This is a genomic window from Glutamicibacter sp. ZJUTW, assembly GCF_008370855.1.
GTDB classification, from domain to species: domain Bacteria; phylum Actinomycetota; class Actinomycetes; order Actinomycetales; family Micrococcaceae; genus Glutamicibacter; species Glutamicibacter nicotianae.
In genome coordinates this window covers 566944-624614 of the sequence record NZ_CP043624.1, presented here as the reverse complement: position 1 = coordinate 624614, position 57671 = coordinate 566944, and the positions used below count along the sequence as shown (strand labels likewise).

44 protein-coding genes, 6 tRNA genes, 4 rRNA genes and 3 riboswitches (1 of these 57 running past the window's edge) are annotated in these 57671 nt (G+C 60.0%); of the genes, 21 read left to right on the top strand and 33 right to left on the bottom strand.

Annotated elements, in window-relative coordinates; translation table 11 throughout:
- Nucleotides 1-82: 82 nt before the first annotated feature.
- Both F0M17_RS03035 and F0M17_RS03030 read right to left on the bottom strand, forming a co-directional pair.
- Entirely contained in the window at nucleotides 83-499 is a 417-nt protein-coding gene (locus F0M17_RS03035) for a hypothetical protein (RefSeq protein ID WP_149596354.1), read from the bottom strand.
- A gap of 135 nt (nucleotides 500-634) precedes the next feature.
- Nucleotides 635-1201: a cupin domain-containing protein gene (locus tag F0M17_RS03030; protein WP_038990023.1), complete on the bottom strand. Its 567-nt coding sequence runs from the start codon at nucleotides 1199-1201 to the stop codon at nucleotides 635-637.
- Between the two features lie 134 nt (nucleotides 1202-1335).
- Here F0M17_RS03030 and F0M17_RS03025 point away from each other — a divergent pair, with 134 nt between their 5' ends.
- The 3 genes from F0M17_RS03025 to F0M17_RS03015 all read left to right on the top strand — a co-directional run bounded on the left by F0M17_RS03025 (nucleotide 1336) and on the right by F0M17_RS03015 (nucleotide 3544).
- Nucleotides 1336-1923 carry a DinB family protein gene (locus F0M17_RS03025; RefSeq protein WP_073706502.1) on the top strand — a complete coding sequence of 196 codons (588 nt, stop codon included), beginning with the start codon at nucleotides 1336-1338 and terminating at the stop codon, nucleotides 1921-1923.
- 67 nt (nucleotides 1924-1990) lie between these two features.
- Nucleotides 1991-2104, top strand: a riboswitch (SAM riboswitch).
- Between the two features lie 15 nt (nucleotides 2105-2119).
- Nucleotides 2120-2386 carry a hypothetical protein gene (locus F0M17_RS03020; RefSeq protein WP_073706501.1) on the top strand — a complete coding sequence of 89 codons (267 nt, stop codon included), beginning with the start codon at nucleotides 2120-2122 and terminating at the stop codon, nucleotides 2384-2386.
- A 54-nt stretch (nucleotides 2387-2440) separates the two neighbouring features.
- Nucleotides 2441-3544: a VIT1/CCC1 transporter family protein gene (locus tag F0M17_RS03015; RefSeq protein ID WP_149596353.1), complete on the top strand. Its 1104-nt coding sequence runs from the start codon at nucleotides 2441-2443 to the stop codon at nucleotides 3542-3544.
- Nucleotides 3545-3609: 65 nt separating this feature from the next.
- On the opposite strand, the gene F0M17_RS03010 is transcribed toward F0M17_RS03015, so the two are convergent.
- Nucleotides 3610-4800 (bottom strand): LOG family protein, encoded by a 1191-nt coding sequence (locus tag F0M17_RS03010; RefSeq protein WP_149596352.1) that lies wholly within the window; start codon nucleotides 4798-4800, stop codon nucleotides 3610-3612.
- Nucleotides 4801-4886: 86 nt separating this feature from the next.
- Between F0M17_RS03010 and F0M17_RS03005 the strand changes: the two genes are divergently transcribed.
- From F0M17_RS03005 to F0M17_RS02995, 3 genes are all read left to right on the top strand, one after another.
- Nucleotides 4887-8234, top strand: a complete 3348-nt coding sequence (locus tag F0M17_RS03005; protein WP_149596351.1) for a DEAD/DEAH box helicase — start codon at nucleotides 4887-4889, stop codon at nucleotides 8232-8234.
- A 162-nt stretch (nucleotides 8235-8396) separates the two neighbouring features.
- A complete protein-coding gene (locus F0M17_RS03000; RefSeq protein ID WP_141358198.1) occupies nucleotides 8397-8681 on the top strand; it encodes a hypothetical protein in 285 nt (94 codons plus the stop codon).
- Between the two features lie 577 nt (nucleotides 8682-9258).
- On the top strand, nucleotides 9259-10788 hold the full coding sequence (locus F0M17_RS02995; RefSeq protein WP_073706497.1) for an MFS transporter: 1530 nt from the start codon (nucleotides 9259-9261) through the stop codon (nucleotides 10786-10788).
- A 441-nt stretch (nucleotides 10789-11229) separates the two neighbouring features.
- Here F0M17_RS02995 and sucD read toward each other — a convergent pair whose 3' ends face one another.
- From sucD to pcrA, 3 genes are all read right to left on the bottom strand, one after another.
- A complete protein-coding gene (gene sucD, locus F0M17_RS02990) occupies nucleotides 11230-12132 on the bottom strand; it encodes a succinate--CoA ligase subunit alpha (RefSeq protein ID WP_038990032.1) in 903 nt (300 codons plus the stop codon).
- Between the two features lie 16 nt (nucleotides 12133-12148).
- A complete protein-coding gene (gene sucC / locus F0M17_RS02985) occupies nucleotides 12149-13321 on the bottom strand; it encodes an ADP-forming succinate--CoA ligase subunit beta (protein ID WP_038990033.1) in 1173 nt (390 codons plus the stop codon).
- Nucleotides 13322-13563: 242 nt separating this feature from the next.
- Nucleotides 13564-15942 carry a DNA helicase PcrA gene (pcrA, locus tag F0M17_RS02980; RefSeq protein ID WP_038990034.1) on the bottom strand — a complete coding sequence of 793 codons (2379 nt, stop codon included), beginning with the start codon at nucleotides 15940-15942 and terminating at the stop codon, nucleotides 13564-13566.
- 84 nt (nucleotides 15943-16026) lie between these two features.
- On the opposite strand from pcrA, the gene F0M17_RS02975 reads away from it, so the two are divergent.
- Both F0M17_RS02975 and F0M17_RS02970 read left to right on the top strand, forming a co-directional pair.
- A complete protein-coding gene (locus F0M17_RS02975) occupies nucleotides 16027-16689 on the top strand; it encodes a hypothetical protein (protein WP_052253563.1) in 663 nt (220 codons plus the stop codon).
- A 67-nt stretch (nucleotides 16690-16756) separates the two neighbouring features.
- Nucleotides 16757-16833, top strand: a tRNA-Arg gene (locus F0M17_RS02970).
- Between the two features lie 119 nt (nucleotides 16834-16952).
- On the opposite strand, the gene F0M17_RS02965 is transcribed toward F0M17_RS02970, so the two are convergent.
- Complete coding sequence (locus tag F0M17_RS02965; RefSeq protein WP_073706489.1) at nucleotides 16953-18182, bottom strand: ROK family transcriptional regulator; 1230 nt, start codon at nucleotides 18180-18182, stop codon at nucleotides 16953-16955.
- Nucleotides 18183-18381: 199 nt separating this feature from the next.
- Here F0M17_RS02965 and F0M17_RS02960 point away from each other — a divergent pair, with 199 nt between their 5' ends.
- On the top strand, nucleotides 18382-18780 hold the full coding sequence (locus F0M17_RS02960; protein WP_246857119.1) for an NUDIX domain-containing protein: 399 nt from the start codon (nucleotides 18382-18384) through the stop codon (nucleotides 18778-18780).
- 59 nt (nucleotides 18781-18839) lie between these two features.
- On the opposite strand, the gene F0M17_RS02955 is transcribed toward F0M17_RS02960, so the two are convergent.
- The 4 genes from F0M17_RS02955 to F0M17_RS02940 form a co-directional block, all read right to left on the bottom strand.
- Nucleotides 18840-19334 (bottom strand): HNH endonuclease, encoded by a 495-nt coding sequence (locus F0M17_RS02955; protein WP_038990036.1) that lies wholly within the window; start codon nucleotides 19332-19334, stop codon nucleotides 18840-18842.
- A gap of 231 nt (nucleotides 19335-19565) precedes the next feature.
- Nucleotides 19566-20399 (bottom strand): C40 family peptidase, encoded by an 834-nt coding sequence (locus tag F0M17_RS02950; RefSeq protein ID WP_073706487.1) that lies wholly within the window; start codon nucleotides 20397-20399, stop codon nucleotides 19566-19568.
- A gap of 3 nt (nucleotides 20400-20402) precedes the next feature.
- A riboswitch (cyclic di-AMP (ydaO/yuaA leader) is annotated at nucleotides 20403-20573 on the bottom strand.
- A 123-nt stretch (nucleotides 20574-20696) separates the two neighbouring features.
- A complete protein-coding gene (locus F0M17_RS02945; protein WP_052253564.1) occupies nucleotides 20697-21743 on the bottom strand; it encodes a M23 family metallopeptidase in 1047 nt (348 codons plus the stop codon).
- A 4-nt stretch (nucleotides 21744-21747) separates the two neighbouring features.
- Nucleotides 21748-21899: riboswitch (cyclic di-AMP (ydaO/yuaA leader) on the bottom strand.
- Nucleotides 21900-22003: 104 nt separating this feature from the next.
- Nucleotides 22004-22702, bottom strand: a complete 699-nt coding sequence (locus tag F0M17_RS02940; RefSeq protein WP_038990038.1) for a metal-dependent transcriptional regulator — start codon at nucleotides 22700-22702, stop codon at nucleotides 22004-22006.
- 260 nt (nucleotides 22703-22962) lie between these two features.
- Between F0M17_RS02940 and serC the strand changes: the two genes are divergently transcribed.
- Complete coding sequence (serC, locus tag F0M17_RS02935) at nucleotides 22963-24084, top strand: phosphoserine transaminase (protein WP_121866203.1); 1122 nt, start codon at nucleotides 22963-22965, stop codon at nucleotides 24082-24084.
- 72 nt (nucleotides 24085-24156) lie between these two features.
- Here the strand turns inward: serC and F0M17_RS02930 are convergent, their stop codons facing one another.
- Nucleotides 24157-24774 carry a DUF3027 domain-containing protein gene (locus F0M17_RS02930; RefSeq protein WP_066140224.1) on the bottom strand — a complete coding sequence of 206 codons (618 nt, stop codon included), beginning with the start codon at nucleotides 24772-24774 and terminating at the stop codon, nucleotides 24157-24159.
- Between the two features lie 3 nt (nucleotides 24775-24777).
- A complete protein-coding gene (locus F0M17_RS02925) occupies nucleotides 24778-25161 on the bottom strand; it encodes a cold-shock protein (protein WP_038990235.1) in 384 nt (127 codons plus the stop codon).
- A 255-nt stretch (nucleotides 25162-25416) separates the two neighbouring features.
- Between F0M17_RS02925 and F0M17_RS02920 the strand changes: the two genes are divergently transcribed.
- The 5 genes from F0M17_RS02920 (at nucleotide 25417) to F0M17_RS02900 (ending at nucleotide 29328) form a co-directional block, all read left to right on the top strand.
- Nucleotides 25417-25635, top strand: a complete 219-nt coding sequence (locus tag F0M17_RS02920; protein WP_143181037.1) for a hypothetical protein — start codon at nucleotides 25417-25419, stop codon at nucleotides 25633-25635.
- 58 nt (nucleotides 25636-25693) lie between these two features.
- Nucleotides 25694-26401: a response regulator transcription factor gene (locus tag F0M17_RS02915; protein ID WP_038990042.1), complete on the top strand. Its 708-nt coding sequence runs from the start codon at nucleotides 25694-25696 to the stop codon at nucleotides 26399-26401.
- A gap of 52 nt (nucleotides 26402-26453) precedes the next feature.
- A complete protein-coding gene (locus F0M17_RS02910; protein ID WP_038990043.1) occupies nucleotides 26454-27992 on the top strand; it encodes a HAMP domain-containing sensor histidine kinase in 1539 nt (512 codons plus the stop codon).
- A gap of 111 nt (nucleotides 27993-28103) precedes the next feature.
- Nucleotides 28104-28394, top strand: a complete 291-nt coding sequence (locus F0M17_RS02905; RefSeq protein ID WP_038990044.1) for a WXG100 family type VII secretion target — start codon at nucleotides 28104-28106, stop codon at nucleotides 28392-28394.
- 43 nt (nucleotides 28395-28437) lie between these two features.
- The gene (locus F0M17_RS02900; protein ID WP_121866201.1) at nucleotides 28438-29328 is read left to right on the top strand and encodes a DUF4031 domain-containing protein; all 891 of its coding nucleotides are present in this window, start codon (nucleotides 28438-28440) and stop codon (nucleotides 29326-29328) included.
- A gap of 102 nt (nucleotides 29329-29430) precedes the next feature.
- Here the strand turns inward: F0M17_RS02900 and groL are convergent, their stop codons facing one another.
- The 3 genes from groL to F0M17_RS02885 form a co-directional block, all read right to left on the bottom strand.
- The gene (gene groL, locus F0M17_RS02895; protein ID WP_038990046.1) at nucleotides 29431-31068 is read right to left on the bottom strand and encodes a chaperonin GroEL; all 1638 of its coding nucleotides are present in this window, start codon (nucleotides 31066-31068) and stop codon (nucleotides 29431-29433) included.
- Between the two features lie 295 nt (nucleotides 31069-31363).
- A complete protein-coding gene (locus F0M17_RS02890; RefSeq protein ID WP_038990047.1) occupies nucleotides 31364-31969 on the bottom strand; it encodes a LytR C-terminal domain-containing protein in 606 nt (201 codons plus the stop codon).
- Nucleotides 31970-32011: 42 nt separating this feature from the next.
- The gene (locus F0M17_RS02885; protein ID WP_038990048.1) at nucleotides 32012-32302 is read right to left on the bottom strand and encodes a DUF3263 domain-containing protein; all 291 of its coding nucleotides are present in this window, start codon (nucleotides 32300-32302) and stop codon (nucleotides 32012-32014) included.
- A gap of 156 nt (nucleotides 32303-32458) precedes the next feature.
- Between F0M17_RS02885 and F0M17_RS02880 the strand changes: the two genes are divergently transcribed.
- Nucleotides 32459-33232 carry a uracil-DNA glycosylase gene (locus F0M17_RS02880; protein ID WP_083586651.1) on the top strand — a complete coding sequence of 258 codons (774 nt, stop codon included), beginning with the start codon at nucleotides 32459-32461 and terminating at the stop codon, nucleotides 33230-33232.
- Here the strand turns inward: F0M17_RS02880 and F0M17_RS02875 are convergent.
- The gene (locus tag F0M17_RS02875) at nucleotides 33229-34899 is read right to left on the bottom strand and encodes a threonine/serine exporter ThrE family protein (RefSeq protein ID WP_149596350.1); all 1671 of its coding nucleotides are present in this window, start codon (nucleotides 34897-34899) and stop codon (nucleotides 33229-33231) included. The genes F0M17_RS02880 and F0M17_RS02875 overlap by 4 nt on opposite strands.
- Before the next feature lie 200 nt (nucleotides 34900-35099).
- Here F0M17_RS02875 and F0M17_RS02870 point away from each other — a divergent pair, with 200 nt between their 5' ends.
- The gene (locus tag F0M17_RS02870; protein ID WP_149596349.1) at nucleotides 35100-36146 is read left to right on the top strand and encodes an Atu2307/SP_0267 family LLM class monooxygenase; all 1047 of its coding nucleotides are present in this window, start codon (nucleotides 35100-35102) and stop codon (nucleotides 36144-36146) included.
- 56 nt (nucleotides 36147-36202) lie between these two features.
- On the opposite strand, the gene F0M17_RS02865 is transcribed toward F0M17_RS02870, so the two are convergent.
- Nucleotides 36203-36279, bottom strand: a tRNA-Val gene (locus tag F0M17_RS02865).
- A gap of 410 nt (nucleotides 36280-36689) precedes the next feature.
- Here F0M17_RS02865 and F0M17_RS02860 point away from each other — a divergent pair.
- Entirely contained in the window at nucleotides 36690-37307 is a 618-nt protein-coding gene (locus tag F0M17_RS02860) for a GNAT family N-acetyltransferase (RefSeq protein ID WP_149596348.1), read from the top strand.
- A gap of 27 nt (nucleotides 37308-37334) precedes the next feature.
- Here the strand turns inward: F0M17_RS02860 and F0M17_RS02855 are convergent, their stop codons facing one another.
- The 5 genes from F0M17_RS02855 to F0M17_RS02835 form a co-directional block, all read right to left on the bottom strand.
- Nucleotides 37335-38261, bottom strand: a complete 927-nt coding sequence (locus tag F0M17_RS02855) for a hypothetical protein (RefSeq protein WP_223308879.1) — start codon at nucleotides 38259-38261, stop codon at nucleotides 37335-37337.
- A 2-nt stretch (nucleotides 38262-38263) separates the two neighbouring features.
- Entirely contained in the window at nucleotides 38264-39910 is a 1647-nt protein-coding gene (locus F0M17_RS02850; RefSeq protein WP_246857117.1) for an N-6 DNA methylase, read from the bottom strand.
- Between the two features lie 110 nt (nucleotides 39911-40020).
- Nucleotides 40021-40971, bottom strand: coding sequence for a DUF808 domain-containing protein (locus F0M17_RS02845; RefSeq protein ID WP_149596347.1), 951 nt, complete (start codon nucleotides 40969-40971; stop codon nucleotides 40021-40023).
- Nucleotides 40972-41134: 163 nt separating this feature from the next.
- Nucleotides 41135-41208 (bottom strand) — tRNA-Thr (locus tag F0M17_RS02840).
- Nucleotides 41209-41390: 182 nt separating this feature from the next.
- Nucleotides 41391-42257 carry a thioredoxin domain-containing protein gene (locus F0M17_RS02835; RefSeq protein ID WP_073706480.1) on the bottom strand — a complete coding sequence of 289 codons (867 nt, stop codon included), beginning with the start codon at nucleotides 42255-42257 and terminating at the stop codon, nucleotides 41391-41393.
- A 400-nt stretch (nucleotides 42258-42657) separates the two neighbouring features.
- Here F0M17_RS02835 and F0M17_RS02830 point away from each other — a divergent pair, with 400 nt between their 5' ends.
- From F0M17_RS02830 to F0M17_RS02820, 3 genes are all read left to right on the top strand, one after another.
- The gene (locus tag F0M17_RS02830; RefSeq protein WP_149596346.1) at nucleotides 42658-44121 is read left to right on the top strand and encodes a trehalose-6-phosphate synthase; all 1464 of its coding nucleotides are present in this window, start codon (nucleotides 42658-42660) and stop codon (nucleotides 44119-44121) included.
- Between the two features lie 41 nt (nucleotides 44122-44162).
- Nucleotides 44163-44942, top strand: coding sequence for a trehalose-phosphatase (otsB, locus tag F0M17_RS02825; protein ID WP_168201932.1), 780 nt, complete (start codon nucleotides 44163-44165; stop codon nucleotides 44940-44942).
- Between the two features lie 65 nt (nucleotides 44943-45007).
- Nucleotides 45008-46075, top strand: coding sequence for an ABC transporter ATP-binding protein (locus tag F0M17_RS02820; RefSeq protein ID WP_038990074.1), 1068 nt, complete (start codon nucleotides 45008-45010; stop codon nucleotides 46073-46075).
- 123 nt (nucleotides 46076-46198) lie between these two features.
- Here F0M17_RS02820 and rrf (F0M17_RS02815) read toward each other — a convergent pair.
- The 10 genes from rrf (F0M17_RS02815) to F0M17_RS02770 all read right to left on the bottom strand — a co-directional run.
- A 5S ribosomal RNA gene (gene rrf / locus F0M17_RS02815) occupies nucleotides 46199-46315 on the bottom strand.
- A 144-nt stretch (nucleotides 46316-46459) separates the two neighbouring features.
- The gene (locus F0M17_RS02810; protein WP_038990075.1) at nucleotides 46460-47242 is read right to left on the bottom strand and encodes an SDR family oxidoreductase; all 783 of its coding nucleotides are present in this window, start codon (nucleotides 47240-47242) and stop codon (nucleotides 46460-46462) included.
- Between the two features lie 294 nt (nucleotides 47243-47536).
- Nucleotides 47537-47653: ribosomal RNA gene (rrf, locus tag F0M17_RS02805) — 5S ribosomal RNA — on the bottom strand.
- 150 nt (nucleotides 47654-47803) lie between these two features.
- Nucleotides 47804-50938: ribosomal RNA gene (locus F0M17_RS02800) — 23S ribosomal RNA — on the bottom strand.
- A 592-nt stretch (nucleotides 50939-51530) separates the two neighbouring features.
- Nucleotides 51531-53052 (bottom strand): 16S ribosomal RNA (locus F0M17_RS02795).
- Together the 16S, 23S and 5S rRNA genes form the textbook arrangement of a ribosomal RNA operon.
- A 1378-nt stretch (nucleotides 53053-54430) precedes the next feature.
- Nucleotides 54431-54506, bottom strand: a tRNA-Glu gene (locus tag F0M17_RS02790).
- A gap of 47 nt (nucleotides 54507-54553) precedes the next feature.
- A tRNA-Gln gene (locus F0M17_RS02785) sits at nucleotides 54554-54625 on the bottom strand.
- Between the two features lie 290 nt (nucleotides 54626-54915).
- Nucleotides 54916-54989, bottom strand: a tRNA-Pro gene (locus F0M17_RS02780).
- 108 nt (nucleotides 54990-55097) lie between these two features.
- Nucleotides 55098-56474: an FAD-binding oxidoreductase gene (locus F0M17_RS02775; RefSeq protein WP_149596344.1), complete on the bottom strand. Its 1377-nt coding sequence runs from the start codon at nucleotides 56472-56474 to the stop codon at nucleotides 55098-55100.
- A 177-nt stretch (nucleotides 56475-56651) separates the two neighbouring features.
- Nucleotides 56652-57671 carry the 3' portion of an amino acid permease gene (locus tag F0M17_RS02770; protein WP_149596343.1) on the bottom strand. The gene runs 405 nt beyond the window's last position, so only the last 1020 of its 1425 coding nucleotides appear in the window; its start codon lies beyond the right edge, outside the window — the gene reads right to left on this strand; its stop codon occupies nucleotides 56652-56654.

The following is a 57671-nucleotide window of genomic DNA, read 5'->3' as shown; positions in this document are numbered from 1 at the left end:
CAGGATCACACTATGCGCAAACACGCCACAACGTATTGGATGTTTTGACTACATTTCAGGCCATTTCATCCAAACCGGGAGCTCAGGCCGCCTCAGAGCCCTTCTTGCTGGCATTCACCAGCGCCCGATCGACCTCATGGATGCCCAGGGCGAAGCCCGCGGACATCACCAGTGACTTGATGGTCAACTCGGAAAGGTCATCGGCCACGTATACCAGCTGGATCGGGCCGGCCAGGATGAGCAGGATGGCGGTCCACAGCGCATAGATCCAGGAGGTGCGCGCCTGCGCCATCTGCGGGAAACGGGCACGCCGGCGAATTGTCCGCACGCCGATGGTCACGATGACAACAGCGAGAATCACGGCGCCGAGGAAGAAGAAATTGCGCTGGGTGCGGATCCAGGTCAAGGTGGTGCCGACAAGAACGCCGAAAAGCACCGAAGCCCACCAGCTGATGCTGCGCAGCTGGTCCTGCGTCGCGGTTGGTTCGCCTGTCTTCACGCCTCTCCCATCGCCAATTGTTCCGAGCGCCCGGAACAACGCATCGTTCCTAGAATACGCGGTTGCCCACCCCGCCAGCGAACGCGCAGCCGCATCGCGCCGAGCGTGCCGCGGCAGCGGGCGCAGGGGCTGGGCTCAGGAGAGGATCAGCGTCCAGGTCACCACGGCCGGCTCATCGGAAGGGTTCTCCCAGCTATGCGGCTCGCGCCCCGGGAAGGTTACGGTGTCGCCCGCTTGAAGCTCCAGCCGCTGGTCGGGCAGGATCAGGATGAATTCTCCGGCGATCACGTGCAGCACTTCCAGCTCGCAATCCATCGAATACAGTTCCGCTTCGCCAGTGCCCCTCGGCGCAATCTCGGCGCGGATCATCTGCAGCCGCTTTTCGCTGCGTGGCGTCACCAGCTGCTCGGTGATCCCATCGCCACCCAGTGAAACCCGCGGTGCCTGGTCCAGGCGCACCAGCTTCGTTTCCGGAACCTCGAAAAGCGTGCCGACCTCGATGCCCAGCACCTCGCACAAGCGCAGCAGCGTCGCCACCGATGGGCTGGTCAGGTCGCGCTCCACGCGCGAGAGGAAGCCCTTGGTCAACCCGGAGAGCTCGGCGACCTGGTCAATGGTCATCCGCTGGGTCTGCCGCACCCCGCGCAGCCGCGCACCGATGTTGATCGCAGCACCGGTTGGTTCAACGGGCAGGGTTTTCATCGTTTGGCTCCATCAACGTCGTGGGCGGCAGCTGCAGCCGCAAGCACTGGGTTTTCACGGCCTGCGGGCAAGTTTACCAATGGTAAACACGCGATGCCCTAGCACGGGCTCACCACGGCCACTAGACTCTGTCCATGGACAGCACCAAGGACAGGCTCTGCGGGTACCTGGGCGAGGCACGCGAGAATGCGATCTTCAAGGCCGAGGGCCTGGCCGAGCAGCTGGCCCGCACCCCGCTCACCCCTACCGGCACCCATATCCTGGGCGTGCTGCACCATCTGGTGATCAACGAATACGAGTATTTCGGCACCTGCCTGCAGCGCGAGGCCAACGACGCCTATGTCCGCGAGTTCATCTCGCCTCATGATCCCGACGCTGATTTCCTTCCGCCCGCGGACATGGACGGGCAGCAGCTGATCGGCCTGTACCGCAAGGCCATCGCCTTCGCGGACGAAGGCATCGCCGCCTTGGCCCTGGATTCTGCAGTGCACGTCCCGTGGTGGGGGCCGGCCGGGCATACCACCTTGGATCATCTGCTCATCCATGCCTTGGCCGAGACCTCCCGGCATGCAGGGCAGCTGGATATCATCCGCGAGCAGCTCGACGGCCGTGCCGGCTGGACCGCGACGCTGGATTTGCTGCCCGGCTACACCACGGCGCAGTGGGCTGAACACCGCCAGAAGCTGCAGCAGCTGGCCGATTCCCTGGCCCCGGAGAACTGACCGGAAGTCATATTACGCAGTACGGCTTCATCTGGCGCCGCATGCGGCGGTACGCTCGGAATTGTTGCTTCACGAGACGCGGCGCCAAGCTCCGACTGGCCGCGCACCAACCCCAAGTTCATGGGTGGTTCGGATGAAGAAGCGGTCCGCGCATCAACTGGTGCACGGGCAAGAGCTCGCCAGAGAGTTGATATCCATGGCTATCCCGATTCTTCCCATCATCGACCGCCAGACCGGCCAGGTGCAGTTCACCGCCGAGGGCCGCTGGTGCACCCGCTACGTTGCGGACCCGCTCCAGCTCGAACGCCTCATCGCGCGCTGCTCCCGCCGTCCGGCCTTCGACCCGGACACCTCAGAATTGCTGCTGGTGGTGCCGGCGGCCGGGAATCCGGCCGGCAGGCGCCATGCATTTAGCCTTGCCAAATTCCCAAGTTCAGGGGCGCTGGCTAAAGTGGAAAGCTGAGCCGATCCACGGGTTTCCATGGGAAACCCCACGTTCCAGGAGAGCCTTTTCGAGATGCCACAGCACCCAGTCGCCGAACCAACCAAAGCGCAGATCCAGCGATGGCGCAAGTATCTCGCCGATGAAGTCGCCGAGGGCGCCATCTACCGCGCCCTGGCGGAAAAGAAGTCCGGGCAGGAACGGCAAATCCTGCTGGGCCTGGCCGAAGCCGAAGCACGCCACGAATCCCACTGGCGCACGATGCTCGGCGAGCATGCCAAGGAAGTCCGCCCCTCGCTGCGCCGCACCATGCTGCGCTTCCTCGCCCTGCACTTCGGGTCGGTGTTCGTGCTGGCCATGGCCCAGCGCTCCGAAAGCAGCTCCCCCTACCGCCATGACAAGGACGCCACCGCGCAGATGGCTGCCGACGAGCAGGTCCACGAGGAAGTCGTCCGGGCCCTGGCCACGGCAGGACGCGCACGGCTGTCGGGCAACTTCCGCGCCGCGGTCTTCGGCGCCAACGACGGGCTGGTATCCAACCTGGCATTGATCATGGGCATCGGCGCCACCGGCGTTTCTTCGGCCTTCGTGCTGTTCTCCGGCATTGCCGGCTTGCTGGCCGGAGCGCTGTCCATGGCGGCCGGCGAATACGTTTCGGTGCGTTCCCAGCGCGAGCTGCTGACCGCCTCGCGGCCCACCCAGGTCACGCTGACCGCAGCCCCGAACCTGGATCTGGACGCCAACGAGCTGGTGCTGATCTACAAGGCCCGCGGCATGAGCGACGAGGACGCCGAGCACCGGGCCGCCGAACGCATGGGCCTGTTCACCTGCGACTGCAACCCTGATTTCTCGCTGAACCCGGAAGGCCGCAGCGAGGAGCTCGAGAAGGAGCACCAGGAGCTGGGCTCGGCCACCGGGGCGGCCACCACCTCATTCCTGCTCTTCGCTTCCGGCGCGGTGGTGCCGATCCTGCCCTACATCTTCGGCCTCTCCGGGCTGGCCGCGATCATCGTGTCGGTGGTGCTGGTGGGCATCGCCCTGATGATCACCGGCGGCATCGTGGGCCTGCTCTCCGGAGCCTCCCCATTCAAGCGCGGCTTGCGCCAGCTGGCCATCGGCTGGGGCGCGGCGGCCGTCACCTACTGCCTGGGCCTGATCTTCGACGTCAGCGTCAGCTAATACTCCGCTTGGCATCGAAAATGCCGGGACAGCTTCGGCTGTCCCGGCATTTTCGATGCCCCGGACTAGTCGTCCTTTGCCGGCCGGGTGCGCCGGCGCAGGGTTTCCATGGACTGGATGAACGCCAGTGCTTCCTCGGCGGTGTCCACCAGGGCGATCTTCTGCTCCATCACGCGCTCCTTGGCCAGGGCCTGGAGCAGCGGCCACGCGGGCAGATCCCGGCTCCAGTAGTCCTTGCCGATCAGCACCATCGGCACCACGCGGGCACCGGTGGCGTAGTAGTTCTCGCAGGCATCCTGGAAGATTTCCTGGACCGTGCCGGCCGCCCCGGGCAGCACGACCAGCCCGCCGTTGGACTGCTCCAGCAGGATCGCCTCACGAATGGAATTGGTGAAGAACTTGGCGATCTGGGTGGCAAACAGATTCGGCGGCTCATGGCCGTAGAACCAGGTCGGCACGCCCAGCGACTGCCGACCGCCAGGGAAACGCTCCTTCACCATCAGGGCGGTTCTCGCCCAGCCGGTGCGCTGATGGATCGCATCAGGCGCTTCGGCGAGCATCTGCAAGGCCGTCGCAATATCATCTGCCCCGTAGTCGGCCAGCCACGCACCGGCATTGGCCGCTTCCATGGCTCCCGGTCCTCCCCCGGTGGCCACCGCGTAGCCAGCACGGGTAATCATGCGCCCGAGCTCCAAGGCCTGCGCGTACTGCGTGGTGCCCCGGTTCATCGCATGCCCGCCCATCACCCCGATGATCGGAGTGTCCTTGAACGTTCCCTCATACACCTGAGAGACCAGCGCCTGGCCAATGTGGTGATCGTGCAGGGTCCGGGCCAGCGCACTGTGATCGCTGTCGGCATTCGCCGCCGCATGCTGCTGGGAGTACGCGTATATTTTGGCATCGGGCACCTGCTGGTAGGTCTGCGTCCAGATCCCCGAGTACAGCTCTTCTGCCGTGTACAAGCCGCGGGCTCCGGTCTCGAACGGCAGCTGCGCCCCCGAGCTCATGCATAGCCCGCCCGTCGCCTGAACGATCTGCTGGCCTTGGGTGGAAAACTGGCAATCGATGAACAGCGCTTCGGAAAGATCCAGCGATTTCAGCACGGTTTCCCGTTCGCGCAGATCCACGCGGTGCACGCGCCAGCCTTTTCCATGGGCATGGTGGGAAACCAGCGCTTCAGCGGCGAGACGGTCGAATTCGACGAGCGAGGTGATGTTCACCGCTCGGGCTGGAAGGTAGGGCCACACGTGGGACATGCGTCAACGCTACGTCATGGATAGTGATTATTCACAGAAGGGTCCTTCAACTTTCGCGACGGCCCGGAACGTGAAACGATGAGAGGATGACTGAATCTGTTCCACCAACCATTGATGCCCGCCATTTACTGGCTTTTCTGGGCAACGTTCCTTTCTTCTATGGAAAGAACCTGGCCGCAGAAGCAAATTCCGTGGTTGACGTGGAATTCGATGAGAACATCGGGCAGATCGAGGGCACAGTCACCGATTCCGGCGAAGAATTCTCTCCGATGATCCAGGTCCACTTAGAGGGTGGCGAGTGGAAGATCGAATCCTGCGAGTGCACCTGCGACGCGCCAGGCATCTGCTCTCATATCGCGGCTTTGGCCATTACCTCCAATAAGATCGCCTCCCAGCCTCGCCCGCTGCCGGTCCATGAAGAGAAGCCGGACACCGTGTGGTCAAAGCAAATCGATTCATGGTTCGAGGAGTCCGAGCCGGGCCCGGCCGACGGGCTGCTCGGTTCGCAGCACGATCCGGTGGTGCCGATGGCGCTGCAGTTCCTGCTCTTCGATTCGAAGGACGCCACCCAGCAGCAGCAGTGGATGCCGACCGGGACCATCCCGCACCCGACCCGCAACAAGCGCTTCCGCTTGGGCGTGCGCCCCATGGTCCGCAATGCCGAAGGCCGCTGGGTGCGCGGCCAGCTGCGCTGGACCACCCTGGGCTTCAAGACCTACGGCTGGAACCTGCTGCGTGCACAGCACCATTGGTTCACCCGCTTCGCCTCCATGGCCCGCAGCGACAGCCAGTTGCAGTTCAAGGTGGACGAAGACTGGCTGTTCCTGGACGAGTACGCTTCCGAGCTGCTCTGGCCGCTGCTCGAACAGGCTGGCGAGCTGGGCATTGCGCTGATCACCACCCGTTCCGAGCAGCGCGTGCGGATCGTTGATCCGGCCAGCTTCAGCATGCAGGCCTCCCTGGATGAGCAGCAGCTGCAGCTGGACGGCGTCCTGCACATCGCCGGGCAGGATCTCGTGCTTGATCCGGAGGCGCCCAGCGGTGTCATCGCCGAGCATGGTTTCTATGCGCAGATGGCCCAGCCCGATGAAATCTGGCTGGCTCCAAGCACCGAGCCGGTTCCCGACGCGCACCGCCGCTGGTATATTGACCGCCGCCCGGTCACCGTGCCCGCACCGGAGATCAACGACTTCTTCGAATCCTCCTACCCTCGCCTGGCTCGCCGTTTCGAGCTGCGCAGCGTCAGCGACGAGCTGGTCCTGCCGGATCTGAAACCTCCCTATGTGCACGCCACCGTGGTCTACAAGCGCGAATTCAACGAGAACAAGGAACCGAACGATACCGCCGCGCTGGACTTCCAGATCCGTTACCCGGGGATCCCCAGCGACCAGGAAGTGTACGACGTGGAGGCCGAGGAACTGCTCCAGGCCGCCGTGCATGAGGTGTTCCTGGAGCATGAGGAAGCCGGCAACCCCAACCTGTCGCCGAAGTTCTACGCACGCGATGACACCATTGATTTCGTCACCGAGATCCTGCCCGCGCTGGAGCGCCTTCCGGAGGTCCAGCTCGTCGAGCAGGGCACCCGGCCGACCTTCCGCCAGCTGCGTGAACTCCCCCAGCTGAAGATCAATGCCGTGAATCATGAACGGACCGACTGGCTTGATCTCGGCTTGCTGATCACCGTAGGCGACCATGAGGTTCCCTTCTCGCAGATTGTCGAGGCCATGAGCAATGGCCAGATGAAGCTCCGCCTGCCGGACAACACCTGGTTCTCGCTGAACCACCCGATGTTCGCCAAGCTGAAGGCGCTGGTTGACGAAGCCCAGGCGATGAACGACAAGCCGAAGGAGGGAGACCTGAAGCTGACGGTCTTCCAGATCTCGATGTTCGAAGAACTGGACGAGATGGCTGAAGGCATCGACGGCGCTGACCTGTTCATCGCACGCATGCGTTCGCTGCTCAAGGTCGCCGAGGCCCACCATGCCCAGGTTCCGAACACGCTGGATGCCCAATTGCGTCCCTACCAGGTGGAGGGGTTCCACTGGCTCTCCCGCCTGTACGAGGGCGGCTTCGGCGGCATCCTCGCCGATGACATGGGCTTGGGCAAGACCCTGCAGACGATTGCGCTGATGCTCCATGCCCATAAGCTCTGGGCGGATCCCGAGGCCTGCGCCCAATTGCCGGCGGCCCAGCGTACCCGCCTGCCGTTCCTGGTGGTTGCCCCGAGCTCGGTGGTGTCCAACTGGGAAATGGAAATCAACAAGTTCGCCCCTTCCCTGCGGGTCGTCAGCGTCGAGGGCACGTTGCCGTCACCGCGGCAGCTTCAGGAACTCGCTCAGGACTACGATGTCATTCTCACGACCTACACCCTGCTGCGCCTGAACGACGAGATCTACGAAGCCCAGCGCTTTGCCGGCCTGATCCTCGACGAGGCGCAGTTTGTGAAGAACAAATCCACCAAGGCCCACCGGACCGCGGTGAACCTGCAGACCAATTTCAAGTTGGCAGTCACCGGTACCCCGATGGAAAACAACCTGTCCGAGCTCGGTGCCTTGCTGTCGCTGGTTGCTCCGGCGTTGTTCCTGAACACCACGCGCTTCAATCGCCAGTTCGCCCGGCCCATCGAGGTCTTGGGCGACAAGGAAACCCTCGCCTTGCTACAGCGCCGGATCAAGCCGTTCATGCTGCGCCGCACGAAGGAATCGGTGGTGCTGGATCTTCCGGCCAAGCAGGAGCAGCAGATTCTGGTGCGCCTGTCCGAAGAGCACCAGCATGTCTACGACACGCATTTGAATCGCGAACGCCAGAAGATCCTGCACCTGGTGGAGGACCTGGATCGCAACCGCTTCACCATTTTCCAGTCGCTGACGCACCTGCGCATGCTGGCCCTTGAGCCGTCCCTGGTGGATCCGGAACTGTCGGATATCCCCGGCTCGAAGCTGGAAGCTCTCTTCGACCAGCTCGATGACGTGGTGGGCGAAGGCCACCGCGCGCTGATCTTCAGCCAGTTCACCTCATACCTGAAGGTGCTGGCCGACAAGCTGGCCGAGCGCGGCGTGAGGTTCGTGTACCTCGATGGCAATACCCGCAACCGTTCCAAGGTCATCGAGCAGTTCAAGGAAGGCGAAGCACCGCTCTTCCTGATCTCCTTGAAGGCCGGCGGCTTCGGCCTGAACCTCACCGAAGCCGACTATTGCTTCTTGCTGGATCCGTGGTGGAACCCGGCCGTTGAAGCCCAGGCGATCGACCGCACGCACCGCATTGGCCAGACTCGGCAGGTGATGGTGTACCGGATGATTTCCCAGGGCACCATCGAGGAGAAGGTTGTGGCACTGCAGGAAAGCAAGCGCAAGCTGATTTCGACGGTGATGGATGAGGCCGATGGATTCTCCAAGGCCTTGACCGCCCAAGACATCCGAGGACTGCTTGAGTAACAGGTTGATTAAATCCGCCGTCTTAGCAGGCGGCTGTCAGCAAAACCCTGTATATTCAAAATGTCCGACGTTGTGCGCTGCGCCACACACTGTGCGCTCGTCGGGCTAGGACCCGGGCGGCTCCTCGTCCGGGTGATACGAACGACTAAGGCGGTAATATCCGTGTCCCTGATTAAATCGGAGACTCTCAGTACCCCCGATGACGACTGGATGAGCGCATCGGTGAGTATCGACAAAGATCGTGTGGTGATTGAAACCAAGCAGGAACGCCTGTCCTTGGAGAATGACCGGCTCCTGGAAAAGATCCGCAGGGTCCTGGCTTCCCCTCTCGAAGAGATTTTCTACAATCCGAAGCACCGGATGCTCCTGATCCCGGGGGCTTTCGCTGCCATCGGCTCTTCATTCCTCAGGATCGACACCGAAGCTGCAGCCGGCCTACGCGGCTAGCCTGCTTCGACTTCATGCCCCAAGCTGCCTACCGGCGGCCTTGGGGCATTTTTGCGTCCGGCAGAGACGGTTCCGGGCGCGGATGAACAGCTCACGGGATTCTTGCCGTCTGAAGCCCCTGCTTGCCCCCTGGATCCACGGCTTCAGAAACAGAGTTTTCGCTCAGATTCTCCGTTTTCCACCCCGTGGCGGACCGAGTCCTTCGCCACAGTTTGAGTTTTTCGGGCAGTTCGATCGGAGCCTTCGCCGATCGCCCGTTTGCCCTATGCTTCCGTGGCTAATCGGCGGTCGGCACGTCCGCGATCTGGCTATCTGCCCGGGCCCGCATTGGCTCAAGAGAGCCTCTCGATCAGGGAATTAATCTAATTTTTGGTAAACTTGACGATTGTCCGCTTAAGCGTTTCATCGCTCAAAGCCGGTTTTTGACCGGATTTTTGAGTAGAAATCTATCGATTTCGACGAGTCACACGGCGGCCGCAACCAGCTTCAAGGAGCAGAAATTTCGCTCCTCAACATTGTGGACGAGGATGGTCGCCGGCACCGGGACAAGATCACGAAAGATATGAGGAGTGAAACTATGGAAGCACGAAACTCACGGAAGCCACGGTTCCGCAGAAAACGTCGGCTGAAGGTCGAAGACGTCAACGTTGTCGACGATTCGATGCTCAAGAAAGCCATCGGCGGCACCGTCGTTGGCAACTTGATGGAATGGTACGACGTAGGTGTCTACGGCTACCTCGCAGTGATCATCGGCAAGCTTTTCATGCCTGACACGGTAGACCCTGCCATCCAAACCCTGTTCAGCCTAGGCGTATTCGCCGTGACCTTCGTTGCCCGCCCGCTTGGCGGCGTGATTCTGGGCCAGCTAGGCGACCGCGTAGGACGCCAGAAGGTCCTGGTCTTCACCCTGCTCATGATGGCTTTGGCCACGTTCGGCATCGGTATCCTTCCGGACTACTCGGTATGGGGTGTAGCAGCGCCAATTCTCCTCGTCGTGCTGAAGCTGATCCAGGGCTTCTCCACCGGCGGCGAGTACGCCGGTGCTACTACATTCATTACCGAATACGCTCCGGATAAGCGCCGCGGCTTCTTCGCCTCGCTGCTGGACCTCGGCTCCTACATGGGCTTTGCCTTGGGCGCCGCATTTGTCTCCATTCTCCAGCTGACCCTGAGCGAAGATGTCATGGAAGGCTTCGCCTGGCGCATTCCATTCCTGGTCGCTCTTCCGCTCGGCGTCATCGCACTGTGGTTCCGTTCCAAGATTGAAGACACTCCTGCTTTCAAGGAAGCCCAGGAAGCCGCTAACCGCGCCAGCGACGACGCGCGGAACTCCGCCGATGCTCCGAAGGGCGTCATCGACCTGGTCAAGGCCTATTGGCGCGAATTGCTGACCGGTTTCGTGCTGGTCTCGGCCGCCAACACTGCAGGTTATGCACTGACCAGCTACATGCCTACCTACCTGACCGAGACCCTGAAATACGATCCGGTGCACGGCAACCTGCTGACCCTGCCGGTTCTGGTTGGCATGTCCCTGTGCATCCCGCTGGCCGGCATGCTCTCCGATAGCATAGGCCGCCGCAAGGTCCTGTTCATTGGCTCCGGCTCGGCAGTTGTCCTGGCCATTCCAGCCTTCTTGTTCATGATGCATGGACAAATCTGGTCCACGCTGACGGGCCTTGCCCTGTTGGCCATCCCCGTGGTCTTCTACGTTTCCAACCTGGCTTCGTCGTTGCCAGCCCTGTTCCCCACCGCCTCGCGTTACGGTGGCATGGGCATCTCGTACAACTTCGCGGTAGCCATCTTTGGCGGCTTCGCACCCTTCATCATGCAGGCTCTGGTCACCATGACCAACTCTTCCCTGGCACCTGCCTTCTGGGTCATGGGAACGTCGGTTGCCGGCATCATCGCCGTGTGCTTCTTGAAGGAATCCGCACGCAGGCCGCTTCCGGGTTCGCTGCCTTCGGTGGCCACCGAGGAAGAAGCAGTAGAGCTGGTTGCAACCCAGGAAGAAAACCCTGACCTGGACGTGGAAGAAATCTTCGAGCAGGTTCCTGCTCTGGAGGAAACCTACCAGCAGGAGATTGAAGCAGAGAAGGCCAAGTCCTAGGCCAATTACCGCTCAAAGGGCGATCTGACGATGGTGGGGCTGGTTCTGCAAAGGACCAGCCCCACCGTTGTCCTACCCGGCAGAACCGCCAGCAGCCCGCATAGCAGGGCTTGCATGCTGCAGGCGCAGGTCGATGGGTTCTGCGCCGGTTAACGCCCAAGCGACCGGTAGACCGGGCAACGCACCTGGCCATTGCTTGGGGCCGTTCGATGGCATGGCAGCCGGCGGCGTTTCATCGGCATTCGGATTCTTCTTGAAGTCCGGGGTCTTGGGGCTCAGGGGTTCACTCCGGCTGGTTATCCGGCCCGCCCGTGCCCAGAACAAGCCACGGCTTCTCGGGTTAATGCGAAACGGCCGCCGCGGCTCCTGAAAAATTCAGGAGAAGCGGCGGCCGTTTGTTCCCGGATGAAACCCGGGAATCAGCCTTGCTCCAGCGTCAGCTTAGAGAGCTGCGAAGACTTCGCGCAGCAGGCGGGCGGTCTCCGAAGGAGTCTTGCCAACCTTGACGCCTGCAGCTTCCAGGGCTTCCTTCTTCGCCTGGGCGGTGCCAGCCGAACCGGAAACGATGGCGCCTGCGTGGCCCATGGTCTTGCCCTCAGGAGCGGTGAAGCCAGCCACGTAGCCAACAACTGGCTTGGTGACGTTGGCCTTGATGAATTCGGCAGCGCGTTCCTCGGCGTCGCCACCGATTTCACCGATCATGACGATGGCCTTGGTCTCTGGATCAGCTTCGAAAGCAGCCAGGGCGTCGATGTGGGTGGTGCCGATGACTGGGTCGCCGCCGATGCCGATTGCGGTCGAGAAGCCCAGATCGCGCAGTTCGTACATCATCTGGTAGGTCAGGGTACCGGACTTGGAAACCAAGCCGATTGGGCCCTTGCCGGTGATATTGTTCGGGGTGATGCCAACCAGCGCCTCGCCCGGGGTGATGATGCCTGGGCAGTTAGGGCCGATGATGCGGGTGATCTGGTTGCCGTCGGCGTCAACCTTCGACTGTGCCAGAGCCCAGAACTCAGCGGAGTCCTGCACTGGAACACCTTCGGTGATGACTACGACAAGGCCGACCTCGGCCTCGATAGCCTCAACGACTGCGTCCTTGGTGAACTTAGGTGGCACGAAGACGATCGATACGTCTGCGCCGGTCTCGGCCTTGGCTTCCGCCACGGTGCCGTAAACCTTGATGTCCTGGTCACCGTGGGTCACGGTGGTGCCGGCCTTGCGGGCGTTCACGCCGCCAACAATGTTGGTGCCAGCCTTGAGCATCAGGGCGGTGTGCTTGGTGCCTTCGCCGCCGGTGATGCCCTGGACGATGACCTTGGAGTCCTTGTTCAGGTAAATGCTCATTGTTCGCTAATCCCTCTTACTTCGCTGAGTTGGCGAGCTCGGCAGCCTTGTCGGCGCCCTCATCCATGGTTGCTGCCAGGGTGACCAACGGGTGGTTGGCCTCGGCCAAGATGGCGCGACCCTCTTCAACGTTGTTGCCGTCCAGGCGGACAACCAGTGGCTTGTTCGCTGCGTCACCCAGGGTGTTCAGCGCACCGACGATGCCGTTTGCGACAGCGTCGCATGCGGTGATGCCGCCGAAGACGTTGACGAAGACCGACTTGACCTGTGGGTCGTTCAGGATGACGTCAAGGCCGTTGGCCATGACCTCGGCCGATGCGCCACCGCCAATGTCCAGGAAGTTCGCTGGCTTCACGTCGCCGTGGTTCTCGCCTGCGTAGGCGACAACGTCCAGGGTGGACATGACCAGGCCTGCACCGTTGCCGATGATGCCGATTTCGCCGTCCAGCTTGACGTAGTTCAGGCCCAGGGCCTTTGCCTTGGATTCCAGAGGATCGGCTGCGCCCTTGTCCTCGAGCTCTTCGTGAGCTGGGTGGCGAACCTCGGATGCGTTGTCATCCAGGGAGACCTTGCCGTCCAGCGCAACGATGTCGCCGGCACCGGTCTTCACCAGTGGGTTGACCTCAACGAGGGTGGCATCCTCTTCCTTGAAGACGGTCCACAGGGTCTGCAGGGTTTCTGCAACCTTGCCGCGCAGTTCTTCTGGGAAGCCTGCCTCGGCGACGATCTCTGCTGCCTTGTCGGCGTCGATGCCAACCAGCGGATCAACAGCAACGCGGGCCAGAGCTTCTGGGCGCTCCTCAGCCAGCTGCTCGATCTCCATGCCGCCCTCTACCGAGCACATTGCCAGGTAGTTGCGGTTTGCACGGTCCAGCAGTACCGAGAAGTAGAATTCCTCGGCAATGTCGGCGCCCTGAGCGATCATGACCTTGTTTACGGTGTGGCCCTTGATGTCCATACCGAGGATGTTGGAAGCGTGCTCGAAAGCTTCGTCGGCGGTCTTAGCGACCTTGACGCCGCCAGCCTTGCCACGGCCGCCAACCTTGACCTGTGCCTTAACTACTACAACGCCGCCGATCTTCTCAGCTGCGGCTTTGGCTTCTTCCGGGGTGTAAGCGACGATACCGGCAAGCACGGGAACGCCGTGTGCCTCGAATAGATCGCGCGCCTGGTACTCATACAGGTCCACGGGTTTGTGTCCTTCGTTCGAAGTTCATGCTGACTCGCGGCACGGCCACAGACCGAAATCCATGCCATGCCATAGAGAGCGCACCGCAACTACCGGGACGTCGTAAGGCGCCGTAGCCCGTGCGCACCTCTCAGACTATCCCGACTTTCGCAAACTTCCCACTTTTACAGCATGTAGAGAAACCTGAAAACCCAGTCGGGAAGCATCAAGATGTGACGTGTAAAACAGTCAACGCCTGCAGGCTAGTCCACGATTTCCAGCGGTGCATAGCGCAGCAAAAGCCGCTTCTCAGAGTCCGGGAACTGCACCTTGGCCACGGTCTTGTCTCCTGCACCTTCCAAAGCAATAACAGTTCCCAAGCCAAACGAAGAATGCTTGACGCTTTGCCCGACTTCAGGGATGGTGATGTCCTTGTTCTGCACGACGCGTTTCTTGGACACCGGAGCGGCGTTGTGCCCGCGCACCGGTTGCGGCGACGCCGAACCTGCACCCCAATGGCTGCCGCGGTCATATCTGCTGGTGGCGAAATTCACCGCTGCGTTACCGTAACCGAAGCCCATTCCACCGCCAGAGCCCTCGCGTTTCCAGTCGATGAGCTCGTTCGGCACCTCTTCCAGGAACTGGCTCGCCGGGTTGTATTGGGCCTGTCCCCAGAGGCTGCGCTGCTCGGCGCGCGTCAGGTACAGGCGTTCGCGGGCACGGGTCAGCCCGACATAGGCCAAGCGGCGCTCTTCGGCGAGTTCCTTTTCGTCGGTCATGGAACGCTGGTGCGGGAAGACGCCGTGCTCCATGCCGGTCAGGAAGACCACCGGGAATTCCAGGCCCTTGGCGGTGTGCAGGGTCATCAAGGTGACCATGCCTTCCTGCGCGGCCATGGCCGCTCCCTCGTCATCGCTGGGCGCCTCCGGGATCTGGTCGGCATCTGCGACGAGAGCCACGCGCTCCAGGAAGCCTTCGAGGCCGCCTTCAGGTTCTTCGTTCACGTAATCGCGGACCACGGCAACCAGTTCGGCGAGGTTCTCCACACGCGACTCATCCTGCGGATCCGAGGAGAGCCGGAGAGTTTCCAGGTATCCGGTCTGCTCAAGCACCGCTTCAAGGGCTTCTGCCGGGCCCGAACCCTCCGCCACGGTCTTCAGGTCATCCATCATGGAGACAAAGGCTGCGGTCATCTTGATTCCGCGGGTTCCCAGCCCCGGCGCCTCGTCGGAACGGCGTAAGGCTTCCATGAAGGAAATCCGGTCCCGTTCAGCCAGCGCCGCCACGGCGCCTTCAGCACGGTCGCCGATGCCGCGCTTGGGCTCATTGAGAATGCGGCGAACGTTGATGTCATCGTCCGGGTTCACCAGGGCGCGCAGGTAGGCCAGCGCGTCCTTGATTTCCTTGCGGTCGTAGAATCGGGTGCCGCCAACGACGCGGTACTTCAGATCCACGCGCATCAGCTGCTCTTCCAAGGCACGCGACTGGGCGTTCGTGCGGTAGAAGATTGCCACATCGCCCGGGCGGACATCCTCGTCATCGTTCAGACGCAGAATTTCTTCAGCAATCCAGCGTGCTTCGTCGGATTCGGATTCGCCGACATATCCGGTGATCTTCTCGCCGTCGCCGCTGGCAGTCCACAGCTTCTTGTCGTTGCGGTCGGGGTTTCGCTTGATGACCTCGTTGGCGGCCGACAGAATGGTCTGGGTGGAACGGTAGTTCTGTTCCAGCTTGATGGTTGCCGCGTTCGGATAGTCCTTTTCGAAGTCGACGATGTTGCGGATGTCGGCACCGCGGAAGGCATAAATCGACTGGTCCGAGTCGCCGACCACGGTCAGTTCGCCAGGCACGGTGTCGCCTTCGGCGCCGGTGAGCTCACGCACCAGCGAATACTGTGCGTGGTTGGTGTCCTGGTATTCGTCAATGAGCACATGGCGGAACCGGCGGCGGTAGCTGTCGGCCACTCGCGGGAACGCACGGAACATGTAGACGACCTGTCCAATCAGGTCGTCGAAGTCCATGGCGTTGGCGGCGCGCAGGCGGCGGGTGTATCCGCGGTAGACCTCGGACACGGCACGCGAGAACGGATCATTGGTGTTGATCGTTGCCGCGTAGTCCTCCTCGTCAATCAACTCGTTCTTCAGCGAGGAAATCTTGTGCGCAATTGCCTTTGGAGTGAAGCGCTTCGGGTCGATCTCCAAGGACTTGGCGACCAAGGTGATCAGGCGCAGCGAATCAGTGGAGTCGTAGATCGAGAAGTTGGATTTCAGCCCAATGGTGGCCGCTTCGCGACGCAGAATACGCACGCATGAAGAGTGGAACGTCGAGATCCACATCTTCTTCGCCTGCTCGTCGCCGATCAGCTCAGCGGCTCGTTCGCGCATCTCGGCAGCGGCCTTGTTGGTGAAGGTGATCGCCAGGATTTCGTGCGGCCGAGCGCGTCCGGTCGCCAAGAGATAGGCAATGCGGTGCGTCAGCACACGGGTCTTTCCGGAACCAGCGCCAGCCACGATCAGCAATGGTCCGCCGGCATAGCGAACTGCTTCTTCCTGCTGCGGGTTCATGCCGACCAATAGCTCCTCGGCAGTGGGCATGGCCTGCTGTGCGGAATCCGGGGCGAAATCATCAAAAAGGAAATCCATGATGTAGCCAGTCTACGTGGAGCGCCGGACACTTTTCAGTGAGCGCGGGAAAGCCCGCATCGCTGGCCGGGCATAATAGAAGATATGGCAAAAAAGGTCAGGAAAAGCAAAGAGTATCGCAAGCCTGCGCAGTTCAGTGAGCAGCCGAACCAGTCGCAGGGTCCTAGCATGGGGCCAGGCAAGGTGCAGAGCACCTCCCACGAAAACAAGTCAAACCCGATGCTGCTCATCTCGGTGGGCTTGATCGTATGCGTTGCCTTGTTCGCGTACTACCATCTGCTCACGATGGTGCAGATGAAGGACCTCAGTGATTCGCTGTCGATGCCCGATCAGCGGATTTTCGGCTACACGACCAGCGATATAGAAGCATTGCGCGGCGCCATGGATGATGACGCTGTCGGCCAGCTCAACTACCTGCATAAGACCGCGGGTTTCCTCTTTCCGATGTTTACCGCAGTGTTCTCCATGCTGTTGTTCATCCGCTGGATCCCCAACCGCCAGATGCGTTGGCTGGCTTGGATTGCCCCCTTGGGCTTCGCGGCCATTGATATCTGGGAGAACTTCGCCATTGATGCCCTGTTCACTGGAGACTTGAGCAGTGGAGCCGTCGTATTGGCATCGATCCTCACGACGATCCGCTGGGCACTGCTGGTCATCACCGCCGGTCTTGTCATAGGTCTGGGTGCTCTTCGTGCCAATCGTGCGCTCAAGGCAAAAATGCTTGCGATTCGCGAAGGCACGGCCTGAGCCGTGGCGTGAGAATTACGCCCAGCACGCCCTAGTAAGATAGTGTTGTTGGTGTTTTCACGCCCATGCCTCTGTAGCTCAGTAGGATAGAGCGACCCTCTCCTAAAGGGTAGGCCGTCGGTTCGATTCCGGCCAGGGGCACCACTGAAGCCTTGTTTCCAGTCTTGCGATTGGGAACAAGGCTTTTGCCGTAGCTACGGCAGCAAGCACTGAGGGTACGTTCCATGCGGAACGTACCCTCAGTGCTTGAAGTTGGCTGTTGCTTAGCGCAGCAGCAGTGCGGTCGCCTTCGGCGACAGCGAGGCATCCATGACTACGCAAGCGCCACCGATGGCACCGACGTTGGAGCCGAGCTCGGACGTGCGGGTCTCGATTTCATGCACTCCGCGCAAGGCGAAGCGGCGGCCAATGGCATCCTGGACTTGATCATCGACCAGTTCGCGCACCTTTTCCCACTGCGGTCCGCCGAAGACAACTTCGCGCACGTCCAGCGAGTTGGCCAGCTGGCCGGCAACTTCGCCAACCTTGATCATGATCTCGGTGACCAGTTCCTTGGCGACCTTGTTTCCTTCATGGGCCAGCTCGTAGAGGCGGTTCATGCCGGCAGCGCGCTGTTCCGGACCAACGATTTCGAAGCTCGGCAGTTCCAGACCGCGCTCCTTGGCCTGGGCGGCGATGAATTCGTAGGAGGTGCCTGCGGCGAGGCAATCATCTGCACCGCATTCCTCGCAGGCCACAGATTTGTGACCGGTCGAGTAGTGGCCGATTTCGCCTGCGTTGTTGCTCGCACCATGGTGGACGTCGCCGTTGAACACGAGACCAGCGCCGAAGCCGTGTCCGCAGTAGATGAAGACGAAGTCGTTGTTCTTCTCTTCCTTGGACTGCCACAGTTCGCCAACTGCCGAGGCAATGGTGTCCTTTTCGATGATGACCTGCAGGCGCAACAGCTTGCGCAGCGGGTTCACCAGTTCAACATCTGCCCAGCCATCGAGCAGCGGCGGGTTCAGCACCACACCTTCTTCGACGTTTACTGGACCCGGAACTGCAATGCCGACGCCGACAATGTGCTTCTTTGGCACGCGGATCTCAGCAATGAGCTCCTTGACGGTGGTTGCCATGAGCTGGACAGTTTCGGTAGCAACTTCGAGGTTGGGAACTTCGATGCTGCGTTCGCGCAGGACTTCACCGCGCAGGTTCATCGCAACAAAGGTCAACACGCTAGGATCTAGGTGGATGCCAATGGAAACGAGACGGTTGCCTTCGAGCTCCAGTACGGTGCGAGGCTTGCCTGGGCCGGAAACGATAGTGCGGTCTTCTCGAACGATTCCGTCATCCAGCAAGCGGCGGACAACGTTGGAAATGGTCTGCGGCGACAGGCCAGTCGAACCGGCCAGTTCAACGCGGCTGATTCCTTCCGGTGCCCGTCGAATCGACTCGAGAATTACGGCTTGGTTGAAGTCTCCCAAGCGCCCTAGATTTGTACCCCGTCGCATTTATTGCTCCATAGATCTGTAAATTTGATGGATCGATCTTTCATTTCCAATGTTTTCGGTAGTCATCAATACCGCGGTTAGATACTGCGAGTAAATTAACCTTGATCAACTAGAACTAAAACCGTTGGAGATCCAATTAAGCACGTTACCATCTCTAACTCATATAAACACGCGATATTGTGTTTTGGTGAAGAAAAATTTGACGATCTCAGCGGCCTGTTTAATCAACAACCATGGAGAAATCCTGCTCGTACGCAAGCGCGGGACAACCATGTTCATGCAACCTGGCGGCAAGCCGGAGCCTGGGGAATCCGCGTTACAAACTATCATTCGAGAAATTCGCGAAGAACTGGGGCTGAGCTTCACCGCTGACGAACTGCGCTTCGACGGTGAATGGATCGGGCCAGCAGCCAACGAAGAAGACACCTCGATCCACGCATCTTTGTACAGTGCGGCTTTCCATGGCGAGCTCGCCCCGCTGGCAGAACTGGAAGAGCTGCTCTGGATCGACCCGCAGGCCGCGTTGGAACGCGAGGATATAGCTCCCCTGCTGCGCGACCACGTCCTGCCGCTAGCAATCGAGCGAAGCAAGAAGTAGGTCCCACACGGCCTAGCTGAAGGCCGCTGGGCCAGCGGCTAGCAGCTAGCAGCTAGCAGCTAGCTAGCATGCAGGTATTCGTCCCACGCCGCGTCAACATGCTGCAGTCCCGAAACCAGATGCCCGGCAACCCGTGGACGATGCGGTGTAATGCGCAATTGCCATCCCAACTGCGAGAGCATCTTGTCCGCTTTGCGGCTGTTGCAATGCAGGCAGGCGGCCACGAGGTTCTCCCAAGTGTTCTGCCCGCCCCTGCTGCGCGGGATCACGTGGTCAATCGTATTGGCTGCTTTGCCGCAATAGGCGCAGGTGAAGGAGTCCCTACGTAAAACGCCCCTACGGGTGACATGTTGCATGTCCCGGTAGGGGCGTCGTACATAGCGTTTCAGCACGATGACAGTTGGCCGCGGTAAATCTCCTTGAGAACTGCGAACGGGTGCGAGATCGTCTTGGAGGACGATGCTCGCTTTCTCGGTCATGACCAGCACTAGCGCTCGACGGAACGTCACTACTGCCAGTGGCTCGTATCCTGCGTTTAATACCAATGTTCGCATTGCTCGTACTACCTTCATGAACCGATGGCTACCATCTGGCATTGATGGAGCTCGCGTTCTGCTCGGAGTGTCTCTAAGCGCTAGCCTATGCGATGCTTTCGGTTATTAGTGGGTATCTCGCCAAGAAATTGTCTTCTTTTCATCACCTTGACGCCCATAGTTCATCTGAATAAACGAACATAGGCCATCGGATGTCTTTCTCATCCGATGGCCTATGAAAAGTTTTCGTGCTTAGCCAGCCAAGGTGTAGTAGCCGTACAGCGGGTTGCGCGAAACCGAGTGGATCATGGTGTCCACGGTTGGGTTCTGCGCACCGATCATCTGGCCGCCACCGAGGTAGATGCCAACGTGGCCGCCACCGTTCTGGAATACCAGGTCGCCTGGCTTAGGGTTGCTGGTGCGAACGAACTGGCCGGATCCGAGGATGGCCGAGGTGCCGCGAGCAATGTTGATGCCGTGCTGTGCGTAGACGTACTTGACGAAGCCGGAGCAATCCCAGCCGCTTGGGCCGTTGCCGCCCCATACGTATGGAACTCCAACGTACTTGGCAGCGGTTGCTGCGATGCCCGAAAGGTTGGAAGTCTGAACCTTGGTTTCAGTCTTTGGCTGGGCCTGCTGCTGCTGCTGCGGAGCCGATTCCTGTCCACCCGAACGGCTCTGACGAGTCATTGGTGCCATCGAATCCGAGCTGCCCGAGTTGCTGTTGCGGGTAGTCGGGGTGATGTCATTCGAAACTGCGATGACAACTGGCTCTGGCTTCTCTTCAGCAGTGAAGCTAGCGCGCTCGATCTCGACGTCAGCCTTCTTGTCGGCAGCAACCTTCACTGCCTTGACTGCGACACGCTCTGGGTTGATGGTGTCGACAGGCGCTGCGGAAACGTCACGTGGTGCGGTTGCCTGACCTGGCACACCGAGAGTAACGATCAAGCCGGATGCTGCTGCGACAACGGCTGCCTGGCGTCCCACCGAGCCAGCGTTGGATGCTACGGCCTGTGAAATCGCCTGTAGCGAATTAGTGCGTGGTACGTCGGCGCGGCGACGTCCGCGTGCATGACTCTTGGTCAAAGTATTGCCTCTCCTTGATACCTACGAGGTAAGCTGTCGGGTTCGAAGTGGAGTTACCTCGGTGGATTCGAAGTTGCCTTCTCTATCCACTTCACCCCTAGGGTTGTCAGCCAAAACTAACCACCCGATATTGGTTCCCCCGCCACTGCCGTACGAGTTGTGTATAACTACTCATTGCGTGTTGGCAGTGCTCGGTTCTCACGCAATGATGCCCAGGGATCCCCATGGCACGCATACAAGACTATAGGAAGTTTTTTGAAATGTCACGTTTTGATCACGGAATGGTGACGAACGTCGTTATAACCAACCTGCTGGGTCTTTGAACTGGCCGTTAACGATCACTTCAAAGTGCACGTGAGGTCCGGTCGAGTTGCCGGTGCTGCCAGCCAATGCAACGACGTCACCGCGCTTAACCTTCTGACCGACCTTCACAACCAGCTTGCTGTTGTGGCTGTAACCGGTCTCCAGGCCGTTGCCGTGGTCAAGCGTGATCCGGTTGCCGGAGTGCCCGGCCCAGCCGGATACGGTCACTACGCCGTCAGCTGCCGCGTAAACCTTGGTACCGCTCGGCACACCGTAATCGGTACCGCTGTGGATCATGAATCCAGGACCGGTTGGGTTCTTGCGGTGCCCGAACGAAGAGGTGATGCGCTGCGTAGTAACTGGCGCAGCAAGCAGACCCGAAGTGTCCTTGATAGCCGTGATGCTACCGCCCGAGGCGGTCATGACCTCGGCGAATTTCTCTTCCTTGGCAACCTCGGGGTTCAGCTCCGAGGTCAAGGCTGCGCGTTCGACGGACAGTTCCGCATTTGCAGTTGGCGCCTTGACATCCACAACTGCGGAAGTGGCGGTGCGCTGAGCGGCAATCTCGCCAGCCGTGTTCTCGCCCGCACCACCCGAAAGCTGCGGGGTTACGGCAGCCAGCGCCAAGCCCGAAACTGCGGCGACAGCTGCCACCTTGTGGGCGAAGCCGCGGTGGGTGGACTTCTGTGCCTTCGACTTCAGGCTCGAAATGAATGCGACATTGCCTGCAGCCTCAACCGCTGCAGGGGTGCTCGCAGTCGCTTGAACAGCCCCTGGCAAGGCAACGACATTGCTCGCGGTGTCCTTGCCTGCAAGCAGGGCCTGGTTAGGCGCAACGCCGTAGCGCTGCATGGAGTCGAAGCGTCGACCAACAAAATCTGCATGGACCGGCTTGACCGGTGCAATCATCGGGACGGTGGCAGCAGCTCGTGCTGCCCGGCGCCCGCCGGTGCGCTCGATCGTCGAAGCGGTGACTTCTGCAATCACATCTACTTCAACGTCGGCAGCGCGGCGACGTCCCGCAGTCTTGGTTTCTACCAAAACATTCCTCTCACTGTTGCGCCTACGAAGTTAGCTGTCGGGTTCGGCTACAGAGAATCAGCCGGCCTGCTTCACGCAGAACTTCACCCCAAGACGTTTGCACGCCGGAAAGATGGGTCCCCCGTTATTGCCCTCAAGATTTGGTGACCGTTTCTGGCGCAGGGCAACACTAGGCGGTCGCACCAGAAATGGATAGAGCTAGCTAGTTCGCTAGCTTCGATGATTAACGCTACCTGTCAACGCCGAAAGTTACAATTTCGTTATCTTTTCAGGGACTTTACAAATACGTGGGCACTGACCTCAACCGGCAGCTCCAGCGCGCCTTCGATGCCATCCACACGCACGACAACGTAGTCGTCGGCGCGCTCCAAGGTGACAATCGCACCCGGGCGGATTCCACCTTCGTTCAGTTGTCCGAGCAGGATTGGGTCGGTTTGGATCGGTTCGGCCAGACGCTCAATCGCCACCGGGCCGACGTTTCCGGACAACAGCGCGTCATCCAAATTCTCGACCTCATGTGAGATTTCGCCCACATTAGGGCCACCGAGGACTTCCAGACCCGGAATCGGGTTGCCATATGGCGACACGGTTGGCTTGCCAAGTAGGTCGAAGAGCCGGCGCTCAACACGCTCGCTCATGACGTGCTCCCAGCGGCACGCTTCATCGTGCACGTATTCCCAGTCCAAGCCGATGATGTCCGAGAGCAGGCGCTCCGCTAAACGATGCTTGCGCATCACGCCCGTGGCCAATTCGTGACCTTTCTCGGTCAACGCGAGGTGGCGATCGGTCGATACGATAACCAGGCCGTCGCGCTCCATGCGCGCAACCGTCTGCGACACAGTCGGGCCCGAGTGGCCAAGACGCTCTGCGATTCGGGCACGCAGTGCCACGATCTCCTCTTCTTGAAGCTCAAGAATGGTACGCAGATACATCTCGGTTGTATCGATAAGATCAGACACAGCAGCCGCTCCTGGAAGTCACAACAAATAAGTTCGCTCGAAAAATACGTGGCGTCAATACCCCACTCTACTTGGTTGGAGCGACAGAAAGCTCTGTAACCCGCCAAGCCTTCGGCGTAACCGACCGACGCGCTTTTCTCACGACCCCCCGCTATTTGCGAAGATATCTATTGAAACGCCAAGGCTATCTATCAATATTCCGAACCACGGGTAATAGTGGCCGGCATGGCACTTCAATCTATCGCTACAAGAGGAGCGCGATGAGCACGGACATCAACATTCCAGAAAATCTTCTGCCCGCCGATGGTCGATTCGGCGCAGGACCGTCCAAGGTCCGCGCAGAACAGATCCAGGCCATCGTCGATGCCGGCCCCGAATTGCTCGGCACGTCCCACCGCCAAGCTCCGGTCAAGAACCTCGTCGCTTCGGTTCAGGACGGCTTGAAGGAAATGTTCAACGCTCCCGAAGGGTACGAAGTTCTCCTCGGAGTAGGTGGCTCCACCGCATTCTGGGACGCCGCAGCATTCAGCCTGGTCCGCTCCAAGGCGCAGCACCTGTCCTTCGGCGAATTCGGCTCGAAGTTCGCCAAGGCCACCGACAAGGCGCCATTCCTGGAGCCTTCCTCGATCATTGTCGGCGAGCCGGGCACCGTTCCCGAGCCAGTCGCCGAAGCCGACGTAGACCTCTACGCATGGCCGCACAACGAGACCTCCACCGGCGCTGCGGCCCCAATCAAGCGCGTTCCTGGCGCCAATGATGATGCGCTGGTAGTCATTGACGCAACCAGCGCCGCCGGCGGCCTGGATGTCGATCTGGCCGAAACCGACGTGTACTACTTCGCTCCGCAGAAGAACTTCGCCTCGGACGGCGGCCTGTGGCTCGCCTTCGTCTCCCCTGCTGCCATTGCCCGCATCGAGGAAATCGCGGCAACCGACCGCTGGATCCCGGACTTCTTGAACCTGGCGACCGCGCTGGATAACTCCTTGAAGAACCAGACCTACAACACCCCCTCGCTGACCACCCTGGTTGGACTGGATGCACAGATCAAGTGGATCAATGCCAACGGCGGCCTGAAGTGGGCAGCGCAGCGCACCGCGGAATCGGCGGGCAAGATCCGTGATTGGGCCGAGGCTTCCGACGTCGCTTCGTCCTATGTTGCCAACCCGGCGCACCGCTCGAATGTCATCTCCACCATCGACTTCGACGACTCGGTCGATGCCTCGGCAATTGCCAAGGCGCTGCGCGCCAATGGCGTTGTCGACGTGGAGCCATACCGCAAGCTCGGTCGCAACCAGCTGCGTATCGCCACGTTCGTTGCAATTGAGCCAAGCGATGTCGAGGCACTGCTCAAGTGCATCGACTACGTGATCGAACAGCTCTAAGCAGCCGATTAAGGCCAAAGACCTTCGCGCAACGATTCATCATCGTTGCGCGAAGGTCTTTTTCGCTGCTGCTTAGCTTTCCTTGCGCGTGCGGTTGCGCTGCGCTGCCCTGCGGCGGGCTGCCGTGCGCTGCGCGGTGCGGCGGCGACGCACCTGGCGACGAGCTGGCGACTTGTGCGGCTGCGAAGCCTCATCATCGTTTTCGGCATTCACCGCTTCGGTTTCGGCGTCCTGGTCCTTCGCCTCAGCTGCTGGCTCCGATGCTTCCGGATTCTCCGCCGGCTTCGCGGATTCGGCTGCTTCAGCTTCGTTGCCGGATCCAGCCCCGTCTCCTGCGGCTTCTGCGGCTTCCGCCGCCTTGGCTGCTTCAATCTCTTCCTTGGCCAGACGGTCTGCCCATGGCACCCAGGCCGGGGCCAGCAGTGACTGCTCCCCTGCGATGATGCCCACTTCGCACACCGTCAGATCCTTGGACTTGGCCCGTGGCACCCGCGCAAGCGTGGCAAACCAGGTCCATCCTTGATATCCCGTTTTCTGGGAGACAAAACGATGGGTGACAAGTCGCTCACCTTCCGCCGTGACGCCTAGGTGTTCGCCGACTTCCGACGCACCGGCAATTTCTGCGAGCGCGCCGCGAGCAGCATCCACTGCTTCGGCGAGGATGGTGTCCAACTTGGGTTTACGGGCCATTATTTATGCGTCCAGATCGTCGGCTACCGCGCGAAGCACGGTAGCAACCTTCTTGCCATATGCCTGTTCAGGATAACGCCCATTGCGCAAGCTATTGGAAACGTTGTCGAGCAGCTTAATTAGATCCTCGATCAGCACGGCTTCGTCTTCGGGCTTCTTGCGCTTGGCGCGAGCTACCGATGGGGCCGCTTCCAGCAGGCGCAGGCTCAGCGCCTGCGGTCCGCGACGGCCTTCGGCAACGCCGAATTCCAATCGGGTTCCGGGGCGCAGGTCATGCACGCCTTCGGGCAATGCCGCGGCATTGACGTAGATTTCCTTGCCGTCTTCTGCGGTGATGAAACCGAAGCCCTTGGCCTTTTCGTACCATTTAACCTTGCCGCTAGGCATGATCATTTACCTCGTTCGTTCTTTAACTAAGCTGCATGGCCGAGGCCGGCTCAGCGCCATGCATATTCATATGTTCGATCCAACGGAGCCACTGCCGGAATTCTTCTGTGCTTCTTTGCCGGGTGCTCAATCTGCTGGATCGGTTGAAGTCCTTTATCTAAGATTATGTCATCACTGGCACGCGGAATTCATCTTTGCCCGCCGTTCTCGGCATTCGGCACCGCCAGCCCGGGCTCCACGGCTAAACTTGGTACCGTGAGCGATTCATCCAAAACCATGACTGCACTGTCCCGCTTGGCGATCATCATCGCCATCCTTTCCACCCTGGCGCTAATTGGAACTCTCGTCTTCTATTTCCAGGAGATCGCCATCCCGCCCGTGCTCATGCTCTTCGCGCGCGTAGGCTTGCCCATTGCATTCATCCTGGCCGCCATCGTGGTCTTCGGAAACATCGCCAAGCGCCGAAAAAGCTAAGCAGCTACCCCAGGATTCGCTCAGGAGACTCCCAGACTAATTCGGCACACTTGGATTCATGAGTCCAAAAACTGCTGAGGCAAAACTTCTCGTTGTTGACGACGAGCCGAACATCCGCGAACTGCTCTCCACTTCCCTGCGCTTTGCAGGCTTCGAAGTTGTCGCTGCCGCCAACGGGCGCGAAGCCCTCGCGGCCGTCGAGGCCGAGGAACCCGACCTGGCTGTCCTGGACGTCATGCTTCCGGACATGGACGGCTTCACCATCACCCGCAAGCTGCGCGCCGCCGGACGCCACTTCCCGGTGCTGTTCCTGACCGCCCGCGATGACACCAACGACAAGGTCACCGGCCTGACCGTCGGCGGCGACGACTATGTCACCAAGCCATTCAGCTTGGACGAGGTCGTAGCCCGCATCCGTGCCGTGCTGCGCCGCACCGCCAGCGGCGAGGACGAGAACGCGACGATTGTCGTTGCCGACCTTGAACTGGATGACGATGCGCACGAGGTCCGCCGCGCCGGCGAGATCATCGATCTCTCCCCCACCGAATTCAAGCTGCTGCGCTACCTGATGATGAATCCGAACCGCGTGCTGTCCAAGTCGCAGATCCTGGACCACGTGTGGGAATACGACTTCAACGGCGATGCCTCGATCGTCGAATCATACATCTCCTACCTGCGCCGCAAGGTGGACCGCCCGGAATGGCCAGCACTGATCCAGACCAAGCGCGGCGTCGGCTACCTGATGCGCACCCCGGACCGCCGCTAACGGCACAGGTAACGGTCCGCGCCAATAGTTGAAGGCCTTGTAAAGTCACCATATGAAGTCATTTCGAGCCCAGTGGCGCCGCACCTCGCTGCGGACGAAGCTGGTCGCGGTCATGCTTGGCCTGATGATCGTCGCGATCTTCGCTACCGCCATCGGCTCAGCGCACACGCTGAGGATCGCGATGACCAGCCAGATCGACAAGCAGCTGAACGTGTCCAAGTCGACGATGGCCTACGGGCTCAACAAGGCCTACCTCTACTCCCTGAACGAGGACAACGGCAGCCATGACGCGCTGGACGTCGATGCCACGCTGCTGGGGCTGAGCAGCGCCTACGCCGACATCCGCGACCAGGATGGCGAGATCGTCTACGTGATGCCGCGTTCGCGGGTGGGCCCATCCAACGGCACGGATTTGCCGTTGCTGAACATGGAGCAGATCCAGCAGCTGGCGGCCCACCCGAATTCCCCAGCCACGGTTCCCGGTGCTTTCCCCACCTCCGCTGGCTGGCGCACGGTCATGATCCCGCTGAAGAGCAGCGAGCTGAACCTGTTCTTGTCCCTGCCGCTGGACAATGTGAACCGCACCGTGAACCAGACCGCGGTGCTGGTGCTCTCCACCGGCACGCTCGCCGCGCTGCTGATGTCGATGATCGCCTATGGCCTCACCGGGCGTTCGCTCAAGCCGCTGATCAATGTGGAGCGCACCGCGTCGATGATCGCCGACGGCGACCTGTCCCAACGCGTGAAGGACTACCCGGCAGAGACCGAAGTGGGCAGGCTTTCCCGCTCGCTGAACGCCATGCTGGCCCAGATCGAAAAGGCGTTCAACGACCGCGAGGCCTCCGAGCAGAAGATGCGCCGCTTCATCCAGGACGCCTCGCATGAGCTGCGCACCCCGTTGGTGACCATCCAGGGCTACTCTGAGTTCTATCGCTACGGCGGGCTGGCGGATCCGGAAGCCATGGATTCGGCGATGAGCCGCATCGAAGGCGAATCCAAGCGCATGGCGCGTCTCGTCGAGGACCTGTTGATGCTCGCCCGCCTGGACGAGCAACGCCCCATGGAACGGCAGCCGGTGGACCTGCTGGTCCTCGGCCAGGACGCGGTGGAAGACACCAAGGTCCGCGCACCTGACCGCACCGTCAAGCTCGTCGGGCTGACCTCCGACCGGCCAAGCCCGGCCAGCACCGTCGGCGATGACGCCAGGATCCGGCAGATCATTGCCAACCTGCTCACCAATGCGCTGCGCTACACCCCGGAAGGTTCCCCGCTGGAAATTGCCGTGGGCGTGCGTTCACTGGTGGCCGGAACGATGGACGCAGTCGTCGAGGTCCGCGACCATGGCCCGGGCATCCCGGCCGAAGACTCCAAGCGGATCTTCGAACGCTTCTACCGCTCCGACAGCTCGCGCCATCGCGAGACCGGCGGTTCCGGACTGGGCTTGGCAATCGTCGCGGCCATCGTCCAGCAGCACGGTGGTTCGGTGGCGTTGGCTGATACCCCCGGCGGAGGCGCGACGATGTCCATCTCGATGCCCTACGTGCCGCTTCCTGAACCGAAGGCCCCGGAAGTCGACGATACCGAGGATTAGCGCCGTTGGACTTCTCCACACCCCGTGCCGGCTTGCGCCGCCACGGGGTGCGGTGTTTCTAGGGTAAGTGCATCAGTGACCGATTCACGTATTTTAGAAAGGGTGATTTCAGTGAGCACGTTCTCCACCAACACCGGTGAGATGCAGGTGAAATCCCAGGCCGTCATGAATACCATCGACCGGCTGCGCAATGAAGTCTCTACCATGCAGATGAACCTGGACCAGTTGCAAAGCACGTGGCAGGGCTCCGCCGCGGCTTCCTTCCAGTCGATCGTGGCCGAATGGCGCTCAACGCATGTCCAGATCGAAGAGGCGCTGAGCAGCATTGCCACCGCGCTGAACCACGCCTCCATGCAGTACGAGGAGGTCGAGCAGGTCAATACCTCGCTGTTCCGATACTGACCAGCGCACGCGCAGCGGCAGGTTGATCAGTAGGCTTAGCCTTATGAGCATTCTGATTGACCCGCCGCGCTGGCCTGCCCACGGCACGCTCTTCGCCCATCTGGTGTCGGATACGTCATTGGCTGAACTGCATCAGTTCGCCGAGCAGCAGGACATCTCGCGCCGGGCCTTCGACCGGGACCATTACGATGTCCCGCGCGAACGCTACGACCAGCTCGTTTCCGCCGGCGCTCTCGAGGTCTCCGGCAGCGAACTGGTGAGGGCGCTGGTCAAATCCGGGATTCGGATCCCGGCCAAATACCGTCCGGAGAAATTAGGGGCGGTGCTCGCCCGCCGGTGGTCCCGCACCTTGCCTACCGAACCGCAGCTCGGATCCGAGCTGCTGGGCTGCTGGTCCCAGAGCCACCGGCACTACCATGACCGGGTGCATCTGCTCTCCGTGCTGGAAGCCATCGACTGGCTGGCCAAGAACCAGGCCGATCATGAAGAGCTCATGCTCCTTCAGCTCGCCGCCTGGTTCCACGATGCCGTCTACGAGGGAACCAGCGAAGACGAATTCAAATCGGCAATCATGGCCCGCGAGCGGCTGTGGGGAGTGCTCTCCCCCGGTGCCGTGTCGAAGGTCAGCGACCTGGTCATGCTCACCGCAACGCATGCGCCCGCAGAAACCGATCGCCTGGGACATATCCTCTGCGATGCCGACCTGGAGGTCCTGGCCCGTCCCGCCGCGGCCTACCAGCGCTATGCCGAGGCGGTCTACAAGGAGTACGAGCATCTTCCGCGCCATGTGCTTGCCGCCGGGCGCAGCAAGATCCTGGCCAGCTTGCTGGAGAAGGAACGGATCTACGGCACCCCCGCCGGATACCAGCGCTGGGATCGCAGCGCCCGGCATAATCTGCAGACCGAACTGGAACTGCTGCGCGGCTGGCTTTAGCCCGGTGCCCGTTGCACGCACAACGGCCGATGGCCCGGATCCCTTCTTGGAAGGATCCGGGCCATCGGCGCGTTTACTGCGTGCTTAGTGCATGCGGGAAGCTTAGAAGCCGCCCATTCCGCCCATGCCGCCCATGTCATCGCCACCGGCTGGAGCAGCGCCAGCAGGAGCTGGCTTATCTGCGACAACAGCTTCGGTGGTCAGGAACAGGCCAGCGATCGATGCGGCGTTCTGCAGTGCCGAACGGGTCACCTTCACTGGGTCGTTGACGCCTGCCTCGAGCAGGTTCACGTACTCGCCAGTTGCGGCGTTCAGGCCGTGGCCCGCAGCCAAGCCCTTGACCTTGTCAGCGACAACGCCTGGCTCCAGGCCGGCGTTCAATGCGATCTGCTTCAACGGGGCTTCGATGCCAACGCGAACGATATTCGCACCGGTTGCCTCGTCGCCTTCCAGGGCCAGCTTCTCGAAAGCAGCGGCGCCAGCCTGGATCAGAGCCACGCCGCCACCGGCGACGATGCCTTCTTCAACAGCAGCCTTGGCGTTGCGCACGGCATCTTCGATGCGGTGCTTGCGCTCCTTGAGCTCCACCTCGGTAGCAGCGCCGGCCTTCAGCACAGCGACACCGCCGGAGAGCTTTGCGTGGCGCTCCTGCAGCTTCTCGCGGTCGTAGTCCGAGTCGGTGTTCTTGATCTCGGCTGCGATCTGCGCCTTGCGGCCCTCGATGGCGTCGGCTTCGCCGCCGCCTTCAACGATGGTGGTCTCGTCCTTGGTGATGACGACCTTGCGAGCGGTACCCAGGACCTCCAGGCCGACGTTGTCCAGCGACAGGCCGATTTCCTCGGAAACAACCTGGCCGCCGGTGAGGATGGCGATGTCGGTCAGCATGGCCTTGCGGCGGTCGCCGAAGCCCGGAGCCTTGACGGCAACGGACTTGAACAGGCCACGGATCTTGTTCAGGATCAGGGTGGCCAGGGCTTCGCCCTCGACGTCTTCGGCGATGATCAGCAGCGACTTGTTCGACTGCATGACCTTCTCCAGCAAGGTCACCATGTCCTTGACCGAGGAGATCTTCGAGTTCACGATGAGGATGTATGGGTCCTCGAGAACGGTTTCCTGGCGCTCTGCGTCGGTGACGAAGTAAGCGGAGATGTAGCCCTTGTCGAAGCGCATGCCCTCTGCCAGCTCCAGCTCCAGGCCGAAGGTGTTGGACTCTTCAACGGTGATGACGCCCTGCTCGCCAACCTTGTCCAGAGCCTCGGCGATCAGGCCGCCGATCTCGGTGTCGCCTGCGGAGATCGAAGCGGTAGCAGCGATCTGCTCCTTGGACTCGATCTTCTTCGCAGCGGCGAACAGTTCAGCGGTGACGGCTTCTACAGCCTTGTCGATGCCGCGGCGCAGCGCGATCGGGTCGGCACCTGCGGCAACGTTGCGCAGGCCCTCCTTGACCAGTGCCTGTGCGAGCACGGTTGCGGTGGTGGTACCGTCGCCAGCGACGTCGTCAGTCTTCTTGGCAACTTCCTTGACCAGCTCTGCGCCGATCTTCTCGTAAGGCTCTTCGAGGTCGATTTCCTTAGCGATGGACACGCCGTCGTTGGTGATAGTAGGAGCGCCCCACTTCTTCTCCAGAACAACGTTGCGGCCGCGTGGGCCCAGGGTGACCTTCACGGCGTCAGCAAGGGTGTTCAGGCCGCGCTCTAGTCCGCGGCGTGCTTCCTCGTCAAATGCAATCATCTTAGCCATTGTGGCGTACGGTCCTTTCGGGACGATTTTGCGAAAATGCAACCGACAGACAGCGCCCGCGACGGACGAGTGGACCGGTGCGGCATCGGGCCAGCAACCGTTTCAGCTCTCGCTATCTGAGGTATTTTCCACGCTCCACGCGCCGCATCCGCCATCCAGCGCTTTGGACGTCCTGGTGAACGCAAAAGCCGACCGGCGTTAGCAGTCGCAACGCATGAGTGCTAATACAAATATTGGCACTCTCGCATGGCGAGTGCAAGCCGATCGGCTCTGAGCGTATGGAATTATGAACGAATTATTCGTTGAGCCCCAGGGTGTCGTCTGATCCCAAAACGACGGTGACCCGGTTCGGAATGTTGCTGGTCTGCAGGACTTCGTCGATATTCAGGACTTCTGCGGCTTTTTCAGCGGTGGTCCGGTAAGCCTCGGACATGTAGTAGACCGCGGACACTTCGGCCGGCTTGGTCCAGTTGTCGGCGACGACGCTGGTGAACCCGGCTTCGGTCATGGCTTCCTCGCCCGCGTTGGCCAGGCCGGCGACGCTGGCCGCGTTGTAGACGCCAATCAGCTGGCCATAGAGGACGTCCTCGTCATCGATGGTGCTTGATGGCGATTCGGATTCGCTCGGTGCTGCTTCCTCGGAGGACTCGGCCGTCTTTTCCTGGGATTGCGAGGTTTCGCTTTCAGCCGAAGTCGCAAGGGTCTCCTTGAGCTGCGGACCGAAGATGAAGGACAAGGCACCGATCACCAGCACGAGCACTGCGGTCAGCACTACCCAGCGCAATTTCCCACCGGTTGACTTTGACGCGGCGGACTGCGCCCATCCGTGGGCGTGGTGCGAACCCACACGGGTGCTGAATTCCGGAACGCGATCAAATTCGTCACGCGGGTAGTTGGTCATTCTCGTCCTTGCTCGAGGTCTGATTGGTCACGGCAGGCAGGGTTATCGTCCCGTGCCGACCTTACCGCCCACGCGACGTTTTGTAGAACGTGCTCTGCGCAGGCGCTTGACCAACATCGGGTCGTAGGCCAGTGCCGCGTCGGTTTCAATCAGCTGGTTCAGCAGCTGGTAGTAATTCGTCGGCGACATCGAAAACTGCTTGGTAATGGCTTGTTCCTTGGCCCCGGCATACTTCCACCACAACTTTTCCAGGTTGAGGATCTGTTGCGAACGCTCGTCCAATTCCGAATCCGGGTTCATCACGAAATCCGCCAGCAATCCATTCTCAGCCATACGTTCTCACCTCGGTTCTTGGATCGGTTTTCTCAGGTTTCGGCTATGCATGCAATCCACCACCGGTAGATATACCACCGATATTCTAACCAATCTGCTTGCCTAACACCGTGTGGCCGAGCACAGGCACGCCAGAAAAACGGCACAATTGCCTCTATGGACGATATGCAGCCAGCACTTTTCGACGCTCCCGAGCCAGCCGCGGCGCCCGTGTATGAAGCGGCGGATTTCCCGTTCTACCACGGCGCAAAATCCATGGCCGACCACGGGTTTATTGCCGAAGACTGGGTTCCTGCGCTCAGCCGCCAGGACGCGCTGCTGCGTCGCTTGGCCAGCGATTTGGCGGCCCGCTCGGCCGCCGGCGAACAGATCCTTCCAGCGCCGGAGGTGATGTTCCGCGCACTGAGCTTGCCATTATCCGAGGTCAAGGTCCTAATTATTGGCCAGGACCCCTATCCGACGCCCGGCCACCCCAACGGCTTGGCCTTCGCGGCGAATAAGCAGGTCCGCCCGCTGCCGCGTTCCCTGGCCAATATCTACAAGGAGCTGCAGGCCGATCTCGGTCTGGATCCGGTCCCGCATCCGGATCTGGGTCCCTGGCTGTCCCAGGGAGTCTTGCTGCTGAACCAGGTGCTCTCGGTGACCGCGGGCAATGCCGGCTCGCACCAGAAGCTGGGATGGGCGCCAATCCTGCAGGCGATCCTCCAGGCGCTGGATGAGCGGCCGCTGCCTTTGGTGGCGCTGCTGTGGGGCAATCATGCGCAGAAGCTTTCCGGATCCCTGCCCAACGCCGTGCAGCTGCAAAGCGCCCACCCCTCGCCGCTGTCCGCCTCGCGCGGCTTCTTCGGCTCCAAGCCCTTCTCGAATATCAATCGGCTCCTGTCCGATAGCGGACAGGAGCCGATCGACTGGTCATTGCCGAGAACTTAGCGTCGGCGGATGCGCCGGCGCTCGCGCCGGGCGGTAGAGGTCAACGGACGGCACAGCGTATCGCCGAAGACGACCCCGCCAGCGATGGAAAGCATGATCGCCATCGCGTTGAACATTTCCACCAGGCCGGTGGCCATGTCTTCCACGTTGATGACGATTCCGTACATTGCGCGGAAGATCATCAAGCCGGGAAGCAGGAACATGATCGCGGGGGCCGCCAGCACCAGCTGCGGGGACCTGAGCTTGTCCGCGGCCAGCCGGGCGGCGAAACCGATCACCGTGGCAACCAGCGCCGGGGTGGCCCGGTCACCGAGTCCAATGCTTACGGCCAGCAGCTGCACCAGGTAGCCGCCAACAGCAATGCCGGCAGTAGGCAGCAGCAGGCGCAGCGCGCTTTGCTCGGTGACCGCACCGGCAACGATGGCCACACCCACCAGGATCACCAGCAGCCAAGCCGGATACTCTGTTGTCGCGATCTGGTGGACATCGACCTTTTCCCCGCCGAGCAGATCCGAGATCACCAACGCCGTGGCAATGCCGCAGAGGATCGCCCCGTAGATCAGGCTGGCAGAGAACAGGCGGCCTACCGCGGTCACCGGGAAGCCGTTGATGGCATCTTGCAATGCCGAGACGAACCTGCCCGACGGGAGCAGCAGCAGGATGCCGCCGGAAACCACCAGCGCCGGATCCAGGGGTGCATGGAATTGGTGCCCCAGCAAGGCGATGCCCGTGACCGCCAAGGTCGAGGCGGCGATGGTGAAGAACTCGGGCACCCGCCAGCGCGAACCGTACCGCCCGATCTGCGTCACGAGGCTCGAAGAGATCATCGCCACCAGCGCGCCAGCCCAGGAACCGCCAATGAACAGCACGAACGCGGCGGCGAACACTGCCCGCCCGCAGGCGACGATCCAACGCGGGAACGGCTTGGGTTGCCGGGTGATCTCCTTTAGCCGCTTGGCCGAGGCGGTGCGCGATACGCCGCCGGCGATGATGTCCGAGACGAGCTCGTGCACCAGCACCATGCCGGCGTAGTTCGCGGTGTAGGAGCGGACCACGCGCAGCACCGAATAGCTTTCGGCATCCGGCGGGCTGTAGTTCAAATGCAGGGACTGGTTGGTGATGTCCACGTCCAAGTGGCTCAGGCCCAGTGCCGCGGTCACCGCGATGATGCTGGTTTCCACTTCCAGGGCGCCTGCGCCGTAGCGGATCAGGGTCTCGCCCAAGTCCAGCGCGAATTCCATGGTGCGCCGGTTGGATGCGTCCTGGTCCACATTGATCTTGGGGTTGGCATAGGGCGTGCCCTGGAGGCGCTCGACGATGTTCAGCGCCTGGGTGGGAGGGGTGTCCGAGATCCACATTTTCGCCAGCAGGCGGCGGGCCACCGGGTTGGCGCGGGTAGGCATGAGGGTGATGCCCTCATCGGTGGTGTGGACCTGGCCGGTGCGCCACTCGATATCGGAGGCATCGGCAGCCGCCACATTGGCGCTGACCGCGGTGTTGAGCGGCAGTTCCGAGGCCATGGCAGGCTCTTCGGCGGGTTCCGCCGGATGGAAGCCCATATTGATCTCACTAGTGGCAATGCGGGGCAAGGCGCCGGCGGCAGGAGCCGGATCCTCGCCTGCTGCAGTCGACTCGGCGGACTGCTCCTCGCTAGATCGATGCGCCACGAATCACTCCCCCTCAACCAAAGTTTTTCCCATGGAATTCACCATACAACCCGTGCATGGAAAGTTGGCCGGAACGTGGTGAATTCGCGAGGTATCCCCGGACACATTCAGGGGTATTTTCGGCCACTGGAATACTGCCGGTCCGCAGTTGGTTGCACCAAGCGGAAGTTAGATGTGTTTGCATATATTCGGAGGTTCCAGTGACTACGCAGTTCCCCTTGCCCGAGATCGGCGCCGAGACCTTCGGCGACATCACCGAGGACGCCGACGGCAACCCGCTGAGCCATGCCCAGGTGATCCGCAATGTCATCACCGAAGGGCAGCAGGCCGAAGCCTCGAATCTTGATTTTTTCGGCGTGGGCGAGCACCACCGCGACGACTACGCCATCTCCTCCCCCGAAATCGTGCTGGCCGCGCTGGCCAGCACCACGCAGCGCATCAAGCTGGGCACCGCGGTAACCGTGCTCTCCAGCGATGACCCGGTGCGCGTCTACGAACGCTTCGCGACCTTGGACGCCATTTCCAACGGGCGGACCGAGATCATCGCCGGCCGCGGCTCCTTCATCGAATCCTTCCCGCTGTTCGGCCTGGACCTCGAGGACTACGAGGACCTGTTCGAGGAGAAGCTGCATCTGCTGGCCAAGCTGCGCCACGGCGCACCGGTGTCATGGCAGGGAAAGCACCGCTCTGCCCTGCGCAACCAGCAGATCTACCCGCTGCTGGAGGGCAAGCCGCTGACCACGTGGGTGGGGGTCGGCGGCAGCCCGCAGTCGGTGATCCGCGCGGCCCGGCACGGCCTGCCGCTGTGCCTGGCCATCATCGGCGGCCAGCCTTCGGCGTTCGAAGGCCTGGCCACCCTCTACCGCCGCGCGCTGGAGGAATTCGGCCAGGAGCAGCTGCCGGTCTCGGCGCACTTCCATGGCCTGGTGGCTGGCAGCGACGAGGAAGCCCTGGAAACGCTCTGGCCCCATTACCAGCGCACCATGAACCGGCTGGGGGCCGAACGGGGCTGGCCACCTGCCAGCAAAATGCGCTTGCAGGCCTCCATGGGACCGGAGGGAGCCATGATGGCCGGCAGCCCGGACACCGTGGCGCGGAAGATGACCAAGGTGGCCCAGCAGCTGGGCCTATCCCGCGTCGACATCAAGTACTCTGCGGGCTCCTTGCCGCACGAGGCGATGCTGGAGAGCATCAAGCTGCTTGGCGAAGAGGTCAAGCCTCGGGTGCACCAGCTGCTCGGAGCCTAGCTTCCGGACTGTGCCGGAGACGACGAAAGCCACCGCATTGCGGTGGCTTTCGATTTTGGTGGATCTTACTGGACTCGAACCAGCGACCTTTCGCGTGTGAGGCGAACGCTCTAACCAACTGAGCTAAAGATCCATCTGCGCCCTGACTTGCTAGCCAAGTGCATAAGCAATCCTACCGGGGAAACGAGCCCCGCTCCAAATCGGCCCCGGCTCAAGCCGCCGGATCCCTGCCCCAAACACGCCGATGTGCCGCATCGAACGCCGCGTTGAATCCCAGCGGCTTGGCCAGTGAGTAGAACAGAAAAACAATGCCGAATGGTTTATTTGGGATTCACCTGAAAGTACCCTTTTCCACTTGTCAAAAAGGGACTTCAGGCTCCATAATTTTTCTAGCTCATCGAGCTCAAACTGGACCCTACAAGGAAGTTGCCGGAAGCCGCCGGCATCGGTCCCCTCAAGGCCAACGAAACCGCGCAGTGGATTTTGATCCACCGCGCAAAGCCTCATCTTTCGTTCGTTCTTAGCTTTTAGGACCGTACCCCAGTGTTTGAAAACCTGAACTTTTCCTTGTCATCCCTATGCGTTCTGCCAGCCCAGCGCGATGAATTGGCGACCCTCTACACCGTGGTCGACCAGCGCTGGCATCAGAAGTTCGATCGCCTCAGCCTCCTGGTGACCGTGCGCGACCAGGGCACCCTGGTTGCCGCCGGCCTGGTGCACGACTCCATCGTGGCGCCGACGTCCTCGATGAACGCGGTGGAACTGGGCTGCATGGCCGTGCGCGCCGACTACCGCCGCCTGGGCATCCGCCAGCATGTGACCTCATTGCGCCTGGCCCATGCCCTGCGTTCGGGCAAGACCCCGATCAGCGTCATCGATTCGCAGAACCCTGCCTCCTGGGCCTTCTACGAGCGCTCCGAGCTGTGGCAGCGCGAGCGCAGCTTCGAGCACGAGGGCCGGCTCAAGTTCATCTACCGGGCCACCGAAGCCGCCTGGCAGTGGGCCGCGGACCTGCCGCAGGCTTCCGCCGACCAGGTAGCCATCCAGCTGCCCGGCGCCGCGCAGCCGGTCCCGAGCCTGGCTCTGCCCGCCAGCCCGATGCACCGCTTCGCCGCGCAGTTCGGCTCCGAGGATCCGGCCTCCGCCGTGCCGGTGATGTGACGGCCTGGGACGGCTTTCTGGATCAGGCTAGAACAGGGCGTCCTGCTGCTCGTCCACCATGGCGTGGCCCGGCAGCGGGGCGACTTCGCCGGCCCGGCGAGCGCGAGCTGCCTCGTGCAAGTCGATCGGGGTGACCTTCAGGACCGCATCGACCATGGCGTTGAGGAACTGCGGGGCGGCAATGTCGGCAGGCACCGGGGCATGGACGCACTTGACCTCCGGCTGCTCGGCCGCATCATCCCAGTCCACCAGCAGCAGACCGGTTGCGGTGTAGCCGAAGCCGTCGCCGAAGTCGCGCAGCTTGCGGATCATGTCCACGGTGCGGCGGAAGGCCGCCGGCTCGGATTCCAGGATCGTGGCGCGCTGCACGAAGAAGAACCCGACGGCGGCCAGCGGGTACCGGGCGCGCAGGTTCGCCGCGTCGCCGTAGGCCTCTTCATAGCGGTTGGCCAGGTTCTTGCCGAAGGACGAGGTCATCGCCTTGGTGCTCAGCAGCAGTTCGGGGCCGGTGGACCAGTGGGTCATCACCACGTCGGTCTGCTTCATGTAGGCGCGGCCCAGGATGCGCGCGTCGGTGCTGCCCGCCTTGCCGGCCATGATCGACTCGTGCACCTCGTCGGCCAGCCGCTCGGGCAGCTTGCGCAGCAGCTGGAGGATGTCGCTGGACAGCACCCGCGGCGCTTCGGGGCGCGGCCAGACCAGGTCGGCATCGAAGCCGGCACGGCGCAGCTCGTGGGCCAGCCAGGCATCCACGCCCTGGGCGAAACGGCCCGAACGGGTGACCGCCTTGGAACGCACCGGGATGCTCAGCAGCCGCTCGAGCACCGCGTAGGACGGGTTGAATTCCCCGGTGACCGCGCCATTATCCAGCCAGGGCGAATCCTTTGGCGCGGACATCAAGGTGGCATCGAATTCGGCGAAGGCCAGGGTCTTCTCGATCGCAGGATTGGCCACGCTTATCCCTTCACTGCTTTGCTTCGGGCCTTGCGGCGTTCGAGCATGTTCATCCGCGCCGCGCGCAGCGCCTCGATCGCTTCCGCATCCAGGCCGAGCAGCGCCTTGAGCACCACGGAATCCACCAGGTTCGCCGCTTCCTGCTTGCGCCCATGGGCCAGCAGCTCGCGCACCTCGGGCTTGATGGCGCGCAATTGCGGGGCATGGCGCTGCACCATGCCGATGGCCGGGACCGGCAGCTGGTCGGCTTCGCTCGGCTCCAGCTTCAGGATGCCGCCGCCGTAGGAACGTCCCACCATTTCGGCGCCGAGCATGGTCAGCGTGTTCAGCGACGCCACCGGCAGCAGCTCGCGGCCCAGCTCGCGCGCATCGGCACCCAGGTACACCCCGTGGATCGAGTTGATATGGTGCACCCCGGCCTCGTTGGCGGTCAGCCGCGGGGTATCGGCGTTCATGTAGGTCATGAACAAATCCGGCACCGACAGCACCGGCACCCGCCACCACGGCGAGCGCACCCGGCACTTGTAGGCCGCATCCACGTTCAGCAGTTCGCCGCTGGCCACGAAGCGCGCGCCGGCGCCGCTGGGTTCCGCGGCGGGACGGAACATCCAGGCCGCCGCCCCGTGCGCTGCCAGCTTTTCCCAGCCCTCCTCGCTCAGCTCCAGCCCGCGCAGGTGGCGCGAGCCCGGCGGCGAGATGCGGATCAAATCCTCGTCGGCCAGCCCCAGCTCCTGGACCTGCGCGGCGGAAAGCGTGAACCACTTGTTGTTGCCGGTGACAGCACCCAGCGAGGTTTCGCCCCAGGACTGCAGCGGAGCCATCCGGCCGGCGGCCAGAGCCGCGGACAGGATCCCCTGCGCTTCGAGGCCCACCAGCGATCCTGTCCAGCGGTCGTTGCCGCGTGCCGGGGTGTGCCGGGTGCCAGCGCCCAGGGTGTGCAGGTCATGGGCATTGCGGAATTGGTGCAGGCTGAAGGAATCGCTGGAGCCCTGGCGGTACCCCTCGGCCAGCAGCAGCACCACTTCTTCCTGCGCGTCGGCAAACAGGCGTTCCTCGAAGACTGCCAGGTGCACGCTGGCGAAGCGCTCGAGCAGCATCTGGCGCACCGGCCCTGCGTAGTTCACGAACATCAGCTCTGCCGGAAGCACCAGCGCCAGGCGCCCGCCGGCGGCCAGGAAGCTGGTGGAGTGCACGACGAAGGCCGCCCAGATGCTGGCCAGCTCGTTCAGCTCCACGCCCGAGGCCTTGGCCGCGGCGCGCGAGAGTTGCCGGTCGGCACCGCGGTGCAGCTGGTAGCGCACATAGGGCGGGTTGCCGATGACCGCATCGAAGTCTGCGTGCCCGGGAACCTCGAAGAAGTTGGCCTGTTCGATCTGCGCGTCGATCCCGGCGGCCTGCATCCGCGCACGGGCCGCCTGCACCGATGGCTCGTGCAGCTCCAGGCCCACCAGTTCCACCGGGCCCCTGCCGTCGTCCAGCACCGCGTTCGCTGCGGCCAGGAATTGCGCATCGCCGCAGGAGGGTTCCAGAACCCTGCTGCCGTGCTGCCCCAGCGCCCACTGCGCCATGAAGCTGGCCACGGGTTCCGGGGTGAAGTAGGCGCCGCGCGCATGGCGGGCAGTGGCCGGATCAGTCAATTCTCTACTCAACACTCATCGATCTTTCCACGCAGGCCAGACAGTTTGGCTGGCCCAGAAGACCGGGTCCGGGCTGCAACTTCTCTATTCTACGTGCGCGGGACGCCCGCTGATTTCCGTTCCTAGTGGGCGGCTTCGGCTTCGCCCTTGCGGCGCAGCTTCTGGATGCCCAGGACGATGGCGGTAATCACCGAGCCGATGATGAAACCGGCCAGGCAGGAGAAGGCGGTATTCACCAGCCAGCCGAGCATGGCGCCTGCCTGGCCGCTTGCGTCGTGGACCAGCAGCTCCACATGGTGCACGAAGCCGTACGGCGCATGCCAGCCGAGCTCGTCCATGCCGACCAGCAGCAGGTGCCCACCGACCCAGAGCATCGCGATCACGCCGACCTTGCTCAGGATGGACATCACGATGGGCATCGCCTTGACCAGGCCGCGGCCGATCTTCTGCGAGAGATGGCGCGGCTTGGCGGCCATGTGCAGGCCGATGTCGTCCATTTTCACGATCAAGCCCACGGCGCCATAGACCACGACGGTCATCAGGATCGCGATCACGACCAGGATCAGCGCCCGGTTCAGGAAGGATTCGTGCGCCACCTCATTCAGCGAGATGACCATGATCTCCGCAGAGAGCACGAGGTCGGTGCGCACGGCCGAACCGATGATCGCTTTTTCGTCGCGCACGCCCTCCTTGCCGCCCGGAGTGTGGTGCTTGATCGCGCCCATCGCTTCGAGCAGCTTCTCGGCCCCTTCGAAGACCAGATAGGCGCCTCCGACCATCAGGATCGGGGTCAGCGCCCAGGGGGCGAACTGCGAAAGGATCAGAGCGACCGGAAGGATGATCAGCATCTTGTTCCGGATGGAGCCAACGGCGATCTTCCAGATGATCGGAAGCTCGCGCTTCGGCGAGAGCCCTGCCACGTATTGCGGGGTGACTGCCGCATCGTCGATCACGACACCCAGGGATTTGGTGCTGGCCTTGCCAGCGCCCAGCGCGATGTCGTCCAGCGATGCCGCGGTGACTTTCACCAGGGCGGCCACGTCGTCCAATAGTGCTGCAAGGCCTCCGGCCATGGTCGGCTCCTCAAATCTAGGTTCTGCGCAGAATTCTACCGGCGGGATCCTAGAGCCTGCCACAGGCGCGAGGTTGCATCGGGCACAATCCGGGGTGAAAACGAAAACCGTGCCATGAAAACTCATCGGCACGGTTCCAGCTGCTGGTCCAAGACCAGATCAGAGCCCCCTACCGGATTCGAACCGGTGACCTTCAGTTTACAAGACAGACGCTCTGGCCAGCTGAGCTAAGGGGGCGTACCGGATAAGAATATCGGAAAACCCCTCGGCACTGCGAATTGGCGCAGCCGCGCAGCGCATGCCCGATTAAATGCCAATGGGAAGGAAGCCAGCATTGGCTTCCTTCCCATCGACCGGGTGCGAGATCACTAAGGATACTACCGGATCCCGGACAATTGTCCAGCGGTGGCTGGATGGGCTTACTTGTTGGCAGCGATGGCTTTCTCGACCTCGGTCGGGAAGTCTTGGGTTCCCAGTGCGAACTCCTTGCCCTGGATGAAGATCGAAGGGGTGCCGGCTACGCCGTCGTACTGGCCAGCGGTCGTGGCGTACTGGACGAATGGACGGAACTTGCCATCCTCGATGCACTTGGTCACGGAGTCAGCAGCGCCGTTCTGGATGGCCAGGTCCGCAAGCTCGGCGTTCTTCATCTCGCCCTCTGGGTAGTGGCCCCACAGCGCCTTGACGAAGCTCATGTAGGCAGCTGGGCTCTCGTCGGCAACGCAAGCCAGTGCGTTGGCGCCGCGCGAGGAGAAGTTGGTTGGCGAACCACGGTCCAGGTAGCCGACGTTGCGGTATTCAACGGTGACATCGCCATTGGCCAGCCATTCTTCGATCTGGTCGCCGTAGGTGGCCTCGAAGTCTGCGCAGTGGACGCAGTTGGCGTCAACGTACATGGTGATATTGATCGGCTCGCCCTTGTCAGCCACCGTCAGGTCGCGCGGGGTGGCAGGATTCGGCGCTTCGGCAGGCGCTTCAAGGGTCTTGATGTCCACGTTCTCGATGGTCTTCTGTGCAACGGTGTCTGGCGAGGTGACCATGATGCCGCCCGCTGCGGTACCGCCCTGCGGCACGGCGCCGGCGTCGGCAATCTTGGCGTTGTTGTTCTGCACGATCAAAGTAACTACCAGTGCGATGACCACAATGACTGCAGCCAAGACACCCAGCTTCACGAAAAGCGACTTGCGCTTCTGGGCGGCTTCTTGCGCGGCACGCATCTGCGCCGCCTTCTCACGGGCACTCGCGGTGCGCTCCGCCTTCGATGGGCGCGGGTTATTCGTAGACATGTATTTGGCGTTTCCTTGGTCAGCGGACAAGTATCATCAGGAGTCAAGCTTAGCCAATTCCCGGGGTCCGTATCCGTGAAAACTCAAGATTGATCCACCTTCACAGGACTCACATATCTTCCGCATACAGCCCCCAAAGTGCCCTTCACGGCTTAACTTGAGCGTTAAACCAAGTGACCAGCGGAAATGGTTTGTCTACTGCCATTGCCATCCTGAGTACACGGCATCTGCGCAAAAGTGACGCGTATGACGGTGCAATCCGCCCCATCGTTCCCTTACCAGCCAGTTTTCATTAGGCTAAATAGCAAGAGCGAGGAAATTAGACGAGAAGTCATTCACTCAGAACCGACGAATCTGCACCACGCCGGTGAATCAGATTGAATAAACCAGGAGGTTTGCAGTGGGTAACCCAGCGCCGAGTACAAAGACCGAGAATTCCTACGATTTCGTGGTTGTGGCCAACCGCCTTCCGGTGGACCGCATCACCAATCCTGACGGGTCGCAAGGATTCCAGCGTTCGCCCGGTGGCTTGGTGACGGCCCTGGAACCTGTTATGGCCGCCTCCGAAGGCGCTTGGGTGGGCTGGCATGGCGGTATTGGCGAGGAGCTGGAGAGCTTCGACAAGGATGACATCCATCTGGTTCCGGTCCCCCTGGATGAAGATGACTTGACCCAGTACTACGAGGGCTTCTCCAACTCGACGCTGTGGCCGCTCTACCACGACGTGATCGTGCCACCGGAATACCATCGCACCTGGTGGGACCGGTACAAGAGAATCAACCGGCGATTCGCCGATGCAGTACTGGGTATTGCCGCTCCGGACGCGACCGTTTGGGTCCACGACTATCAGCTGCAGCTGGTTCCGCAGATGCTGCGGCTGGCACGCCCTGATCTGAAGATAGGCTTCTTCCTGCACATACCGTTTCCGGCAGCCAGCCTGTTCTCGCAGCTGCCGTGGCGCACGCAGATTCTGGAGGGGCTGGCCGGGGCTGATCTGGTCGGATTCCAGCGTGAAACCGATGCCAGCAATTTCCTGCGCTGCCTGCGCCGGTTCACCGGCTACTCGACCAAGGGCGATGTGGCGTCGCCGCCAGCCGGCAACGAAATGCAGAATCTCTGCCGTGCCAAGGCCCATCCGATCTCCATCGATACGGAGCACATCGCCAAGCTATCGCGCGATCCGCAAATCATCGCCCGCGCGGCACAGATCCGCCATGAGCTGGGCAACCCGAAAACCATCATGCTCGGCGTGGACCGCTTGGACTACACCAAGGGCATCCGCCACCGCCTGAAGGCCTACGGCGAGCTGCTCTCCGACCAGACGCTGCGCGCCGGCGACGTCTGCCTGATCCAGGTTGCCAGCCCCAGCCGGGAAAACGTGGACAGCTACATCGAGCTGCGCGACCAGGTGGAACTGATGGTCGGCCAGATCACCGGCCAGCATGACACCCTGAGCCACACCACCCTGCGCTACCTGCATCAGTCCTATCCGCTGCGCGAAATGATCGCCATGTACCTGGCCGCCGACGTCCTGCTGGTCACGGCCCTGCGCGATGGCATGAACCTGGTGGCCAAGGAGTACGTCGCCGCTCACCAGGACGGCCGCGGCGTGCTGGTGCTCTCGGAGTACACCGGTGCTGCCGATCAGCTGACCCAGGCCGTACTGGTCAATCCCCACGACATCGACGGGATGAAGGCCAAGATCGTGGAAGCGGTCCAGATGAACGAGACGGAGCAGGAACGCCGGATGAAGCGCATGAACCGCCATTTGGCGCTCAATGATGTTTCCAAATGGTCCGATGATTTCCTGGCTGAACTGGCCGAGATCAATGCGGCCACCTCCGTGCAAGAAATCGTTCGCTAAGCAGATTCCCGCGGGAATCGTGATCCTTGATGAGGAACGCATTGCCAGAACTAGATCCTTCCCTGCATGCCGCGCTGGCTGAGTTTGCCGAGCACGAGCGGGTGCTCGTGGCTTTGGACTTTGATGGAACGATGTCCCCGCTGGTCGACCGGCCGCAAGATGCCCGGCCGCTGCCTCAGACCGCTGCCGCCTTCGAGCAGCTGGCGGCCAGCCCCGGGGTATACACCGCTGTAGTGTCGGGCCGTAACCTGCAGTCCTTGCGCGAGGTCTACCCGCAGCCGCGTCCAGGGATTTGCATTGGCTCGCACGGCGCCGAACGCGTGGTTCCGTCCCGGTTGGGTGCAAACTGGCAGGATGAGCCGCTGACCGCCGAGCAAACCGCACTGCTTGGAACAGTGACCCAGCGATTGGAGCACGTCGCGGCAGCGCATGAGAACGCCAGCTTGGAGTACAAGCCGTCGGCCACGGTCCTGCATGTCCGCCAGGCACTGCCGGATGCGGCTGCCAAGGCCTTGGCACAGGCGCGGCAAGCCCTTGCTGATTTGGACGGTGTGAAACTGCTCGATGGCAAGGCGGTCTTGGAAGCCACCGTGCATCACGGCGACAAGGGCCAAAGCCTGCAGTGGCTGCGTGAGACCCTCGACGTGCAGGCGGTCCTTTTTGCTGGCGATGACGTCACCGACGAGAACGGATTCAGGGTCCTCGGCGCGGAAGATGTGGGCATCAAGGTGGGATCCGGGCCAACAGCGGCAGCGTATTCTATCTCTTCGCCTGCTGATCTGCCAGAACTTTTGAAAAGTCTCATTTCCATGCGAAACTGAAGTGTCCCAATTCACTTTCACTACGGATCGTCGGGCACGTACCTGCCCGTGAAAGGATTGTCATCATGGCAACTGTGACCTTTGAAAAGGCCACCCGCATTTACCCGGGCGCACTTGTGCCCTCCGTCGACGCAATCGACTTGGAAATCCAAGATGGAGAATTCCTTGTTCTAGTTGGCCCCTCGGGTTGCGGCAAATCCACGACTCTGCGCATGCTTGCAGGCTTGGAAGAAGTAAATTCCGGCCGCATTCTCATTGGCGACAAGGACGTGACCAACGTTCCGCCAAAGGACCGCGACATCGCCATGGTCTTCCAGAACTACGCGCTGTACCCCCACATGACCGTCGCCGAGAATATGGGCTTTGCCTTGAAGATCGCCGGCGTCGACAAGGAAGAGCGCAAGCAGCGTGTGCTGGAAGCAGCCAAGCTTCTGGACCTGGAGAAGTACCTGGACCGCAAGCCCAAGGCCCTCTCGGGCGGCCAGCGCCAGCGTGTGGCCATGGGCCGCGCCATTGTTCGTTCGCCCCAGGTGTTCTTGATGGACGAGCCGCTGTCCAACCTCGATGCAAAGCTGCGAGTGCAGACCCGTACCCAAATTGCTTCGCTGACCCGTCGTCTCGGAGTCACGACCGTATACGTGACCCACGATCAGGTGGAAGCGCTGACCATGGGCGACCGCGTTGCAGTGCTCAAGGACGGCGAGCTGCAGCAGGTAGGCACCCCACGCGAGCTCTATGATCGCCCACGCAATGTGTTCGTCGCAGGTTTCATCGGTTCCCCTGCCATGAACCTGGTGCAGCTGCAGTCGTCCAATGGACAGGTGGCTTTCGGTTCAACCACCATCGACGCACCGGGAGCCCAAGGTGGAACGACTTTGGGCTTCCGCCCAGAAGACATCGAGATCGTCAGTGCCGGCGAAGGCGTCGAGATTGTTGTAGACGTGGTTGAAGAGCTCGGCGCAGATGCCTACATCTACGGCTCAGCGGAGCTGGGCGGCAAAACCCAGATGGTAGTTGTTCGTGTTGATGGCCGTACGCCTCCTGCACGTGGAGCGCGCATCAACATTGCACCAAATATGCAGCACGTGCACCTGTTTGATACTGAAAGCGGTCTGCGTTTGGACAACGCCTAGTACCTGCAACATCGGCGGCTCGGAAATGAATTTCCGAGCCGCCGATGAATTTAAACGGTGGCGTACCTTCTCGGTTAAACATCGAAGGCCCCGAACTCTCGTTCGGGGCCTTCGGCAAATTATGCCCGGCGATGACCTACTCTCCCACACCCTCCCGAGTGCAGTACCATCGGCGCTGTGGGTCTTAGCTTCCAGGTTCGGTATGGAGCTGGGCGTTTCCCCCACGCTATGATCGCCGTAACTCTATACCTCATGGATAACCATGGGAAAACTACGGTGTCATTCGCGATTGCGACAACTCCATAACTATATCAAGCACGCAGGGGTTGCGCCACTTCAGAACCGGTTAGCAGCAGTGTCCTTCGCCATACTCAGCTGCCAGGTCTAGCTCCAGATGTTATCCCCGCGCAACGTCGCCTCCGCACCGCCGTCGCAGTAGATGGTTTGGCCGGTGACGTGAGTGTTTTCTTCACTCGTCAGCCACAGGAGCAGCCTGGCGATCACCACAGCCTCAGAGTGGTAGTTCAGCGGCATCGGCACATTCTTGTCGACCATTGCTTTGCCTTCGTCGGTGGCCAGCAATTCGCGAGTCATGTTGGTGATCACGGTGCCAGGAGCCACAGCATTCAATGGGATTCCTGCGCCGGCCCACTTCTCCGTGATGCATTCACGGCGTACCCAGCGGCTCAGCGCGCGCTTGGAGGACGGGTAGTTCAAATAGCCGGCTCCAGGGCCAGCGGCTTCCAGCTCTGCGCCAATGGCCAGGGATGCCTCTTCGTCGCCCGTAAGCAATGCTTCAACCAGTTCAGCGGAATTCTGCTGGATCGAAGCCATCGAGGACACGACGGCCACACGCGGTGCCTCCGATTGCCCCAGAGCTGGCAGGAGGCCTTCCAGATACTCGGTAACACCGAAGTAGTTTACCGATACCGTAATTGCCTTAGGAGCCGAAATTCCCGCGGCAGCGATGACAGCGTCAATCTTGCCTTCGGAAAGCTCTAGAGTCTGCTTGATGGCGCTTTGCCGGCCTTCCTGAGTCGACAGGTCAGCCGCGACGTCAGTATCACGTAGATCAACGCCGATGACCTTGTGCCCACGTTCGCGAATCAATTCAGTTGTGGCTGCACCAATGCCGGAAGCAGCGCCAGTAACGACATAAGTTCTCACGTTTGGTTTCCCTCTTTCGCAATTGGAAGATGAGTCGAGAGACCATCGATGAGTCAGTCGCGGCCTCGCTCATATCCCACACTAGGCCTATTTTCGGTGTCCTCTTGAACTACGATGCCTAAGTCAAGCATTTGTGGTCGCAGGTCGACACGGCAGCGGCCAGCGGCCAGCGGCCAAACCCCCTTAAACACGAACAGGCCAGACGTTGCGCCTGGCCACCCGCACCACACTCACGGGTTAAACAGGTGAGGCTCCAACCATCACTGGCTAGAGCCTCAAACCCACTTAGGTTAAGTCCGGCGGTGACCTACTCTCCCACACCCTCACGAGTGCAGTACCATCGGCGCAATGGGCCTTAGCTTCCGGGTTCGGTATGGGACCGGGCGTTTCCCCCACGCTATGACCGCCGTAACAATCACGAAGCACACAAACCCCATGGTTTGATGCATTCCGGTGTCATTAATGCCTTATGTTATTTCTGGCTAGAGGTTGTTGTCTCGTAACCGCATAGTGAACGCGAACAGCATTGAAAAATATCAGTTCAAATTATTGTTTTATTGTGTGTTGTAAGCCATCGGCCTATTAGTACAGGTCAGCTGCACAAGTCTTCAGTCCTTGCTTCCACATCCTGCCTATCAACCCAGTGGTCTAGCTGGGGGCCTCTCACACACAAAGGTGCATGGAAATCTCATCTCGAAGCAGGCTTCCCGCTTAGATGCTTTCAGCGGTTATCCCTTCCAAACGTAGCTAATCAGCGATGCACTTGGCAGTACAACTGACACACCAGAGGTTCGTCCGTCCCGGTCCTCTCGTACTAAGGACAGCCCTTCTCAAATTTCCAACGCGCGCAGCGGATAGGGACCGAACTGTCTCACGACGTTCTAAACCCAGCTCGCGTACCGCTTTAATGGGCGAACAGCCCAACCCTTGGGACCTACTCCAGCCCCAGGATGCGACGAGCCGACATCGAGGTGCCAAACCATGCCGTCGATATGGACTCTTGGGCAAGATCAGCCTGTTATCCCCGAGGTACCTTTTATCCGTTGAGCGACGGCCCTTCCACGAGGTGCCGCCGGATCACTAGTCCCGACTTTCGTCCCTGCTCGAGCTGTCACTCTCACAGTCAAGCTCCCTTGTGCACTTACACTCGACACCTGATTGCCAACCAGGCTGAGGGAACCTTTGGGCGCCTCCGTTACATTTTAGGAGGCAACCGCCCCAGTTAAACTACCCATCAGGCACTGTCCCTGAACCAGATCATGGTCCGAAGTTAGGTGACCGGTACAGCCAGAGTGGTATTTCAACGATGACTCCACCTGGACTAGCGTCCAAGCTTCACAGTCTCCCACCTATCCTACACAAGCTGCACCGAACACCAATACCAAACTATAGTAAAGGTCTCGGGGTCTTTCCGTCCTGCTGCGCGTAACGAGCATCTTTACTCGTACTGCAATTTCGCCGAGTTCATGGTTGAGACAGCGGGGAAGTCGTTACTCCATTCGTGCAGGTCGGAACTTACCCGACAAGGAATTTCGCTACCTTAGGATGGTTATAGTTACCACCGCCGTTTACTGGGGCTTAAATTCTCAGCTTCGCCACAAAAGTGACTAACCAGTCCTCTTAACCTTCCAGCACCGGGCAGGAGTCAGTCCGTATACATCGTCTTGCGACTTCGCACGGACCTGTGTTTTTAGTAAACAGTCGCTTCCCCCTGGTCTCTGCGGCCCACACCCGCATCAGAGAAGCAAGTTCTCATCACGGGGCAGGCCCCCCTTCTTCCGAAGTTACGGGGGCATTTTGCCGAGTTCCTTAACCATGATTCTCTCGATCGCCTTAGTATTCTCTACCTGATCACCTGTGTCGGTTTGGGGTACGGGCGGACTGGGACCTCGCGCCGATGCTTTTCTAGGCAGCATAGGATCACCGAATCACCCCATAAACGGGGCGCCTATCAGGTCTCAGAATACATGAGCGGCGGATTTGCCAACCGCTCTTCCTACACCCTTGGACCAGGTCAATTCCATTGCCTGGCTCGGCTACCTTCCTGCGTCACACCTGTTAATACGCTGACCTCACTGCATCGGTTCCCACCACACCACCAGCAACCATTCCCGAAGGAACAAATCACCGGATCCGTCATGGTTAGCATCCACAGCTCAGTATGGGCGGTCCTTCGCCGGTACGGGAATATCAACCCGTTGTCCATCGACTACGCCTGTCGGCCTCGCCTTAGGTCCCGACTAACCCAGGGCAGATTAGCTTAACCCTGGAACCCTTGATCATTCGGCGGACGGGTTTCTCACCCGTCATTCGCTACTCATGCCTGCATTCTCACTCGTGTGGCCTCCACCGCTGGTTTACACCGCGACTTCACCGTCCACACGACGCTCCCCTACCCATCCAAACACCCAATCGAAACCAGGTTAATATTTGAATGACGCAACTTCGGCGGTGTGCTTGAGCCCCGCTACATTATCGGCGCGGAATCACTTGACCAGTGAGCTATTACGCACTCTTTCAAGGGTGGCTGCTTCTAAGCCAACCTCCTGGTTGTCACAGCAACTCCACATCCTTTTCCACTTAGCACACGCTTAGGGGCCTTAGTTGGCGTTCTGGGCTGTTTCCCTCTCGACTATGAAGCTTATCCCCCACAGTCTCACTGCTGCGCTCTCACTTGCCGGCATTCGGAGTTTGGCTAAGGTCAGTAACCTTGTAGGGCCCATCGCCTATCCAGTAGCTCTACCTCCAGCAAGAAACACGCAACGCTGCACCTAAATGCATTTCGGGGAGAACCAGCTATCACGAAGTTTGATTGGCCTTTCACCCCTACCCACAGCTCATCCCCTCCATTTTCAACTGAAGTGGGTTCGGTCCTCCACACGCTCTTACACGCGCTTCAACCTGGCCATGGGTAGATCACTTCGCTTCGGGTCTAGATCACGCCACTCAAACGCCCTATTCAGACTCGCTTTCGCTACGGCTTCCCCCCACGGGTTAACCTCGCGACGTAACACTAACTCGCAGGCTCATTCTTCAAAAGGCACGCCATCACCACACACAAGGCATGGCTCTAACGGATTGTAAGCGCACGGTTTCAGGTACTATTTCACTCCCCTCCCGGGGTACTTTTCACCATTCCCTCACGGTACTGATTCACTATCGGTCATCAAGTAGTATTCAGGCTTACCAGGTGGTCCTGGCAGATTCACACAAGGTTTCACGGGCCCCGTGCTACTCGGGTATCAACACTAGAACGGCAGACACGCATTACACCTACGGGACTATCACCCTCTCTGGTCCGGCATTCCAACCGATTCACCTATACGCCTGCACCTCATCCCACCAGCAAGATAGCGCTGGTACATGTCAACCCCACAACCCCGATGATGCAACGCCTATCCGCTATCACACACCAACCGGTTTAGCCCCATCCGCGTTCGCTCGCCACTACTAACGGAATCACTATTGTTTTCTCTTCCTGCGGGTACTGAGATGTTTCACTTCCCCGCGTTCCCTCCACACAGCCTATACATTCAGCTGCAGGTCACACCACATAACATGGTGCGGGGTTCCCCCATTCGGAAATCCTGGCCTCAACGTCCGGTTATCGACTCCACCAGGCTTATCGCAGATTCCCACGTCCTTCATCGGCTCTTGATGCCAAGGCATCCACCGTGCGCCCTTAAAAACTTCAACACAAATCAAAGTCTCAGAATTGAGCAATAAAACAATCTAACAAAATCACGCAGACAAGACTCCAACACCAGGCAATCCAAGGAAAAGGACCACCCAGCTCATCTCATCTGCAAGATGCTCGCGTTCACTATACAGTTCCCAAACAACAACCCGCACCCCCGCAACAACACCCAAAACCAACACCAACCAAAGGCCAGCATCAATCCAACAGGACATCCTTGCAGCAAACACAGGACAAACACCGAAACACCAAGAACCCCTCACCCAAGCGAACACCACCAGGACCCTCCCCACAGGAAGAACCCCGGCAACCATTCACCAGGAAAGGAGGCTTGTTGCCTCAAAACCCAACAGCATGCCAAACCATACAAACCACACAACACCCACACACCGCATTCCAGCACCGCAAGAAGAAAACCCCTGCAATGCGTACTAGCAGATGCCCAAGCACCACGCGGCCACAGCCAATACCCGCACCAGCATCAGCCAGCACGTTTTCCGGTATTGAGTCCATTGATATTCCACCCATGAGCAACCCACCCGGACAACACTCGTGTCCAGCATGGGCAACCAATAATGGTTAGCTCCTTAGAAAGGAGGTGATCCAGCCGCACCTTCCGGTACGGCTACCTTGTTACGACTTAGTCCCAATCGCCAGTCCCACCTTCGACGACTCCCCCACACAAGGTGGTTAGGCCATCGGCTTCGGGTGTTACCAACTTTCGTGACTTGACGGGCGGTGTGTACAAGGCCCGGGAACGTATTCACCGCAGCGTTGCTGATCTGCGATTACTAGCGACTCCGACTTCATGGGGTCGAGTTGCAGACCCCAATCCGAACTGAGACCGGCTTTTAGGGATTAGCTCCACCTCACAGTATCGCAACCCATTGTACCGGCCATTGTAGCATGCGTGAAGCCCAAGACATAAGGGGCATGATGATTTGACGTCATCCCCACCTTCCTCCGAGTTGACCCCGGCAGTCTCCCATGAGTCCCCACCACTACGTGCTGGCAACATGGAACGAGGGTTGCGCTCGTTGCGGGACTTAACCCAACATCTCACGACACGAGCTGACGACAACCATGCACCACCTGTGAACCAGCCCGAAGGGAAACCCCATCTCTGAGGCGGTCTGGCACATGTCAAGCCTTGGTAAGGTTCTTCGCGTTGCATCGAATTAATCCGCATGCTCCGCCGCTTGTGCGGGCCCCCGTCAATTCCTTTGAGTTTTAGCCTTGCGGCCGTACTCCCCAGGCGGGGCACTTAATGCGTTAGCTACGGCGCGGAAAACGTGGAATGTCCCCCACACCTAGTGCCCAACGTTTACGGCATGGACTACCAGGGTATCTAATCCTGTTCGCTCCCCATGCTTTCGCTCCTCAGCGTCAGTAAATGCCCAGAGACCTGCCTTCGCCATCGGTGTTCCTCCTGATATCTGCGCATTTCACCGCTACACCAGGAATTCCAGTCTCCCCTACATCACTCTAGTCTGCCCGTACCCACCGCAGATCCGAGGTTGAGCCTCGGACTTTCACGGCAGACGCGACAAACCGCCTACGAGCTCTTTACGCCCAATAAATCCGGATAACGCTTGCGCCCTACGTATTACCGCGGCTGCTGGCACGTAGTTAGCCGGCGCTTCTTCTGCAGGTACCGTCACTTTCGCTTCTTCCCTACTGAAAGAGGTTTACAACCCGAAGGCCGTCATCCCTCACGCGGCGTCGCTGCATCAGGCTTTCGCCCATTGTGCAATATTCCCCACTGCTGCCTCCCGTAGGAGTCTGGGCCGTGTCTCAGTCCCAGTGTGGCCGGTCACCCTCTCAGGCCGGCTACCCGTCGTCGCCTTGGTGAGCCATTACCTCACCAACAAGCTGATAGGCCGCGAGTCCATCCCCCACCGATAAATCTTTCCACCAACAACCATGCGGTCAAAGGTCATATCCGGTATTAGACCCAGTTTCCCGGGCTTATCCAGAGTCGGGGCAGGTTACTCACGTGTTACTCACCCGTTCGCCACTAATCCACCCAGCAAGCTGGGCTTCATCGTTCGACTTGCATGTGTTAAGCACGCCGCCAGCGTTCATCCTGAGCCAGGATCAAACTCTCCATAAAAAAATAAAAAGCCACCAGCAACCCCTTGGAAAAGAAGGGCGAAGCCGATGAAGTCCTGGCGAATAATAAAACACTCAAGAACACTGCACGGGGGTGCAATGCCTCAAGCAAATGTTATGTATTCACCAAATAAAAATATTCGGTATCAACAAACTTGGCACACTATTGAGTTCTCAAACAACAAACACTCTCGACACCACAACCACCAATCCTTCGATGACTGCTTCGCTCCGGAGCAACTTTTCCAACTTACCAGAGTTCCTAATCCGATCAAAATCGGTGGAAAACCTTGAGTAGAAAGTGATTGGCTGCCGGGTAAACATTCGGTAGATTCCGTGGTGTTTCCGTTCCGGCAACAGATAAAAACTATACACAGGTTTTCAGGGCTCCGCAAATCGATAGGACGCTTTTTGCAGTGATCGTCGTTACACTATGAGGGCATGTTCCACGGCGGCATATTGGCACGCCCCAAGAGTCTTTCGCATTGGTTCGAGAATCTAAGGGCCCTCGCCTCGATGTCTGCTGGATCTCCATACGAATAGCGAACATTCCCAGGATGGCAGAATCGTCAATGCCCAGGATCCGAAGACCATGCTAAGCAAAGCATCGAAACGGATGTCAGCAATGCAGCCTGTGAACGCCTGGTCCATGCGGGATAAACGTAGGACCCCGTGATTCCAAGAACCTTGACCAGACACCCAAAGTGCCGCCACGGTAAATCCCCTAGCTGCAATCGCTATGCAGAAGAATTCGATGGGCTGTATTCGTTTGTAGCCAAAAGTAATGTCATCAAAAGTTAGGCGTCGAACGGCGCTTGGACGCCACGGTGGCCGTTGCCCTAGCCACAGGTGATCTGGAGTGGACTAGTCCCGCAGGCCGTAAAACGGGAGTTCATGATTCGCAACGAGGCAAGACGGATACCGTGTCGTTCTACACCCAAGAAGGCGCCGGCCTACCTTCGATGCCGTTTCAGTGTTGCGCGCAATCTGAGTCAGTCCGTATTTCACTGGTACATCCATTGAGCCAACGACTCAGGCGATCACGACAGGTTTCAGTAGGACCTATGAAGAGATCGTTGAAACGCAGTGGTGGCTCTACGGCTCTACGGCTCTACGGCTCTACGGCTCTACGGCTCTACGGCTCTACGGCTCTACGGCTCTACGGCTCTACGGCTCTACGGCTCTACGGCTCTACGGCTCTACGGCTCTACGGCTCTACGGCCAGTGTCCCGTCATCCACATTAGAACTGCAAACCAGGCCGGCCTTGTCGAAGGGATGCCTAGTTTGGGGAAGCTCCAGTTAAAGCCGAATTCGAAACCGTCCATAGTTTCCGTGCATAAAAAAATCGCGGAACATAAGTTCCGCGATTTTTTTGCTTTGGTGACCCCAACGGGATTCGAACCCGTGTTGCTGCCGTGAGAGGGCAGAGTACTAGGCCGCTATACGATGGGGCCGTATGCTGAAGAAAATCTTCAGCTCACCAAATTTCTTTGGTGAAGCGCTGGGATACCAGGACTCGAACCTAGAATGACGGAACCAGAAACCGTTGTGTTGCCAATTACACCATATCCCAATGTGACTTGGTATTCGTTTGCTTCAGCAGCCGAAGCTGATCCGCATTGAATGCCTTAGCACGAGATATAACTATACCTAAAAAAATCTCAGATCGCACATCCTGAGGCGATATCCTCGAGTGATCTGCAGCTCGTTTGCTGGAACGCTTGTTATGGAACTGCCATTCGCTACAGGACAGCCTTCAAATTGCCCCCTAAAACCCAGAAGGCTATTTAGGTTTTACCGGGTGTTGCTGGGGCGGCTTAACGCAAAAAAAGGGGGAACCGTAGTTCCCCCTTTTGCTGCAAGTCGGGATAACAGGATTTGAACCTGCGACCTCGTCGTCCCGAACGACGCGCGCTACCAAGCTGCGCCATATCCCGTGGTTACAACCCTTTCACTATACACCCGTGCAGGACTATTTTCAGAGTCCGCCATGCCTGCGCGTTTCGCATCGCCAGTTCATTGGCTGCCCCTCGTAGGTTCTTACTTTAAATGGCTTTCCCGGGATTCAAGATATTCAACGGATCCAGAAGACGTTTGATCTGCTGTTGGAGTTCGACCACTTCACTTGATTGCTCCCATTGCAACCAATCCTTTTTAATCAATCCGACACCGTGTTCACCGGTAATCGTGCCGCCTAGTTCCAAAGCAATGCGCACTGAGGCTTCAACCGCACGGTCTAGCCTGGCTAAGGGGTCCACACCGTCTTCTGGTTCTACAGAGAATGTCGGGTGCAGATTGCCATCGCCCACATGCGAAATCATCCGCATGTCGACGTTCTCTTCGCGTGCCACTTGTTGAACGTGGTGCACGTATTCAACCATTCTGCTTTTCGGAATGGCGACATCTTCGCCAGTCCGGTAAGCATCATCTTTGGTATCACCGCGGCTGGTTCGGCGCATTTCGATCAGCTTCATAGCTCTGGGATCCGCTGAATTGCTTAGCTGTGCATTGCGTTCTTCGAAAACTTCACGGAGAGCAGATTCTTCACGCTCGGCGCCATAGCCATCTAGTCGAGCCAGCAACATGGCACCGCCGAGGCCTGCGTAATTCGTTGAGTACTGTTCATCGAGAATGAGCAACGTCGAGTGATCGATCAGTTCCAGAATGGCAGGTTGGATTCTAGCTTTGGCAATCAATTGAACGCCTTCGACCGCCGCCTCCAAGCTGGGGAACAATAGCGTTATGTCCCTTTCATCCACTGGAAGATAGCGCAATCGAACAACTGCGCGAACGACGACGCCCAATGTGCCCTCGGACCCTGTGAATAGGGCAGCGAGATCATAGCCAGCGACGCCCTTGAACGTATTCTTGCCAACTCGGATTAGCCGGCCGTCAGCCAATACGACGTCTAGTGAGAGGACAGATTCACGAGTGACGCCATATTTCGCGCAACGCAAACCACCAGCATAGGTAGCGATATTGCCGCCGATCGTCGACATCTTGTAGCTCGCAGTATCCGGGGCATACATGAGACCAAATTCTGCAACGGCTTCGTTCAGCTGATGATTGATGACGCCAGGTTCAACAACAGCAACTTCATCTTCCGGGCGGATTTCTAGAATTCTATTCATTCTGCTCAGGTTCAACACGATGGCATCGCCTAGCACGTGAACGCCCCCGGAAACACCAGTGCCGGCACCGCGGCTAATCACCGGCACCTTGTATTCAGTGGCCAAGCGTAGAACATGTTGGACATCCGCTACGGAACTGGCGAAAACCACGGCTAGCGATTCAACGGGATTCCCCGACAATTGCCCGAAGTCCCTGGAGTTTTCTCGAAGCACCACACGCGATGTTTCGAGGGCTCCGTCCGGTAACGCTGCGCTTAAGGCATCTAGGAATTCAGCGTGGGTAGTTGCCATCGTCATCTCCACGAGTCGGTGTCTGCAGGTATTTACCTGAGACTAAGGCTTACGGCAGGCAAAGGTGAACTAGATGACTTGCCTATGCAATAGCTGTCCGGTGCACGGCGCTGTTTGTGCCCTCATTACGGGTCACCTTGCAGCAGGCCTAGGTCACGGCCCCAGCATTCTTTGAGGCTATCGCCGTTCAGCTGCTGAAGTCTCTTCCATCTTCGTTGCTTGGGTTTCAGCTGGACTAGCCTTTACTCTTACGAACAGCCGATAGCAGATGCCCAGGATTGCAACCCAAATTAGACCAGTAATGAGCGCACTGCGCGTTTCCGGAATAATGCCAATAAGGACGATCACAAAGATCATGAAGGCCAACGCCAAGTAGCTGCCCACGGGCCACAACGGAACTGGGAATGCTGATGGTTCAAGAGCATCTCTGTCTATCCGATGCTTCATCCGGATATGCGAGATCAAGATCATCGACCAAACGACAACGGTCGCGAACGTAGCCAATGCAGCGATCAGGAAGAAGATCTGGTCTTCGAACCATATGTTCAGCACGACACCGATAAGCAGCGCACCGATCATCGATAAAGATGTCACCCATGGGACACCGTTAGCCGTGGTCTTCGTGAACACCTGGGGTGCCTGGCCTTGCTTGGCCATGCCGTGAATCATGCGTCCTGCGCCGAAGATGTCCGCGTTGATTGCTGAAAGTGCCGCTGTGATGACGATGAAATTCAGAACGTTCGCTGCAGACGAGAAACCGATGCTGGAGAAGATCGAGACGAATGGACTCTCATTGCCATCGATCGTGTTCCACGGCTGAATGCACATGATGACACCGAGCGTCAGTACGTAGAACAATAGGATGCGCACTGGGACAGAGTTGATCGCCTGCGGTATGACCTTTCGGGGGTTTTGTGCTTCGCCGGCAGTAATGCCGATTACCTCGGTGCCACCGAAGGCAAACATGACGATCGTCAGCGAGGCGAGAACTCCCCAAATGCCGTGCGGCATGAAACCCTCGTTAGCGAAGAGATTGGAAAGACCAGCAGCGCCTTCGCTTTGATTTCCCAGACCGAAGACGATTACGAGAACTCCACCGGCGATCATTGCAACGATGGCGACGACCTTGACCAGCGAGAACCAGAACTCCAGTTCCCCGAAGACTTTGACCGAAAGCAGGTTCACGGCAGCGATGAA

Coding starts and splice junctions, on each gene's coding strand:
- serC (WP_121866203.1), top strand. CDS start 22,963: ATGAGCACGGACATCAACATTCCAGAAAATCTTCTGCCCGCCGATGGT.
- F0M17_RS02900 (WP_121866201.1), top strand. CDS start 28,438: ATGAGCATTCTGATTGACCCGCCGCGCTGGCCTGCCCACGGCACGCTC.
- F0M17_RS02845 (WP_149596347.1), bottom strand. CDS start 40,971: ATGGCCGGAGGCCTTGCAGCACTATTGGACGACGTGGCCGCCCTGGTG.
- F0M17_RS02995 (WP_073706497.1), top strand. CDS start 9,259: ATGGAAGCACGAAACTCACGGAAGCCACGGTTCCGCAGAAAACGTCGG.
- F0M17_RS02955 (WP_038990036.1), bottom strand. CDS start 19,334: ATGCGAACATTGGTATTAAACGCAGGATACGAGCCACTGGCAGTAGTG.
- F0M17_RS02775 (WP_149596344.1), bottom strand. CDS start 56,474: ATGGCAACTACCCACGCTGAATTCCTAGATGCCTTAAGCGCAGCGTTA.
- sucD (WP_038990032.1), bottom strand. CDS start 12,132: ATGAGCATTTACCTGAACAAGGACTCCAAGGTCATCGTCCAGGGCATC.
- F0M17_RS02965 (WP_073706489.1), bottom strand. CDS start 18,182: ATGCGACGGGGTACAAATCTAGGGCGCTTGGGAGACTTCAACCAAGCC.
- F0M17_RS02885 (WP_038990048.1), bottom strand. CDS start 32,302: ATGGCTGAGAATGGATTGCTGGCGGATTTCGTGATGAACCCGGATTCG.
- F0M17_RS02835 (WP_073706480.1), bottom strand. CDS start 42,257: ATGTCTACGAATAACCCGCGCCCATCGAAGGCGGAGCGCACCGCGAGT.
- F0M17_RS03010 (WP_149596352.1), bottom strand. CDS start 4,800: ATGTCCCACGTGTGGCCCTACCTTCCAGCCCGAGCGGTGAACATCACC.
- F0M17_RS02880 (WP_083586651.1), top strand. CDS start 32,459: ATGGACGATATGCAGCCAGCACTTTTCGACGCTCCCGAGCCAGCCGCG.
- F0M17_RS03015 (WP_149596353.1), top strand. CDS start 2,441: ATGCCACAGCACCCAGTCGCCGAACCAACCAAAGCGCAGATCCAGCGA.
- F0M17_RS02930 (WP_066140224.1), bottom strand. CDS start 24,774: ATGGCCCGTAAACCCAAGTTGGACACCATCCTCGCCGAAGCAGTGGAT.
- F0M17_RS02925 (WP_038990235.1), bottom strand. CDS start 25,161: ATGCCTAGCGGCAAGGTTAAATGGTACGAAAAGGCCAAGGGCTTCGGT.
- F0M17_RS03025 (WP_073706502.1), top strand. CDS start 1,336: ATGGACAGCACCAAGGACAGGCTCTGCGGGTACCTGGGCGAGGCACGC.
- pcrA (WP_038990034.1), bottom strand. CDS start 15,942: ATGGATTTCCTTTTTGATGATTTCGCCCCGGATTCCGCACAGCAGGCC.
- F0M17_RS02820 (WP_038990074.1), top strand. CDS start 45,008: ATGGCAACTGTGACCTTTGAAAAGGCCACCCGCATTTACCCGGGCGCA.
- F0M17_RS02975 (WP_052253563.1), top strand. CDS start 16,027: ATGGCAAAAAAGGTCAGGAAAAGCAAAGAGTATCGCAAGCCTGCGCAG.
- F0M17_RS03030 (WP_038990023.1), bottom strand. CDS start 1,201: ATGAAAACCCTGCCCGTTGAACCAACCGGTGCTGCGATCAACATCGGT.
- F0M17_RS02915 (WP_038990042.1), top strand. CDS start 25,694: ATGAGTCCAAAAACTGCTGAGGCAAAACTTCTCGTTGTTGACGACGAG.
- F0M17_RS02910 (WP_038990043.1), top strand. CDS start 26,454: ATGAAGTCATTTCGAGCCCAGTGGCGCCGCACCTCGCTGCGGACGAAG.
- groL (WP_038990046.1), bottom strand. CDS start 31,068: ATGGCTAAGATGATTGCATTTGACGAGGAAGCACGCCGCGGACTAGAG.
- F0M17_RS03005 (WP_149596351.1), top strand. CDS start 4,887: ATGACTGAATCTGTTCCACCAACCATTGATGCCCGCCATTTACTGGCT.
- F0M17_RS03020 (WP_073706501.1), top strand. CDS start 2,120: ATGGCTATCCCGATTCTTCCCATCATCGACCGCCAGACCGGCCAGGTG.
- F0M17_RS02890 (WP_038990047.1), bottom strand. CDS start 31,969: ATGACCAACTACCCGCGTGACGAATTTGATCGCGTTCCGGAATTCAGC.